Here is a 51,954-nt window from a genome sequence, read left to right on the forward strand (position 1 = left end):
GTCTCCTACATGCGGCAGCACGCCGGGGACCGCAGCGCGCCCGGCGCGCACGTCCTGCGCGACCACGCTCACGAGCAGCTGCGCCTGCACCGCGGACAGCGGCGTGAGGGACGGCTGCAGGTTTTCCTGTGGGCGCTGGGCGGCAGCGCCGCACCCCCGGCCGATGGACTGCGCGGCTGGCTGCTCGGCTCCGTCTGGCACGGCATCACCCGGACCTTTCCGCGCTGGTGCTGGGAACGGCGCAAGATCCGCCTGCTGGTACGCTCTGGCCGCTTCTCGCGCCGCGGACGCCGTGGCTGGCTGGGCAGCGTTCTGGGCACCACCGGCGGCTCCGAAACCGTGTTCGCGGTGATGGACGAGGTGGCCGACCGGCAGATGCCCCGCCTTCTTCTGCCCTCTGAGCACGACCGGCACCAGGAGTCGCTGCTCGCTCTCGACCAGCTCCTGACCCGCGCCCTGCTTGAGGACCTGGCGAAACCCCGGCTCGGCGGTCGGTTGCCACAGCGCCGCCGCAGGACCGCCCGGCCGGTCCTCCTGGTCCCTCTCCCCCGCCAGGGAATCCCGGGAGCACAGGCCGCGGAGCGGTTCCTGCACGCCTGCCACCAGGAGCGCGCCACCACCGCGGGGGAGCCCGGCCCGCTCGTCATCGCGGTCGGACGGCCGTCGCAGCAGCTGGTGCGGGACCTGGACGAGCCGCAGGAGAGCACCCTCCGGCAGGCGGGAGAGCTGCTCCACCAGTCGGCGCGGGGCCTGGTCCTGGTGAGGCTGGGCGAAGAACCCTTCGGCCGGGAGGGGATCCTCATCCGGCAGAGCTCTCCCAGGAAGTTCAGGTTCAGCTGGCGCGCCGTCGCCACGGGCGTGACAAGCGGCGTCTTTGTGCTCGCCGTACTGCTCGGCATGGCTGCCTTCGAACTCTCACCCTCGCCTGCCTCTGACGACTGCGTCGGCGGCGACACACCGGTCGCCGGCGCCCCGTATGCCCAGCCCGTCACCCTCCGCCCCAAGCAGTGGTACGAGGAGACACTCGCGAAGATCCGGGAACAGAACAAGCGCTCTGAAGAATTCGCCAGTAAGGGCCGCACGGTCCGCACCATCGTCGCCTTCATCTCCAGCGCGCCAACCTCCGATACGGAGACCCTGTTCGACGGGACGATCTCGGATCTGCGCGGCATCGCGATGTGGCAGGAGAAGCTGAACGGATACGCGAAATTCGACGACCAGCGCGTACCGCTGCGGGTCGAGGTGCGGCCCACCGGTGAGGGCTTCGTGAATGCGAAGAGGGAGGCCCGCAAGCTGGTCGACGAGGTTCAGAACAGGCATCCGGCCAGGGACTACGAGAGAGTCATCGGCGTTCTCGGCTTCGCCCAGAGCAGGGACTCGACCCGGGACGCCCTGGACATCCTCGAAGCGGCGGGGTTACCGGTGATCGGCACCACCACCACCGCCGACGAGATGCTGGTGAACGGAATGTACTGGCCTATCGCCCCCCTCAATAGCACCCAGGCACGGATTGGGGCGGACTTCGCGGAGGGCTCGCCCGTGGTGGCGCGCGCCTCCGGCGGCTGTGAACCGGCCGGGAACGCGGTGGTGATCGAGAATTCGGCGGACCTGAACAGCCGGAGCCTCGCGCAGAAGTTCCGCCAGAATTTCCGCGGGACGCAGCAACTGATCGACTTCTCGCAGGCCGGCGACTTCGGCGCCACGCCCGCCGGCACTCCGCAGTTCAAGGACGCGCGCAGCCTCGCCGAAACGGTGTGCGAGGAACTCCGCACGAACGGACCGTCCATCGTGTACTGGTCGGCGCGGACCCGAGACTTCACAGCCTTCGTCAATGCCTTGGACGGCATAGGGACTTGTACGAACAAGGACCTGACCGTGCTCGGCCAGGACGAGCTGGCCAACGTAGCGCTCACCGGCGCCCTCAACGACAAGGACTGGCTGCGGCTGTACTACACCGGGTTCCGGATACCCGCCGACGATCACCTCGCCGACCCCAACACCAAGCAGTTCGCCACCGCATACAACCAGTTCGTGCCCGGTGGGCCCAAGAATGATCCGTGGCGCGACAATTCGGACGCCGCGGTGGCGTACGACGCGTTCCGCGTGCTGTCAAGGGCCGCCGACATGGCCCTGTCCGACCAGGGCGGCGTCAACCCGGACGCCATGATCACGGCGCTCAAGACCGGGATCACCTTCGCCGGGGCAACGGGATACGTATCGTACGACGAGGGCACCAATCAGCCACCGCGAGACAAGACGTTGGTGCTGCTGCGGCAGACAAAGCACGGACCAGTCGTCGCGGTCGCGTGCGGGGCGTACCGGATGGGCGAGTCGAGCCAGAAGCAGGGACCGCCGTGCAGTGACTGACAGATCACCAGTTCCTGCCAGCACGCCGGTTCGACGCTGCCCCGTGTACTCATTCCCCGTTACACGTGCCCACGCGCTGCAGCCTGCCATCCGGACACACATCGACTACACCGGCTGAACGGCCGTGACCCGTCGGCAACTCCTCAACTGCACGACACGGACCGTCGACCGGTCGAGCCCCAAACGCCGCTTTCTGTGTTCTGGCCAGAGCATAGAAAGCGGTCGCTACAGCCCTCTTCTTCTCTAGCTCCCACGATCCGGGCCTGGCTTCGCCCGCTGGCCCGATACGACCGCAGGGAGGACGGTCAGGGCCAGGAGATAGTTACCCGCGAATGCCGTTTGTTGACCACGCGGCCCGCGGGAAGCTGATCGTCGGGCGTGCCTGCGGGATGCACCGTGAAAACGGCCCGCCCGGAGCGGTGTTCGCGGTCCCAGACCTGGATCTGTTCCACCAGCCGGTTCGCGACCGCTTGGGCATCGGGGCCGTGTCCGAACGCCCCGAACTCGAATGTGGTGCGCTCAGGACTGGTCGGCCGCATCTTGCGGTAGGCGAAACTGTCCTTGTCGATCAGCGTCGAGAGGCCCATCGGTGAGGCGGCGGCAACGATTCCCCTCTCGCGCGCTGCCGCGGTCGCGGCGAGCCGGGCGAAATCCGGTACAGCGGCCGCCAGCCACAGATCGAGGCCGTCGAACGGCTCCATTCCACCGATGGTCACCCCCGACCAGACTTCCACGGGTGGCTGAGCGAGCGCCCTCCGCAGGCCCTCCGCGTCCACTCGGTCCCCGTCGTCCAGCTTGAGGCCGACTTCCTCGCCCGGCTCATCATGCAGCACCACCAGCTGCATCCGGCGCTCTCCGACGCCCTGCATCGGCACGAAGCCGCACAGTTCGTAGTCCCGGCTCACCAGGTGCCCGCCCTCCCGTTCGAAGGCCACTGACCGGGTCAGGCAGCGCACGCGCAGGGGGACGACGATCCGGCCGCCCTCGGCGAGCTGGTCCACCCACGCCGGCGGGATGTCCCACGCCCCGACGGTGACGATGATTCGGTCGAAGGGGGCATGCAGCGGCTCCCCCTGCTCGCCGTCAGTGAGGAGGACGTTGACGCGCCCGTATCCGGCCTCGGCCAGGAAGCGGCGCGCTCGGCCGACGGCGTCCGGGTCGATGTCGATGGAGGTGACCTCGCCGCTTTCGCCGACCAACTCCGCGATGAGCGCCGCGTTGTAGCCACCGGAGCCGATTTCCAGTACTCGCATGCCGGGGCGGATCGCGGCCTGCTCCAGCATGAGTGCTTGGATTCGGGCAGCGGAGACCGAACTGACGTCGACCCCGTCCTCGTCCTTCTTGGTGATCACGGCCCGCTCGGGCGCGTACGCCTCGGCGAGCGAAACCTCGGGGACGAAGAGATGCCGGGGCACGGTGCGCACAGCCACCTCGACTGCCTCGGTTCTGATCGCTCCCAGCTCGCGCAACTGGCCGATGAGGGCTTCACGCAACTGGTCGGCGGAGGGCGGTGTTTCAGCTTCCTCGGGCTTCATTATTCGGAGTGTAGCCACGCGGTCACTCCTTCGCGGGGGGTGTGGGCGGGGGTGTTGTCCGGCTGCTGGTTGAGGATGTCCGCGAGGGTGCCGGGGTCCAGGGTGAGGCGGACGAGGTGGTGGTCCGACAGGTCGTGCGGTACCTCGATGACATCCACGCCGCGTACCGCGGGCAGCAGGCCGCCGGAGGTGTAGATGCGGTCGATGCGTGCGTCTGGGCCGTGGGTGTCGCAGCCGTCGGCGGTGCGGGCCAGTGCGGAGGCGTCGCCTTCGCGGGTGGTGGCCCAGTGGCGGGCGGCGTCTTCCAGGCCGGCTGTGCGAAGTGCTTCGTCGGGGTGGGTGTGCATGAGCCGGGTGCCGTACTGCGCCACGTACGAGCGGTGGACGCGGTGCGCGGCACCACCTACACCGTCCGCTGGTCGGTCAACGGCAGGCGGCACGGCGAGTCGTACAAGACGAGCGCCCTCGCCCAGTCCTTCCGTGCCACCCTCCTGGTCGCCGCGAACAACGGGGAACCCTTCGACGTGGACACCGGGCGTCCGCTCTCGCACGCCGCGCCCGCGGCCGAGCTCACCTGGTACGACTTCGCCCTCCAGTACGTCGACATGAAGTGGCCCCGCATCTCGGCCAACAATCGCAAGAACACCGCCAAGGCCCTCACCAGGGTCACCTTGGCCCTGCTGCGGGCCGAACCGAGCCAGTTCGACCCGGTCGAGGTCCGCAAAGCCCTGCGCGAGTACGCCTTCAACAAGACCCGGCGCGACGAGGCCCCGCCCGAGGTCCGCACGATCCTGTCCTGGATCCGGCGCAACTCCCTGCCCATGACCGTCTGGGAGGACACCAAGCGCGTCGACGCCGTCATGCTCGCCCTGGGCACCCTCCTTGACGGCAGGTCGGCCGCAGCCAGCTCCGTCAACCGCGAACGCCGGATCTTGAACGTGGTCATGCGCTACGCCATCCGGCAGAAGGTCCTCACGGCGAATCCGCTTCCCAAGGGCAAGGAGGAGAACGCCGCACCCAAGGCGGCCGCCGCCATCGACAAACGGTCCCTGCTCAACCCCGGCCAGGTCGCCCGTCTCCTGGACTGGATCGGCGACCGTCCCCGCACCGGCTACCGCCTCCACGCCTTCTTCGCCACGCTCTACTACGCGGGCCTGCGCCCCGAAGAGGCCGTCGCCCTGCGCGTGGAGAGCGTCACGCTGCCGGAGACCGGATGGGGTGAGTTCCTCATCCACACCGCCGAGCCCGAAGTCGGTAGCCAGTGGACCGACGACGGCCAGGTCCACGAGACCCGCGACCTCAAGGGCCGCGCAGCCGGGGACACGCGACCGGTGCCAGCCCACCCGGCCCTGGTCGCCATCCTCCGCGACCTGGTAGAGGAGGACGGGCTCAAGCCCGGCGACCTCCTCTTCCCCGGCGAGCAGGGCGGCCTCCTCGCCGGATCCGTCTTCCGTCGGGTCTGGAACAAGGCCCGCGAGGCCGTCCTCGACGAGCACGAGTACGACTCGCCCGTCGGCAAACGCGTGTATGACCTGCGCCATACCTGTTTGACCACCTGGCTCAACAACGGTGTCCCATCCGCCCAGGTCGCCGAGTGGGCCGGCAACAGCGTCCCGGTCCTTCTCGCCATCTACGCCCGATGCGTCACCGGCCAGCTGGCCGAGCTCCAGCAGCGGATCGAAGGCCCCCAACAGCTCCCCGCCACGGGCCCGGCCTCCACTCCGGTTTCGGCTCCGCCTTCGGAGAGACCGTCCCGAAACTTCGGGAAGTTTTCGGGAAGAACACCCGCCAGAAACCACCCAGGGCCGTCTCCAACCGGACCGTCCACGCCCCCGCCGGCACCCCCGTCAACCCTTACGCCCCCACTACGCCGCCCTCGCTAATCTGCCCTTGACCAGCGAAAAGGCCCTCCCGAGGGGAGGGCCTGAGACGGGTTGGGCGGAAGCGCCCCCGGCAGGACTCGAACCTGCGGCCAAGCGCTTAGAAGGCGCCTGCTCTATCCACTGAGCTACGGGGGCCGGTGTGACGGTCTCGGACAGCTGAAGCCCCGGGCTCGGTGGTGCCGTGACCTTGCCGGGGACAAGGATAGGGCTTCGTGCACCTCGTCCCGGTTGCTTCACCTCCGTGACACGTTGTGGAGGTTCGGTGAAGCGGTCCCGATAATCGCAGGCAGGTACGAATTCTGCATCGTTTTTCACGCCTCAGGCGGCGGGTGTTGTGCACTCGTTATGCCTGAGCCCCACTCGCCACGCCTCGCGCACCGATAGCCATACGCTTCAAAAACCCAACGAAATTGGGCATTCTGCACATGTGGCGACCTTGGACGTACGGCCCCGACTGCTCGACGCACTGTCCGCACTGCGTGACCGTGTAGACGCCGCACGCTTCCCGCTCCCCCTTCCAGGCGCCGACCGCGCGCGCCTCAGCCGAGTCGAGCTCCTGGCGCAGCTCGACGACTACCTGGTGCCCCGGCTGCGTGCCCCCGAAGCGCCGCTGCTCGCCGTCGTCGGAGGCTCCACGGGGGCCGGGAAGTCCACTCTCGTCAACTCGCTCGTCGGGCGGCGGGTCACGGCGGCCGGGGTGTTGCGGCCGACCACGCGTACGCCCGTACTGGTGTGCCACCCCGACGACCACCCCTGGTTCGCGGGGCTGCGGGTCCTGCCGCAGCTGAGCCGGGTCTGGATGCCTACGCAGGACGCGGCGTCCTCCTACGAACGGGGAGGGCGGCGAAGGGAGCCGGAACCGGAAGAGGGCGGCGACGGCACGTGCGAGGAGGACGGCGCGCCGCCCGCCCTGCGCGTCGAGACCGACGGCGCCCTGCCCCGCGGCCTCGCCCTCCTCGACGCCCCCGACATCGACTCCCTCGTCAGCCGCAACCGCGAACTCGCCGCCGAGCTGATCTGCGCCGCCGACATCTGGGTGCTCGTCACCACCGCCACCCGCTACGCCGATGCCGTGCCGTGGCACCTGCTGCGCACCGCCAAGGAGTACGACGTCACCCTCGTCACCGTCCTGGACCGGGTGCCGCACCAGGTCGCCGCCGACGTGTCGCGGCAGTACGCGGCCCTGCTGTCCGCCGCCGGGCTCGGCTCCGTACCCCGCTTCACCATCCCCGAGCTCCCCGAGTCCGCGGGCGGCGGCAGCGGACTCCTGCCCGCCACCGCCGTGGCCGCGCTCCGCGCCTGGCTCGCCCACCGCGCCCAGGACCCCGAGGCCCGTACGGCCGCCGCGGCGCGTACCGCGGCCGGGGTCGTCGCCTCGCTGCGGTCCCGGATGCCCGCCCTCGCCGGGGCCTCGGCCGCCCAGCACGCGGCCGCCGTACGGCTGATGCAACGCGTCGAGAGGGCGTACGAGGCGGCCGGCGAACGGGTACGGCGGGAGATCGCGGCCGGCGAGACGCTCGCGGGCGACGCGCTGACCCACTGGCGCGGCCACCCCCGCGACAGCGCCCCCGGAGAGCTCCTCGCCGCCCTCACCGAGTCCTTGGCCGCGCTCCTGTGCTGCGCCACCGCCGCCGCCGATGAGCAAGCGGAGGAGGCCGGGGCGTCCCCCAAGGGGCCCGCCGTCGCCTTCTCCGCGCTCGCGCCCCGCGACCCCCGCGGTGCGGCGGACCGCGTCGGCGTCGCCGTCCGGCGCTGGCGGCGGTGCGTGGAGGAGGCCGCGGAGGAAGAGGTACGGGCCGCCGAGCGGCCCACCGCCGCCGACCCCGAACAGATCGCCGCCCTGCTCGCCGCCGCGCTCCTGGGCGGCCGCCGCGCCCGTACGGCCGGCGAGACGCTGGCCGAGACGCTGGGCGCACAGGGCGCTCTGCGGCTGCGCGACCGCGGCGGCGAACTGCTCGCCGACTGCCTCGCGCGCGTTCTCGACACGGAACGGGACCTGCGACTCGCGCCCCTCGACTCGCTCCACGTCGCGTCAGGGCACCAGTCGGAACTGATCGCCGCCCTGTCCGTACTGCAGAAGGAGAGGTGACCACGGTGCCCCCGACCCCGCCCCGGCCCGCCGCCGACAACGCCGCCGCCGACAACGCCGCTGACGACAACGCCGCCGACGACAACGGCGACGGTGCCTTCGGCCTCGCCCCCGGTTTTGACACGGCACCGGCAGCCCCCTCGGCCCCCGTAGTGCCGCCGCTCGTGATGCGCCGGGCCGTCTGGGACGACGGGCTGATCGCGCGCCGCGCGCAGGTACCCGGCGCGCCGGGCGACGGCGCGCGGCGGCGAGCGGCGCGCGGCGGAGGGGTGGATTCCGCACTGCCGGGCGTCGAGGGCTGGGAGCCCGCGGAGTACGTGACGGGGTACGCGGACGCGCGCGGCATCGCGCCGCGCGGTCCCGGTGCGCCCCGGCCGCCCGCCCCCGCGTTTCCCGTCACCGGGCCTGACTTCGGCGCCCTGCGGCCGCGCCTGGACGCACTGCGCGAACTCGTCGGGCTGTCCCGGACGCGGCTGGACCGGCGGACTCTGGCGGAGGCCGGCCGGGTGCTGGAGGAGGCCGCCGCGCGGCAGCGGCACTCCCTGGACCACACGGTGGTGGCCCTGGCCGGGGCCACCGGCAGTGGGAAGTCGACGCTCTTCAACTGCCTCGCCGGAGCCCCGCTCTCCGAGGCGGGGGTGCGCAGGCCCACCACCTGCGCGCCCCTGGCGTGCGCCTGGACCGACCACGCGGACGGCCTCCTGGACCGGCTCCGGATCCCGGCCGAGGCGCGGCTGCGGCCGCCGCGGCCGTACGACCCGGAGATGCGCGGGCTCGTACTCATCGACCTGCCCGACCACGACTCGGCCGCCCCCGACCACCGCGAACAGGTGGACCGGCTGCTGGGGCTGGTGGACGCGGTGATCTGGGTGGTGGACCCGGAGAAGTACGCGGACGCGGTGCTGCACGAGCGCTATCTGCGACCGCTGGCCGGCTACGCCGAGGTGACGTTCGTCGTCCTCAACCAGGTGGACCGGCTGCCCGGGGACGCCGCCGACCAAGTGCTGGACGATCTGCGGCGCCTGCTGGACGAGGACGGGCTCGCGCTCGGCGAGTACGGCGACCCGGGGGCGGCCGTACTGGCGCTGTCCGCGCTCACGGGGGAGGGTGTCGGCGAATTGCGCGAGACGCTGGGGCAGTTCGTCGCGGTGCGCGGCGCCGCCGAGCGTCGGCTGGCCGCGGATGTGGACGGCGCGGCGGAACGCCTCCGGTCCGCGTATGTCGCGCAGGGGCGCGCGGGGCTCACGGAGGCGGCGCGCGAGGAGTTCGAGGAGCGGCTGGCCGAGGCGGTGGGCGCGGCGGCGGCCGGGCAGGCCGCGGAACGGGCGTGGCTGCGCGCCGCTGGGCGGGCCTGCGGGACACCGTGGGCGCGGGCCCGCCGCTGGTACGGGCGCAGGCACGCGGCAGCCCAGGAGGCGGGCTCCGGGGGCTGTACGGGAGGTGGCGTCGGTGGTGTCGGCGGCGTAGGGGATGCCAGTGGTTCCAGCGGTGCCTACCGGGCTGCTGGGTCCGGTGGGCGTCAGAGGAACCGAGTGAGCGGTGAGACGCGGGGCGGCCGGATCGCGGCGGGGGGCGCTCCGCGGCCCGTAGCGGGTTCGAGGGCGCATGTGCCGCGTCCCGCCGGGCCGCCGTCGCGTACGGCGTCGCGGCCCATGGTCGAGCAGGCCGTACGGACCTTGGTTCACGGGGCGGCCACGGGGCTGCCCGCCCCCTGGGCGCTGGCCGTGCGCGAGGCGGCCGGGCGCGGCGCTGAAGGGCTGGCGGAGGCGCTGGACGAGGTGGGGGCGGCCGGGTATGTCAAAGGCGCCGGGAACGCCGAGGGAGCCGGTGCCGAGAGAGGCAGGGGTGTCGAGGCAGGCGGGGGCGCCAAGGGCGGTGCGGCGGTGCGTACGGGCCGGGGCGCGGCCGGCGGCGGAGCGGAGCGGTCCGTCCGACCGAGGTGGTGGGCGGCGGCCGCCGCGGGGCAAGGGGCGCTGTTCGGCCTTCATGTGGCCGGTGTGCTCTGGCTGCTCGGGGCGGTCGTGGGCTGGATCGGCGGCGAATGGTGGGTCCCCGCACTGGTGCTGACGGGCGGTGGGCTCGGCGGGCCCGTACTGGCGGCGGGCTGCCGGGTGGCGGCCCGGGGCCCCGCACGGGGGTACGGGCTGGACGCCGAACGGCGCTTGCGCGACGCGGCCGCCGGGTGTGGGCGGGCGCGGGTGCTGGAGCCGGTCGCCGCCGAACTGCTGCGCTACCGGGAGGTGCGGGAGCAGTACGTCATCGCGGCGGGGCCCGGGACGGCTGTGGGCGGGGTGTGAGGGCCGTTCCCTCTCGCGGCCGGTGCGGGGGCACGATCACGCCGCCTTCGCGGCCCTCACTGCCTTCGCGGTCTCCGCTGCCTTCGCGGTCCTCATGGTCCTCGGGGTCCTCGCGGTCCTCGGGGTCCTTGCGGTCTGGCCCGTACTTCCTGTGGCCTTTGCGGCCTGTGTGCTCCTTGTTGCCTGTGTAGCCCTTGTGGGCGAGCGAGTTGTCCACACTCGGCATCTCCGTCCACAGGGGTCGGCGGGATTTCGGGAGTACGGGCAGCATGAATGCACGGAACGCCGGATGCGGGACGCCGGATACCGGATGCGAGATGTGGGACGCGGGTTGCGGTGAGTGAACGGGGGCGGTCGGGATGAACGAAGCATTGGTGACGGTCGTGGGAAATGTGGCCACGGCGCCGGACTTCAAGCAGGCGGCGACGGGAGCGGCGGTGTCGCGGTTCCGGCTCGCCTCCACGGTGCGGCGCTTCGACCGGGGGCGCGGCGAGTGGGTCGACGGTCCCACGAGTTTCTACACGGTGTGGGCGTGGCGGGCGCTCGCGTCGAATGTGGTGGCTTCGGTCTCGGTAGGGGAACCACTGGTCGTACAGGGGAAGTTGCGCATCCAGCAGGGGGAGCGCGATGGCAAGCGGTGGCTTTCGGCGGACATCGACGCGGTGGCCATCGGGCACGATCTCGCCCGCGGCACCTCGGCGTTCCGCCGAGTAGCACCCGCGAAACCATTGCGAGTTGAACGGAATGGGCCGCGGAGCCCGATGGAATCGACAGTTCCGGATGCCGCCGGGGGCGCTGCTGGGAGTGCTGCCGGGAGTGCTGCCCGGGGCGCTGCCGACGGTGCTGTTGACAGCACCGCCGCGTGCGCGGTCGCTGACGTCCGGTCAGGGGTATTGCCGGGGGCATCGCCGGGGGCGATTCCAGGTGAGATGCCGGATATGGCCGTGCATGCGAATGAGGCCAATTGGTCAGCGGGGCCTCTCGTGATGGACGCGGAGGCCAGATCAACATCCGTCTGAAATGGGGGATTTGCCCCGTGGATTTGTCGATAATCCCAGGTCGCGGGGGTCTTCGCTGATAACGATTCCGATTCGGATCGGTTATACGAAGGTATGAGTGGGGACCGAGGTGAGCTCTATCCCTAGGATTCCGTTTCGTACCAACGGGGGCTACTGAGTTTTGAGTTCGCTGGCGATGCGCAACCAATTGACCTGCGCTCGCCCGGAGGGGAAATCCATGATTTCTGTAAAAAGGCGGGTTCCCGCTCGTCTTGCTGCCGCGACCCTGGCGTCCGGCCTGGTCGCGGCGGGTGCGATAGCCGCGGCCGGCCCGGCCGCCGCGGACGAGGTGCCCCAGAACCAGGGCGGCGGTGCCACCGCCACACTCGGTGGCCTGACGACCTCCGACAAGGCGGTCGTGCACGACAAGGGCAAGAGCTGGGGCATCGATGCCGGCCTCTTCCGGATGAAGGTCACCGGCGGCGGTGACATCCAGTCGTACTGCATCGACATCCACAACCCGACACAGAGCCAGGCGCAGTACAAGGAGACCGACTGGGAGCAGTCCTCGCTCCACAGCAACCCGGACGCGGGCAAGATCCTCTGGATTCTGGAGCACTCCTACCCGCACGTGAACGACCTCACCACGCTCGCCAAGAGCGCCGGTGTGGCCTCGCTCACCGAGGGCCAGGCCGCTGCCGGCACCCAGGTGGCCATCTGGCGCTACTCGGACCACGTGAAGGTCGACGCCAAGAACAAGAGCGCCGAGAAGCTGGCGGACTACCTCACCAAGAACGCCGAGAAGGTCGAGGAGCCCAAGCCCTCCCTGACCCTCACGCCGAACGCGGTCTCCGGCAAGTCGGGCCAGCGGCTCGGCCCGATCACCGTGCACACCAACGCGAAGAACGTGACCGTGGCCCCGGCGGGCGACGCCGCCACCAAGGGCGTCAAGCTCGTCGACAAGACCGGCAAGTCCATCACCGGCGCGGTCAACGGCAGCCAGCTGTTCTTCGACGTGCCGGCCGGCACCGCCGACGGCTCCACCTCGCTGACCGCCACGGCCACCACCGAGGTGCCGATCGGCCGCGCCTTCACCGGCATCGGCAAGTACGCCAAGAGCCAGACCCAGATCCTGGCCGGTTCCAGCGCGAGCAGCGTCTCCGCCCCGGCCACCGCTAACTGGGCGAAGAAGGGCGCCATCCCGGCGGTCACCGCCAAGAAGGACTGCGTCAAGGGCGGCGTGAACGTCACGGCGACCAACAAGGGCGACGAGGCCTTCACCTTCACCCTGGACAACAAGAAGTACACCGTCCAGCCCGGCAAGTCCGAGACCGCCTTCGTGAAGGTGGCCGAGGACCAGGCGTACAAGTTCACGATCAACGGCCCGAACGGCTTCTCCAAGACGTTCTCCGGTGTCCTGGACTGCCAGACCGCGGGCACCGGGTCGACCGGTGGCGGCCACACCCCCGCCCCGTCCTCGCACCCGAGCCCGGCGTCGGCCGGTGGTTCCACCGGTTCCGGTTCCTCCACCGGCTCCAGCACCAGCGGTTCCAGCAGCACTGGCGGCGGTGACCTCGCCGAGACCGGTAGCAGCAGCGCCACCCCGGTGATCGCCAGCGTCGCGGCCGGCCTGGTCGTGGTCGGCGGCGGAGCGGTCTTCCTCCTCCGCAAGAAGAAGGCGGGGGCGGCCGGTCAGTAAGCGGACCGTCACCCTCTGAGCACGGCTGAACATCGCGGCCCCGAAGCGCCCAGGCGCTTCGGGGCCGCGGTGCCGTTACTGGTTTCCGCCCGGGGGTGGCCGTACGGCAAGATGGTGTGTATCTCTGCCCGCTCATCGATTGCCGGACGGTTTCTCTTGGCTGAGTACATCTACACGATGCGCAAGACGCGCAAGGCGCACGGCGACAAGGTCATCCTCGATGACGTGACGCTGAGCTTCCTGCCCGGTGCGAAGATCGGTGTGGTCGGCCCCAACGGCGCCGGTAAGTCCACCGTCCTCAAGATCATGGCGGGGTTGGAGCAGCCCTCCAACGGCGACGCGTTCATCTCGCCCGGCTACACCGTCGGCATGCTCCTCCAGGAGCCGCCGCTGGACGAGTCCAAGACCGTGCTGGAGAACGTCCAGGACGGCGCGGCCGACACCATGGCCAAGCTCAGGCGGTTCAACGAGGTCGCCGAGCTGATGGCCACCGACTACTCCGACGCGCTGCTCGACGAGATGGGCAAGCTCCAGGAGCAGCTCGACCACGCCAACGCCTGGGACCTCGACACCCAGCTCGAACAGGCCATGGACGCCCTCGGCTGCCCGCCCGGCGACTGGGCCGTCACCAACCTCTCCGGCGGCGAGAAGCGCCGCGTCGCGCTCTGCAAGCTGCTCCTTGAGGCGCCCGACCTGCTGCTCCTCGACGAGCCCACCAACCACCTGGACGCGGAGTCCGTGCAGTGGCTGGAGCAGCACCTCGCCAAGTACCCCGGCACCGTCGTCGCCGTCACCCACGACCGGTACTTCCTCGACCACGTCGCCGGCTGGATCCTTGAGCTCGACCGCGGCCGCGCGATCGGCTACGAGGGCAACTACTCCACGTACCTGGAGACCAAGCAGACCCGTCTGAAGGTCGAGGGCCAGAAGGACGCCAAGCGCGCCAAGCGGCTCAAGGAAGAGCTGGAGTGGGTCCGCTCCAACGCCAAGGGCCGGCAGGCCAAGTCCAAGGCGCGACTGGCCCGTTACGAGGAGATGGCGGCCGAGGCCGACAAGATGCGGAAGCTGGACTTCGAGGAGATCCAGATCCCGCCGGGCCCGCGCCTGGGTTCCGTCGTCGTCGAGGTCAGCAACCTCTCGAAGGCGTTCGGCGACAAGGTCCTCATCGACGACCTGTCCTTCACGCTGCCGCGCAACGGCATCGTGGGCGTCATCGGCCCCAACGGCGCCGGCAAGACCACGCTGTTCAAGATGCTCCAGGGCCTGGAGGCCCCGGACTCCGGTTCGATCAAGATCGGCGAGACCGTCAAGGTCAGCTACGTCGACCAGAGCCGCGCCAACATCGACCCCAAGAAGACGCTGTGGGCCGTCGTCTCCGACGAGCTCGACTACATCAACGTCGGCCAGGTCGAGATGCCCTCCCGCGCGTACGTCAGCGCCTTCGGCTTCAAGGGCCCGGACCAGCAGAAGCCCGCGGGCGTCCTCTCCGGCGGCGAGCGCAACCGCCTCAACCTGGCGCTCACCCTCAAGGAGGGCGGCAACCTGCTGCTCCTCGACGAACCGACCAACGACCTCGACGTCGAGACCCTCTCCTCGCTGGAGAACGCGCTGCTGGAGTTCCCCGGCGCCGCGGTGGTCATCTCCCACGACCGCTGGTTCCTCGACCGGGTCGCCACCCACATCCTCGCCTACGAGGGCGAGTCCCGGTGGTACTGGTTCGAGGGCAACTTCGAGTCGTACGAGAAGAACAAGATCGACCGGCTCGGCGTGGACGCCGCGCGTCCGCACCGGGCCACCTACAAGAAGCTGACCCGGGGCTGACCATGGCGCGCCATCTCTACTCCTGCCCCCTGCGCTGGTCCGACATGGACGCGTTCGGCCATGTGAACAACGCCGTCTTCGTCCGCTACCTGGAAGAAGCGCGGATCGACTTCATGTGGCGGCTGGCGCCGGGGGAGGGGAGCGCCTCGTTCACGGGTGGCTCCGTCGTGGCCCGGCATGAGATCAACTACCTGCGTCCGCTGGTGCACCGGCATGCGCCGGTGACCGTCGAGACCTGGGTGACGAAGATAACCGCGGCCTCCATGACCGTCGCGTACGAGGTCAAGGACGACGACGAGGTGTACGTACGGGCCTCGACCGTCGTCGTGCCGTACGACCTGGAAGCGGGTCGGCCGCGGCGGATCACCGCCGAGGAGAAGGCGTTCCTGGAGGCGTACCAGGACCAGCCGGGCGACGCGCCCGGGGAGGCCGTCGCGGCATGACGGCACCCCAGCAGCGGCTGCGGTTCGCCGACGCCGGAGAGGCGGCCGACGTGGCCGCCTTCCTGGCCCGGCTGATCCACTACGACCGGGCGGCCGCTGTCCGCCTCCAGGCCGGCGGCGGGCCGGAAGGCGGCGCCCTCGCGGTCTTCGGCCGCCCGCCGTCCTTCGAGGTGCTCGCCATCCGCACGGCCCGGCTCGCCGCCGCCCCCATCCCGCCGAGGTCGGCGGACGGGCCGCTGGACCTCACCGTCTCGGCGGGGCAGCTCGCGGACGCGCTGGACGCCGCCACGGCGGCGACCGTCGACGTACCCGAGGCGGTGACCGGCCCGCCGTGGGCCGGAGTGCTGCCGCCGCGCGGCGGCTGGCGGCGCGTCGAGGGGCTGCCGGGGACGGACGAGGTGCGGGCGGCCGTCGCCGCCGCCGTCGCCGAGTTCCGCGCGCGCGACGAGGCGCTCCCGCAGGAGCAGCGCACCCGCGCCGAGCGCGACCGCATCGGCCGCGAGATCTGGTCGCGGACCCTCGGCGAGACGGGGCTGCCGCTGCGCGCCGTGCACGCCGCGCAGTCGCTGGGCTTCCTGCGGCCCGCAGAGCCCGCACGGCCCGTACGAGCGGGGCTCCCGGAGGCCCGTACATCCACCGGCCCCACCGCACCCGTGGACCCCGCCGGCCAAGCCCGTGCCGGGGCGACCGCCGTCGTGGACGAGCCCCTGACACTGTTCGCCGCGAGCGGCTGGCTGCGGTTGCGGGCCCCTTACGGCTCGGTCGCGCTGCGCCCGGGCGGCTCGGCGGGCGGGCTCGCGGGCCTGACCGTCACCCCCGCCTGACCCCGGCCCGTACGGCGGGCCGGGGCCCGGGCGGCGCGGCGGCCCGCGTCAGCCCTCAGAGTTGATCATGGATGCGGCGGCGTACGTGAGGTAGTCCCACAGTTGCGTCTCGTGCTCCTCGGCGAGGCCGATCCGGTCGACGGCCGCGCGCATGTGCCCCAGCCACGCGTCGTGCGCGGCACGGTCCACGGTGAACGGCGCGTGCCGCATGCGCAGCCGCGGATGGCCGCGGTTGTCGCTGTAGGTGCGCGGGCCGCCCCAGTACTGCATGAGGAAGAGCGCGAAGCGCTCCTCCGCCGGTCCGAGATCCTCCTCCGGGTACATCGGCCGGAGCAGCGGGTCCTCGGCGACCCCCTGGTAGAAGTAGTGCACCAGGCGCCGGAAGGTCTCCTCGCCGCCGACCTGCTCGTAGAAGGTCTGCTCCTGAAGCGTGCCGCGCGGAATCTTGTTCACCCCTTCATGGTCTCAGACGCCCCGGCCGAGGACCGGCGGTCTAGGACCTCCGTGCCGAGCACCCGGGAGAAGGGGCCCGAAGCGGGCGAAGAGGAGGCGTGAGCGCGCGCGGCCGGACCTTGTCCGTGCCCAGTGGTCGCGCGAGCGCGAGCCGCGTCGCACAGTGGACCCATGGGCGGTACGGACCGGAGTACGGACCTGCGCGCCGGCCTCGTGCGCGAGCTGCTGGCGGGCGGGGCCCTCGCCGATCCCCGGTGGCGGGCCGCGTTCGAGGAGGTGCCCCGCCACCTGTTCGTGCCGTACTTCTACCTGGGCGTCGTCGGCGGGTACGAACGGCTGTGGGGCGAGGACCCCGATCCGCTGCGCCGGGAGCGCTGGCTCACCGAGGTCTATACGGACGCGCCGCTCGCCACCCGGCTCCGCGACGGCGAACTGGTCTCCTCCAGCAGCCAGCCCTCGCTGATGGCCCGGATGCTGGAGTACCTGGACGTACGCGACGGGCACACCGTTCTGGAGATCGGGGCGGGCACCGGCTACAACGCGGCCCTGCTCGCCCACCGGCTCGGTGACGAGAACGTCACGACCGTCGACCTCGACCCGGAGATCACCGAGACCGCCCGGAACCACCTCGCGGCCTCCGGCCGCCACCCGGCCGTCGTCACCGGGGACGGCGCGCGCGGCTGCCCCGCCCGCGCCCCCTTCGACCGGATCATGGCGACCTGCGCCCTGACGTACGTACCGCCCGCGTGGCTCGCCCAGTGCCGCCCCGACGCCCTGGTGCTCGCCCCGCTCGCCACCGGACTGATCGCGTTGCGCGTCCTCGACGCCGAGCACGCGGCGGGGTCCTTCCTGGCCACCCCGGCCTACTTCGTGCCGCTGCGCGGCGGCGTGGTGCCCCCGGCCCGCGGTGGCGGGCTGCCGCGCCGACTGCCGCGGGACGACGACTTCCGGTTCCTGCTCGCCCTCACCGCGGGCCGGCTCGACCCCGTCGAGGCCCTCGCCGTATGGCGGGCCACCGGCGAACCGGGGCGTGAGCGCTTCGGCGTGACGGTACGCGGCGCGCGGCAGTGGGCCTGGCTGGACGGCCCGGACGGTCCGTACAACTGGCCGCTGGGCCCCGCCGGTTGAGGCGGAGGCCCGGCGGGCGGCCGGGTCAGCCCCGGTGCACCGTGATCGTCGTCCAGGCCCCCACGTGCACCCGGTCGCCCTCCCGCAGCGGCACCGGGACATACGGCTTGATCGGGTCCTCGGCGCCGTTGATGGTGGTGCCGTTCGTCGAGTCCTGGTCGACCACCGCCCAACTGCCGTCGGACTGCTGCACGAGCATGGCGTGCTGGTGGGAGACGCCCGGGTCCTCGGGCGGCCGGGCCAGGTCGATGTCGGGGGACTCGCCGGTGCTGTGGCGGCGGCGGCCGATGGTGACCTGGTGGCCGCTGAGCGGGAGTTGCTGCTCGGGGGAGTACGCGGGCAGGTTGAGCCCGGTGGCCTCGGGGCCGCTGCGGTTCATCATCGCCATGAAGTACTCGCGGTCCGGCGCGATGACCGCGATCCAGGTCTCGGCGCCGGCCGACGGGCCCTGCTGCTCGTGCCCGCTCTGCCCGTACGGGTCCGCGCCCGGCGGATACGGCTCGGGCTGCGCGGAACCGTAGGGATCGGAACCGTACGGATCGGGGCCGGGCTGAGAGGGCACCTGCTGAGAGGGCGCGGGCTGAGACGGACTGGGCTGGCCGGGCCCGTACGGGGCGGATCCGGGCGGCGGCTGCGGCGGGGCGAGCGGGGCCGCGCCGCTCCGATAGCCGTCGCTCTCCGACGCGAAGTCCGGATCGAACGGCCGGCCGGACGGCTGACCGGACGGCTGACCGGGGAACGGCTGCGGCTCGTACGGCGACGGCTCGTACGGCGACGGCGGAGCCTCGTACGGCGGCCGGGGCGGGCTCGTCGCGGCGGGGGCCTGCGCGTTCGCGTTCGGGAAGTCGTCGCCGAAGGAGGGCTGAGGGGCCACCGGCGCCGATGCGATCGGTGGGGGCAGCACCCAGTCGTCGTCACCGCCGCCGCCGAACGCGGGGGCGGGCGGCGGACTCTGCCGCTCCGGCTCGGGCTCCTGGGACAGCGGTTCGGCCGAGCGGTTGATCTGGGAGGGGCGCGAGCCGTGGTACTCGTAACTCTGCGGCGGCTGCGTCGAATACGGCGTCGGCGGCACCGGCGGCGGAGCCGACTGGAAACCCGGCGTGGGTGGCGGCGCGTACGAGGCGGGTGTGTGCGAGTGCGCCGTGTGTGTCAGGAAGTTGTAGCGGCACTCCTCGCAGAACGGCGACTGGAACTCGCGGGGCGTACCGCACCGCGGGCACAGCTCGCCTTGGCCCGCGGCGTCCGGGCCGGTCGCGGGCGGCTGCCCGGGGTAGCCGTACCCACCGCCGGGAGTGCCGGGAGGGCCCGGCGTGCCGGGAGGCGGCGGCGGGGAACCGGGCGGGGGCGGCGCGGCCGGAGAGCCGGGAGGCGGCGGCGGGGCGGCGCCCTCGGACATCGGCGTCCCCGACATCCGGTGGCCGCACACCTCGCACCAGTCCTCGGCCGCCGACTGGTGACCGTTCGGGCAGGTCGGCATGTCGGTTGATTCCCCCTCTTGTGCCGTTTGTTGCCGTTCTTCGCTACTGGGACCGCAAGAAGTCGCCAAGCCGCCGGAGCTCGCCGACGACCGCTGGGCGCTACTTCTTGACGCGAACCGTCTTGGTGGAGCGGGTCTCCAGCGTCATCTCCGCCTCCTCCGTGACCTTCGCCTTCAATCGCACAGTACCCGTCGCCGCATCGACGACGTCCACCACCTTCGCGAGCAATTTCGCCGTTCCCTCGTTCCCGGAAGCGCCCGCCAACTGTACGGCCCGGCCCAGTTTCGCCGTCGCCCCGTCGATGTCCCCCGACTTGCGCAGGTGCAGCCCCTGCTGGATGACGCGGGCCAGCTCGGCCTGGCCCGTGTAGTGCGCGACCTGCGGATTGATCGAGGTCGACGCCGCCAGGTCGTCCGTCCACACGGCACGTACCAGCCCCTGCGAGAGCGGCCGCGGGCCGCTGCCGTCGGCGGCGTCGGGCAGCACCAGCGAGACGCGCGCCGCCAGCATCTCCTGGCCGACGCCGGCGTCCGGCACCCGTACGCAGACGTGGTAGTCGCGGGACTCGTCGCCCCACGAACCCGTCGGATAGTCGCCCGAGCGCGGCCCCGACTCCGTACGCCGGTCCGTCAGCTCCTCGACGGTCGGCGCGACCTGCTTGACGAAGACGACCTCGGAGCCCTGCGGGGTCCACAGCCGCAGACTGACGTCCCCGACCTCCTTGCCCATCGCCGACTCCATCATCCGCGTGAAGTCCGCGGTCAGTTCGGCGGGATCGGCGACGATGTCGGCGGAGCCGAGCAGCGCCGAGGCTATCGCCGTGACCTCCTTGACCTCCCAGTCCGTGCCGACGCCGCGCGCGTCACAGGTGAACCGCCCCGCGCACGCGTCCAGCGAGTTGCGCAGATCCTCCGGCGACTCGTGCTCGTTGCGGCCGTCGGTGAGCAGGATGCCGTGCCGGATGGCGAAGTCGGCGGAGCCCAGCAGCCGGTCCGCCAGCCGCAGCCAGGTGCCGATCGCGGTGCCGCCGCCCGCGCTGAGCTTGCGCAGCGCGTCCTTGGCCTGCGCCCGGGTCGCCGTGCTCGCCACCGCGAGCCGGCCGCCGCCCGGATAGACCTCCTTCGCCTGGTGCGTACCGGCGACGACGGCGAAGGCGACGCCGTCGCGCACCGTGCTCACCGCGGCGGCCGTCGCCTCGCGCGCGTTGCGCATCTTGGTCGGCGGGTAGTCCATCGAACCGGAGCAGTCGACCATGATCACGACGGCCGCGTCCGGGGCCCGGTCCGCCGCCCCCGTCACCGTCCGCCTCTCTGGCCCCGACGGAGGCGCCATCCCGCCGGTGGTGCCGCCGCCCGTGGCGGTGACCGTGACGATCGCGCTCACCTCGCGGCCGCCCTCGGGCAGGTACTCGTTCTGGTAGACCTCGACCGAGAACTGCGGCACGTTCGATTTGGAGAAGGTGGCCATCTGATCCGCTCCTCGGCTCTCCACCTGCGTAGACACGGAAAGTAGGCGAGCGGACGGACGCGCGGCGTCCCCCCGGACGCCCGCGCGTGCTCCCCCCGTCAGCCCCTTGCAGAAGGGCTCAGGCCGATCCTGCCCCCTACGACGGTCCGGGGAACGGCAGGACCGCCACTGTTACGTTGTCGTGGCCCCCGCCGTCCAAGGCGTGGCCCACCAGGAACTGCGCGCTGTGCAGCGGCCGCGTACGGGCGTCCAGCGGCACCGCGGCGGCCATCTGCTCGGCGGACTCGGCGTAGTTCCACAGCCCGTCGGTGCAGACCACCACGACACCCGGCCGGTCCGGCGTGAAGGAAGCGGTGTGCGGCTCCAGTTCGTACGCGTCCGCGCCCAGCCACCCCGTGATGGCGTGCGCCCGGTCGTCCGCGTACGCCTCGGCCTGCGACATCAGTCCGTTCGCCACCATCTGCTCGGCCCAGGAGTCGTCCTCGGTGAGCCGGGCCGCGCGGGTGGCGCGGTCGTCGGGCACCCAGTACGCGCGGCTGTCGCCGATCCAGCCCACGGTCAGCACCCCGGCCCCGATCACCGCGCTCACGATGGTGCAGGCCGGGGCGTTCTGGTGGCGGTGCTCGTCGTGCTCGCGCGCCTGGTTCACGGGCTCGGCGAGGGCCCCCACCGACTCGGCGGCGGCGAGCAGCGCGTCGTGCATGGCCTGCTGCGGATGCGTGCCCAGCGGCAGCGCCTCGACCAGCGAGGCGCGCGCCGCGACGGACGCCGCCGCCGACGCCTCGTCGGGCCGGGTCGCCGAGGACACGCCGTCGCAGACGACCGCCACCACGGCCGGGGCGCCGTCCGCGAGCGCCGCCGCGGACAGCGCGAACGAGTCCTCGTTGCGGTGGTGCCGCAGCCCCCGGTCGCTGACCGCCGCCACGTCCGCCAGTTCCTGTTCCATATGGTCCCGTTCGCGCGGCTGAGAGTGTCCGCAGTGCTCGCAGTAGCCGTCCTTGTCGATCACTCCGGCGCGGCACGCGCCGCACTGGCGCCCGCGCGGACCGCCGCCGACCATGACGCCTTCCCTCGGGTCGCTCACGCCGCCGCCGGGCGTCCCGGCCGCCTGCCCGTCCGGTCGGCCGGTGCCGGTGTCGCCGTTCGTCGCTGCGGGGCCCCGGCCCGCGCCGCCCTCCGGAGCCGCGCCCGCGTCGGCCGCGGGCGCCGCCAGCGGATAGTCCTCCGGAGCCTGCGAGCCCGGGGCCTGCGCGTACGGAGCGTGCGAGTCCTGGGCCTGCGCGTACGGAGCCTGCGAGTCCGGGGCCTGCGCGTACGGAGCCTGCGAGTCCGGAGCCTGTGCATACGGAGCGTGCGAGTCCTGGGCCTGCGCGTACGGGCCCCGCCCGTACGGGGCCGAGCCCTGCTGGGCGCGGGCGGCGCCGTTCGACGAGGCGGCCGAGCGCTCCCCGGCCGCCGGGGCGCCGGCCGACAGGTCGGCCCCGCACCCGCCGCAGAAATTGTCACCCGCCTCCAGCGGTTCCGCGCACTCTGGGCACACCGCCAGTTGCGGGAGTTGCGGCATCTGCGACATCGATCACACCCATGTCCTTGGGCGGAAGCGGTTGGCCCGTTCCACCAGTTCGATCCTTTCCTCGCCGCGCTGGGCGAGGCGCGCGAGCACTCGGTACGAGCGTTCCAGCCCGAACCGTAGCCCGCGCTCGTCCACACCGCAGCCGAGCAGCGTCGGCGCGCCGTGCGCGGCGGGCGGCGCGCCCGGCCGGCCGGACAGCACCCAGTCGAGCGCGCTGCCCAGCACCTCGGTGGAGAGCTGCTCGCGGCGCACCGCGTCCAGCCCGAACTCCCGCAGCCGCTCGACCTGCTCCGCCGCGGCCGTCAGATCGTCCAGCAGCGGGTCCCGCGCCGCGCGCTGCCGCAGCCGGGCCCGTACGGCCGCGACGCGCGCTGCCGTGTAGTGGATCGACGACTCCGGTACGGACTCCAGCGCGCGCACCGCGCCCGTCCGGTCCCCGGCGGCGAGCCGGACCCGGGCCAGGCCGAAGGCGGCGCTGACATAGCTCGGGTCGGTCGCCCACACCAGGTGGTAGTACTCGGCCGCGTTGTCGAGCTGGCCGAGCACCTCCGCGCAGATCCCGAGCGCGAGCTTCGGCGCGGGCTCGCCCGGGAACGCGTCATAGACGGCGTCGAAGGAGAGCGCCGCCGTCTCGTTGTCGCCGACGGACAGCGCGTGCAGCCCGCGGTACCAGATGATCCGCCAGTCGTCCGGGTGGCCCGCCTCCAGCTCGGCGAGCGCCTCGGACGCCTCCCGCACCTCGCCGAGCTCCAGCTGGGCCCGTACGCGCCGCAGCCGCAGCTCCGGGGAGTCGCCGGGGGCGCCCTGGAGCGCCGCGCGCAGCTCGGCGGGCTGGGAGGCGAGCAGCCCGGCGAGGAACCCCGCGTTCGGGTCGCCCGGCGCCGCGTGCGGCACCGGCAGGGCGAGCGCCGTGGCGCGCGCGTCGATCCGCGCGACGGACGGCGCCCCCGAGGCCGCGGGTTCAGGCGGCGCCGCGGCCTCCGGGATCGTCACCGACGTCGCGTGGGAGGCGGCCGGGGCGCCCGGATGCGCGCCGGCGGGCGGCAGCTGGGCCGGCAGCAGCGGCGGCGCGGCCACCGCCACCGCCTTGCGCCCCGCGCGGGTGCCGGGGCGGGAGCCCAGCGAGGAGGCGTCGCCGCCCCGCTCGGCGAACAACCGCGTGTCCACTACCCGCAGTTCCGGCCCGAACAGCGTGGACAGCGCGGGCCGCGGCTGCCCCGTCTGGAGCGCCACGACCTCGCGCAGCACCCCCGTCAGCTGGTCCGCCATCTCCTCGGCCGAACCGAACCGCCGCCCCGGATCGGGGTCGGTGGCCCGTACGAGCAACCGGTAGAAGGACTCGTACCGGGAGAAGACCTCGATGTGCTCGGGGTCGGGCAGCACGTCCAGGAAGACGCTGGTGTAGCCCTGGAAGTCGAAGGTGAGGACGGCCAGCGTGCGCGCGACCGTGTACAGGTCGGAGGCGACGGACGGGCCGGCCTCCGCGACCTCCGGGGCCTGGTAGCCGACCGTGCCGTAGATCGCGCTGTCGCCGTCGTCCATCCGCCGGACCGCGCCCATGTCGATGAGCTTGAGCTGGTCCTCCTGCTGAATGGCGTTGTCGACCTTGAAGTCGCAGTACAGGAGGTTGCGGCTGTGCAGATGCCCCAGCGCCTCCAGCGCCTCGATGCCGTACGCGCACGCCTGCCCGACCGGCAGCGGGTCGCGCCGGCCGTCCACCGCGCGCCGCTCGTTGGCGATCTCCTTGAGCGACTTGCCGCCCACGTACTCCATCACGATGTAGCCGTCGAGCGAGCCGGTGCGCTGGTCGAGGTGTTCCACGAAGTTGTAGATGCGGACGATGTTGGAGTGCTCGATCTCCGCGAGGAAGCGCCGCTCGGAGAGGGCGACGGCCAGCGCGTCCTCGTCCCCGGTGTCGAGCAGGCCCTTGAGCACCACCCAGCGGTCGGAGACCGCGCGGTCGATCGCCAGATAGATCCAGCCGAGGCCGCCGTGCGCCAGGCACCCCGCCACCTCGTACTGACCGTGCACGATGTCGCCCGACCGCAGCTTCGGTACAAAAGAGTACGGATGGCCGCACTTGGTGCAGAACCCCTCCGTACGGCCCGGCCGGTCGCCCCGCGAACGCCCCACCTGCGTCCCGCAGTCGCTCTTGCTGCAGAACCGCTTGCGCTCCGGCACCTCCGGCCGCTCCAGCACCGCGGACCGCGGATCGGGGCGCGGCACCGCCGGAATGGTCACCAGGCCCGCGCCCAGCTTGTTGCGGCCGGACGCGGAGGCGACCGACTGCGAGCTGCGCACCGACACCGAACGGGCGGTCGCGGCCCCCGACAGGGAGCGTGAGAGCCGCCCGGAGACCGAGCGGCGCGAGGTCGAGGACCGGGACGTCCCGGAGGACGGTGAACCGGAGGACCGCGAAGAGGAAGCGGACCCGGAGCCGGAGTCGGGGCCGGAGCGCGGTCCGCTCCGGGACGACGAGCCGCTGCCGGAGCCGCGGGACCTGCCGCCCGCCGCGACGCCGGTGGGCGGCGAAGTCACCATGCCGTCGGGCGAGACGACGGGCGCGAGCCCGCAGACGCCGCAGTACAGCTCGCCGCCGCCGACATCCTCGTACGAGCCCTCGCAGCCCGGCCGCTGACAGGTGTTCATATCCGCCCTCCGACCCACTCGCCCGCCGCCGCGCTGTCCCGCGCGCCGCGTCCCTTCACGACGGTTCCCCCTTGTGGTCGGCGTGGCCCGGCTGACGCGGCACCAGCACTTCTGCCGTGGCCCGCTGATAGCGCAGTACGGCCTGTTCCGCCGCCAGCAGATCACACGGCGCGCTCCAGAGCATCCGGCGGGCCGCGTCATAGCGCTCCACGAGCAGCGGGTCCTCCGCCATCCCGTGCCGCGCGGCCTTCGCCTTGTACGCGTCGAGCCGGCCGCGCAGCTCGGCCCGTACGGCCAGCGGCGCGGTGACCGCCGTCAGCGACTCGCGGGCCCGCAGCAACTCGTCCTCGGCGCGCTGTTCCAGCGAGTCCAGCAGCGGGGAGAGCCGGTGCCACTGGGAGCGCCGGCGGTAGTCGGCCGCTGTCGCGAGCTGCTCGTGCAGCGTCGTGGGCGGCCCGGAGACCGCGGGCACCACGGACGCGGCGATCTTCGCGAGGACCTCGCCGCGCGCCTGCCGCGCCTCGGTCAGAGTGCGGTCCGCGCGGGAGAGTACGTCACGCAGCTGCATCATCCGCTGCTCGGAGTCCTGCCGCACCGCCAGCACGGCCTCGATCTCGCGCCGGACGTCCTCCAGGGCGCGGGCCGCCCGGTCGTAGCGCTCGGTGTCGGGGCGGCCGCCGCCGGGCGCGGAGCTCGGGGAGGCGCCGGACCAGAAGGAGAGCGGATCGGAGATCACCTCGGCGCGGAGCGCGGTCAGTTCCTGGGTGATCTGCTCCAGGTCGTCGCCGGCGGGGTGCTCGCCGGGCCGCACGCCCACCGAGTGGGCCAGCGAGCGGGTGCGCCCCAGCTCGGCGGAGAGCAGGTCTATCCGGGCGGGCAGGGCGGACCACACGGCGTCGGCGGTGACGACGACGTCGAGGGACCGGGCGTACCACCCGTTCATCCGGGCGACCAGCTCCTGGAGGCTCAGCCGCTCGCTGAGCAGCGCCGTACCGGTCGGGGCGCCAGTGTCCGGCAGCGTGACGCAGGCGCCCCGCAGCAGTTCGGTGAGGTCGGCCAGCTCGCTCTGGGTGGGCCAGCGGCGCCGGCCGCGCAGCTCCCGGGCCTCGGTCAGGGCCGCGGTGTACGCGTCGAAATACGTCCACAGCAGGGTGATGAGCGGCTCGGTGGCCTCCCACCGGCTCTTGGTCGCGCCGGTCAGCTCCGCGCCTTCGAGCAGTCTGCGGCCGGCGTGGTCCTGGAGCGCGAGAAGCGAGGTTTCGACGGCCTCGTGTTCGGCGCCGAGCCTGGCCAGCGCACGGTCCGCCTCCTCACGGCTCAGGGCCGGCCCGGTAGGTCCCGAGACCGCCATCGATCACCTCTCCTGTCCGCGGCGGATGCCGCGCGTCGCCGGTTCATTCCCGTCGGGCCGCCGCGTCGGTGCTGCGTCCGTGTCCGTTCCTGCTGTGCCCGGTCCTTGCCGTGTCCAGTCCTCGTAACCGTGGAGTCCCTGTGCGGTCCGTCCTCGTACCCGCCGCCGCGGTCCGGCTGCCGCGGCTAGTCCTTGTAGAGGGGCTTGGGCGGCGCCGGGTTCTTGATCCCGGTGAGGCCCTTCGCGAGCCACTTCCGGTACGCCAGCATCCACGGGCTGTCCTCGCCCCCGCGCCGGTAGTCCTCCAGCACCTTGTTGACCCGGCGGACCAGATCCTCGTCTCCGAGGTTCATCGCCACTCCGTACGGCTCCGTGGTGAAGGGCTTGCCGACCAGCTTCACCGACGGGTCCTGAGCCGCCTGGCCCGCCGCCAGCGCGTTGTCGGTGACCACCGCGTCCACCTGGCCCAACTGGAGCCGCACCAGGCAGTCGAGCTGGTTGGGGACGGTGCGGACCTCGGCGCCGTGCGCCTCCTTCTTGAGCTCCGATTCGCCGGTGGACCCCTTGGCCGTACACACCTTCTTCCCCTTCAGCGTGTCGTCGAAGGCGGTGATCGTCGATCCGTTGGGCACCAGCACCTGCTGGCCGGCCTCGAAGTAGGCGGTGGAGAAGGCGACCTGCTTGATGCGCTCGCAGTTGATCGTCATGGTGCGGGCGACGAGGTCCACCTTCTTGTCGCGCAGCACGTCGATCCGCTTGTTGGTGGGGATGGAGAGCCAGATGACCTTGCCGGGGTCGCCGAGGATGTCCTTGGCGATGGCCCGTACGAGCTCGATGTCGAAGCCGCTGAGACGGCCGGACGCCGGGTCGCGGTACCCCCAGCGGTAGCTGTTCTGGTCCACACCGGCGATCAGCCGGCCACGGTCCTTGATCCGCTGTACGGCCGGGCCGACCATGTTCGACGGACTGAGGCTCGCCTCGGGGTGCTCGCACGTCGGCGGCGCCTCCGCCGCGGCCCCGGCCGGATGCGCCCCGGCCGTACGCGCCTGGGTCCCCCGCCCGCTCACGGCGTCGCCCGAGGTGCCGCTCAAGACGGCCGCCACGATCGCGGCGGCCACCGCCGCCGCACCCGCGGTAAGCACGGCCCCGCGGCGGGCACGGCGCGGCCGGGAGCCGCCGGAGCCCGTTCCGCCTGTCCGGGAGCCGCCCGTCCCCGTCTCGCCCGCTCGCATCCCCACGCCCCCTGTCACCGGTACTCCGAGAGCCTGCGGCCGATGCCGAGCACCGTGCCGGCCGCGCCGAGCACGGCCAGTACGACGGCGGCGGCCGCCATCCACTCCAGCGCCCCGCGCCCGTCGCCGGCCGCGCGGTCGAACTCGCCCTGCTCGTGCCGCACGGCGGCCGCCAGCTCGTCGTCCACCCGGTCGAAGGACTCGCCCGTGCTGTTCTTCGCGCCGATCACCTTGGGCAGCGCGTGTTCGTAGTCCCCGCTGTCGTCCTTCGCGCGGGCGTCCGCGTGCCGCCGCTGCCACTCCCGTACGTCGTCGAGGGCCCGGGCCACCGGGGCGCGTCCCTTCGGGTCGTCCGCCAGGTCCCCCGCGCGGTCGAGGAGGCTGTCCGGGGCGGCCGCGCCGTCGGCGCCGGAGCCGACGAGCCTGCGCATGCCCGCCTTGTAGCTGACCTCGTACGCGTCGTCGCCGTCCGGGGTGAGCACGGCGCCCCGGGCCACCAGGGTCAGGTTCTCGTCGCCACGGGCCTGGAGCGTGCCGATCCGCGCCTCGTTCAGCACGTGGAGCGACTGGGCGCCGTGCGCCGAGGACTCGTCGAGCCCCGACCGGGCCAGGGAGTGGCCGACCACCAGCCACAGCAGCACCACCGTGGAGGCGGCGGTCGCGGCCAGCAGCCCCTGGTTGAACACCCGGTTCGTACGGCGGTAGTTGCGGTGCTGGGCCCAGCCGAGCGCGCCCAGGGCCAGCAGGCCGACGCCGGTCGCCGCCCACGGCCAGGACTTGGCGTCCCCGTAGTCGGAGTCCAGCCGGGCCGTCTCCGTCTCGTACAGCTTGGAGGCGGCGGGCAGGAGTTCGCCGCGCATCGTCTCGCTCGCGTACCGCAGATAGGCGCCGCCGAGCGGCAGGCCCTGCCGGTTGTTGGCCCGGGCCGACTCGACATATCCCGTGTAGAAGGGGAGTTGGTGGTTCAGCTTGGTGATCTGATCGCGCGCGGCCCGCGAGCCGCCGGCGTTCGCCCCGGCCTTCACCAGCAGTTCGGAGGCGAGGCCGATGTCGCGCTCGTACCGGAGGCGGACCTCGCGCGGCTCCTGGCCGCCCGCGAGGAAGCCGCCGGCCGCCGTGGCGTCGGCGTCCGCCAGCGAGCGGTAGATGTCCGCGGCGTTCGCGCTGAGCGGCTGGCTGCGGTCCTTCACGGAGTCCGCGGCGGTGGCCCGCTCGGTGACCTGCCAGGCCGTCACCGCCCCGAACGCCAGGACGAGCACGGCCAGTACGGCCCCGATGATGCGCAGCCGGCCCGGCTCGGTGGTCGCCGCCGTCCGCACCCGGTCGAGCCCCTCGTGCCATGCCTTGCCGCGGGGCGCCAATCCCGCCGCGAGGGGGGCGGCCGGGGCGAGTTCGCCCGTGGGCCGGCCGGGCGGCCCGGCAGGCCCCGGGTGCCCGGACGGCTGCGCGGGCGGCGACTGCGGCGCGGCGCTCCCGGTCGGCGGGTTTGACACAAGACCTCCCCCTCGGTCACTGACGGCCGGTGCCGCCCCGCCCGGCGGGGCGGGCGACGAAGTACCCGGCCAGTCAGTATGGCCGCAGCCACTGACAACCACACGGGTATTGGCTGGATCTTGTTCCGATCGCGATCCCCGGAAACGGCGCGGTGGCCGCTCCCTCCCCCTGTCTCCACGCCTGACGGGCCTGTTCGGTTCCCGTGCGATCGGTGGGGCGGCAGCGGCCGTTCGGGGGACGGCGGGTGGCGCCGGGCCCCGCCTCCCCCACGGAGACGGGGCCCGGACGGCCTGTGCGGCGGCCGCGGCGCCCGTTACGCGTAGTGCGCGCGGAGCCGGGCGTAGACGTCGGCCGGGGCCCCGGCGTGGTCCAGGCCGAGCAGGGCCGCGCCCAGCACCGGCGGAGCGGTGACGACCGTCGGCGCGGCCTTCGGCGCCCTCTCGGCCAGCAGCTCCACCACCCGGTCGTGCAGCAGCGGATGGCGGGCCGCGAGCACCCCGCCGCCGAGGATGACGGGCGCGTTCACTTCGAGCAGGTCCAGGCGGGTCAGCGCGACCGCGGCCAGCGCGACCACCTCCTCCGCCTGGCGGGCGACGATCGCGCGCGCGATCGGGTCGCCCGCGGTGGCCACCGCGAACAGCACGGGGTTGATCTCGTGCCGGCGGGCGGGCGTGACCGGCCCGATGTGGATCGCCTCGATCAGCTCCAGCATCGTCGTCAGGCCGTAGTGCGCGGGCAGGGCCCGCGCCAGCTCGGTGTCCTCGCCGCGCCCGTCCTCCGCGCGCGCCGCCCACCACAGGGCCTCGTCCGCGAGGTGCCCGCCGCCGCCCCAGTCACCGGATATCCGGCCGATCGCGGGGAACCGCGCGCTGCGGCCGCCGGGCGCCAGCCCCGCGCAGTTGATGCCCGCGCCGCAGACGACCGCGACGCCGGTCGGCTCGCCCTCGTCCGGCAGGCCGGATCGCAGCAGGGCGAAGGTGTCGTTGGCGACGGTGACCGTACGGGCCCAGCCGTACGCGACGATCTCCGCCTCCAACTGCGCCTCCTCCACCGGCAGATCCGCGTTGGCCAGGCAGGCGGACACATGCTCCACGAGGAGCGGTCCGCCCTTTCCGGCCCGCGCCTGCCCCGCGGCGTGCGCGACGAGCGGCGCCAGGCCCGCGACGGCGCGCTCGGGGCCCACCGTCGGTGGCTGGAAGCCGCCGCCGCGGGCCGTGCCGAGCACGCTGCCGTCGGCCGCGATGAGCGCGACGTCGGTCTTGCTGTTGCCCGCGTCGATGGCGAGCGTTGCCCCGGGCCGGAGCGCCCGGGGTGACTGGGCGTCGGTCAGGCCCACGTGAGGTGCTCCCGGTTGTGCGCGATGAGGTCGTCCGTCAGCTTCTGCGCGTACTCGATCTGGCCGACGAGCGGGTGCGCGAGCAGCGCGTCGAACACCCGGCCCTCGCCGCCCTTGAGGGCGGCCTCCAGCGCCAGGTGCTCGTACGCCGTGACGTTGGCGATCAGCCCCGAGTACAGCGGCTCCAGCGCCCGCACCGGCAGCGGGTGCGTGCCGCGGGCGTCGACCGTCGCCGGGACCTCGATGACCGCGTCGTCGGGGAGGAACGGCAGGGTGCCGTTGTTCAGGGTGTTCACCACCTGCACGTCGCCGGTGTCGCGCAGCAGCGAGGAGGTCAGCGCGACGGCCGCCTCCGAGTAGAACGCGCCGCCGCGCTTGCCGAGCAGCGCCGGCTTCTCGTCCAGCGCCGGGTCGCCGTACATCTCCAGCAGCTGCTTCTCCATCTCGGCCACCTGGGCGGCGCGCGACGGCTGGGTCTTCAGCTCCCGTACGACCTCGTCGTGCTGGTAGAAGTAGCGCAGGTAGTACGAGGGGACGACGCCGAGCCGGTCCACGAGGGAGCGCGGCATGTGCAGGTCCGCCGCGATGGCGTCGCCGTGCTCCGCGATCAGCTTCGCCAGCACGTCCTCGCCGCCGACGCGCACGCCCCGCTCCCACGTCAGGTGGTTGAGGCCCACATGGTCGAGGGTGACCTCCTCCGGCGTGACGCCGAGCAGGCCCGCGAACTTCCGCTGGAAGCCGATGGCCACGTTGCACAGGCCGACGGCCTTGTGCCCGGCCGTCAGCAGCGCCCGGGTGACGATCCCGACCGGGTTGGTGAAGTCGATGATCCACGCGTCGGGGTTGCGGCGGCGCACCCGCTCCGCGATGTCCAGGACCACCGGCACCGTGCGCAGCGCCTTGGCGAGCCCGCCCGCGCCGGTCGTCTCCTGTCCGACGCAGCCGCACTCCAGCGGCCAGGTCTCGTCCTTGCCGCGGGCCGCCTGGCCGCCCACGCGCAGCTGGAGCAGGACCGCGTCCGCGCCGTCCACGCCGGCGTCGACGTCATCGGTCCAGGAGATACGGCCGGGGTGGCCCTGCTTGGCGAAGATGCGCCGCGCCAGTCCGCCCACCAGCTCCAGCCGGTCGGCGGCCGGGTCGATGAGGACGAGCTCTTCCAACGGCAGCACATCGCGCAGCCGCGCGAATCCGTCGATGAGTTCGGGGGTGTAGGTCGAACCTCCGCCGACCACTGCGAGCTTCACGAAAAATCAGCCCTTTACTCCGGTGAGAGTGACGCCTTCGACGAAGGCCTTTTGTGCGAAGAAGAAAACAATGATGACAGGGGCCATGACGAGCACTGTCGCGGCCATCGTCATGTTCCAGTTCACGCTGTGCGCGCTCTTGAACGATTCGAGTCCGTAACTCAGCGTCCATGCCCCGGGGTTCTGCGCCGCGTAGATCTGCGGGCCGAAGTAGTCGTTCCAGCAGTAGAAGAACTGGAAGAGCGCGACGGCCGCGATGCCGGGCTTGGCCATCGGGACCACGATCTTCAGCAGCGTGCGCATGTCGCCGCAGCCGTCGACCTTCGCCGACTCGATGTATTCCTTGGGAATCGTCAGCAGGAACTGGCGCAGCAGGAATATGGAGTACGCGTCGCCGAACGCCATCGGGATGATCAGCGGCCACAGCGAACCGGACAGATGCAGCTGCTGTGCCCACACCAGGTACATCGGGATCACGATGACCTGCGGCGGCAGCATCATCGTGGAGATCACCATCATCATCGCGAACCGGCGGCCCCGGAAGCGGAACTTGGCGAGCGCGTACGCGACGGGTATCGACGAGCACACGGTGAAGAGCGTGCCCAGCCCCGCGTACATCAGCGAGTTCTTCCACCAGTCCAGAAAGCCGGGGGTGTTGATCACGTCGGCGTAGTTGGACCAGTTCCATTCGTGCGGCCACAGTTCGCCGCTCATCGCCTGGTTGTCGCTCATCACGGAGGTCAGGAAGACGAAGACGAAAGGCAGGACGAAGAAGAGCGCGGCGGCGATGGCGACCGCGTGCACGGCGATCCAGTGCAGGGCCCGCTTGCGGCGGACGGCGGCCGGTCTGCGTGCCGGGGCGCCCGGGGACGGGACCGGCGCGGGCTGCGGGGCGGTCAGGGTGGTCGAGGTCATGATCAGTCCTCCGCCGTCAGCAGGCCGGCGCGCTTGCGCATCAGCAGCGAGGTCACGGCCATGGCGATGACGAAGAGTACGAGCGAGAGCACGCACGCCGCGCCGGTGTTGAAGTTCTGGAAACCGAGCTGGTAGACGAGCTGCGGCACGGTGAGGGTCGAGTGGTCGGGGTAGCCGGGCTGGATGACGGTGCCGGGGCCGATGGTGACGCCGGAGGCGAGCTTCCCGGCCACCAGCGCCTGCGTGTAGTACTGCATGGTCTGCACGACGCCCGTGACCACCGCGAACATCACGATCGGGGTGATCGAGGGCCAGGTCACGTAGCGGAACTTGGAGAACGCGCCCGCGCCGTCCAGCTCCGCGGCCTCGTACTGCTCCTTGGGCACGTCCAGCAGCGCGGCCATGAAGATGACCATGAGGTCGCCGATGCCCCACAGGGAGAGCATCACCAGCGAGGGCTTGGCCCAGGCCGCGTCGTTGAACCAGTTCGGGGCGTTGATGCCGATCGCCGAGAGCGCCTCGTTGACCGGGCCCGTGCCGGGGTTCAGCAGGAAGACGAAGGCGACGGTCGCGGCGACCGGCGGCGCGAGGTACGGAATGTAGAAGGCGGTACGGAAGAAGCCGACACCGGACTTGATCTTCGTGATGAGCAGCCCGATGCCGAGGCCGAAGACGACGCGCAGGGCGACCATCACGACGACCAGCCAGAGTGTGTTCCACAGCGCCGGGCCGAACAGCGGCATCTGGTTCAGCACGTATTTCCAGTTCCGCAGACCCACGAAGTCCGGGGCCTGGATCTGGTTGTAGTGCATGAAGGAGAAATAGACGGTGGCGAGGAGCGGGTAGCCGAAGAAGACGGTGAAACCGACCAGCCAGGGGGAGAGGAACCCGATGGTGCGCAGTCGCTCGCGGGTGTGCTTGCGGCGCAGCTCGGGCGCCTTGTTCAGCCGGGCCGGCTTGGTGAGCGCGGGCGACTCGGTGACAGCTGGGGATATGGCCATGGCGGTACTCCGTCAGTTCTCAGACTGGACGTTGTCGGCGTCGATCTGCTTGTCGAGGTCGCGCAGGCCCTTGTCCAGGTCCGGGACCTTTCCGGCCTCCACGTTGTAGGAGAAGTCCTGGAGGGTGGTGACGTACTGCCCGCCGTTGTTGGAGGGCGGCACCGTCTGGCTGTCCGGGTTCTGTGCGATGTCCAGGAACGTGCGGAAGCTGGGATCCGCGTCCAGTTTCGGTGACTTCAGGGCCGCGAAGGTGGACGGCACATTGTGAATGTCGTTCGCGAAGGCGACGACCTGGTCGGTGTCGGCCGTCAGGAACTTCACCAGCTCCCAGGCCGCGTTCTGGTGCTTGCTGCTGTGCGAGATGCCGGCCACGGTGCCGGTCAGGTATCCGCGCCCGTACTTGTCCGCCTGATCGTCCGGTACGGGCATGGGGGCGGTGCCCCAGGCGAACTTGGCCTTGTCCTCCTTGAGCTTCAGCCCGCGCCATTCGCCGTCCATGACCATGGCCAACTTGCCCTTGTTGAAGGCGTTCTGCGAGGACATCTCATCGCCGAAGGTGGTACGGAACTTCTCCAGCGCGTCGTATCCGCCAAGAGCCTTGATCATGTCCAGCTGGGTGGTGAAGAACTGCTTCGAGACGGGGCTTTTCGACAGGGCGGCCTTTCCGTCCTTGCCGAAGTATTCGGGGGCCCACTGAGCGAAGGGGCGGTCCGGGCTGTTCTGGTAGAGCCGGAAGTCGGGCATGTAGCCGAGCTGTTCGTACGAGCCGCCCTTGGCCCGTTCCGTCAGCTTCACCGAGTCCTCTTTGAGCTCGGACATGGTGCGCGGCGGCCGGGTGATACCGGCCTTCTCGAAGGCGTCCTTGTTGTAATAGAGCCCGTACGAGTCGGCGAGCAGCGGCAGCGCGCACTGCTTTCCCTCGTACCGCGTGTAGTCCAGCAAGGTACTGGGAAAGACCTTGGACTTCTCCATGCCGGACTTCTTCAGGAACGGGTCCAGATCCACCCACATGCCCGAGGAGCAGTACTGCCCCACGTTGTTCGTGGTGAATGACGACACGACGTCCGGGGAGTCGTCGCCCCCTGCCCGCAGCGCCTGGTTGATGGTCTCGTCGGTGACGTTGCCCGTCGATTTCACATGGATGTTGGGGTGCTGCTTCTCGAAGCGCTTGATCGACGCGTCGATGGCGCTGACCTCGTTCTTGTCCGACCAGCCGTGCCAGAACCTCAGCGTGACGGGCTTGGTCGGGTCGTCCGTGTCACTTCCGGTGCTCGGGTTGGCGCAGCCCGCGAGGAGCAGGCCGGCGGCGGCGAGGACCGAGCCGAGGACGGCCGGCGCGCGGCGACTTCGCGTACGCGGCATGGCGGAACTTCCTTTGCGGCGGGGGAGGGGAGCGGTGTGGCGGACTGCTCGTGCGGCGGCGGGCCGTCGCGGCCACGGGGGTCCGGCGGGGGTCAGGCCGTGTCGAAAACCGTGTTGCGGGCCTCGGCGAGCGCGGTCTGCAACGCGCCGATGAGAATGGGGGAGCCGTCCACGGCGCTCATCCGCAACCGCGGTTCGGGCAGGGCGATTCCGGTCAGTTCGGCCGCCACCAGCTCGCGCAGCCGTTCGCCGCAGGTCTGCGGCAGCGTCCCGGCCAGGACCACCAGCTCCGGGTCCACGACGGCCACCACGGCGGCGATGCCCACCGCGATGCGCCGCGCCAGCTCCGCGAGGATCTCGTCGCCCGCGCCGGGGGTGGTGAGCGCCGCCTCCAGGGCTTCGGCGGCGGTGCCGGCCTCGATGCCGTGCTCCCGGGCGAGGGCGAGCACGGCGGGCGAGCCGACGAGGCTCTGGAACCCGCCGCCGGCGTCCGGCCGGGCGGCCGTGACCGGACCGCCGCGCGCCAGCGGCGCGCCGGGCAGCGGCATATAGCCGATCTCGCCGGCCCCGCCGGTCGAGCCGCGCAGCAGCGTCCCGCCGAGCACGATGGCGGCGCCGACGCCCTCGTCGGCCCAGATGAGCACGTAGTCGTCGAAGTCCTGGGCCGCGCCGTCGTGCTGCTCGGCGATGGCCGCGAGGTTGACGTCGTTCTCGATGACGATGGGCGTGCCGATCACCTTGGCCAGATCGTCGCGGAGGGTCCGCGAGTGCCAGCCCGGCAGGTGCGGCGCGTACCGCAGGGTGCCGGTCTGCGGGTCGAGCGCGCCGGGCGTCCCGATGACGGTCCGGTGCAGCGCGTCGAGCCCGAGCCCGGCCTCGGCCAGCGCGTGCCCCACGACCTCGGCCACCAGCTCGGCGGTCTGCGCCCGCTCGGGCTCCGGGGCGTCCCGGGCCTCGGCGCGGTGCTCGCCGACGACCTGTCCGGTGATGTCGGCGACGACGGCCGTGATCCCCTCGGGGTCGACGGCGAGCGCGGCGACGTACGCCACGGTCGGATTGACCTCGTACAGCTGCGCGTTCGGCCCCGGCCGCCCCGTGACGTTCCCGGTGGAGCGGACCAGCCGAGCGGCTTCGAGCCGGCTGAGCAGCTGCGACGCCGTGGGCTTGGACAGCCCGGTCAGCTCGCCGAGCCGGGTGCGGGTCAGCGGTCCGTGGGCGATGAGCAGATCGAGCGCGGCGCGGTCATTCATGGCGCGCAGTACGCGCGGGGTCCCGGGGGTCCCGGCCATGGTGGTGCACCCGCCCTTCGACGTCGCCTTCGACTGTCTGTTAGGAAACTTTCCTATCGGTGAACAGGACGTTAAAGCCGACGTCAGTGGGGCGTCAATGGTCCGAACGCGCCCCTTGTCAAAGCGTTATGAACGCAGGACCGGCCCCCGGGCGACCGCCCGGGGGCCGGTGGGGGATGCGGTACGCGCCTATACCCCCGTGGCCCCGTCGACGCGCTCCCGGATCAGGTCCGCGTGCCCGTTGTGGCGCGCGTACTCCTCGATCATGTGCACCAGAACCCACCGCAGTGAGATCGTCGGCTCCCCGACGATCGCGGCGAACTGCTTGGAGAGCGTCCCGGAGTCGTCCAACGAGCCCCCGGCGGCCACCTCGCGGGACCGCTGGACCTCCGCCCGCCAGTCGGCCATCGCCTCGTCGATGCCGCGCTCCGGGACGAGCGTGAAACCGTCGCCCGTCGCCTCGCCGTACGGCACGTCCCGCCCGGCCAGCACCTCCTGGAACCACTTCCGCTCGACCACGGTCATGTGCTGCACCAGCCCGAGCAACGTCATGGCCGACGGCTCCACAGCCGCCCGCCGCACCTGACGGTCGTCCAGCCCCTCGCACTTGAGCGCCAGCGTCTCGCGCTGGAATTCCAGCCAGCTTTCCAGCATGGCGCGTTCACCGGCGTGCGCGGGCGGTATGGACCGCCCCATGTATGTAGTCGACATGCGCGCCACCTTCGCACGCCCGTACGGCCGTTCGGCAGCCCCGTGGAGGGGTCAGGGGGACTTGAGCGGGGTCTTGGACGAGAAGAATTCGGACTCATGGCGGGGGGTGAGGTCGACCCTTCCCGTCGGTCCGCCGGGCTTGCCGGGGGTTCCCTTGGGGAAGGCCAGGTCCGAGTCCTCGGCGCAGGGCGAGGCGATGGTGAAGTAGACGTCGCCGATATCTCCCACTCCGAGCGAGACGGTGAAGCCGTCCTTGGCCCAGGCGTCGACGCGGCTGGTGACGGCCCCGGCGGTCTTCCAGCCGACGAGCCCGTCCGAGGCCGCGTCGCACGGCTTGTAGAGCTTCTTGACGTCGTCGGGCAGGGCCTTGGCGATGTCGTGCGCCGTTTTTCCGGCCTTGCGAACTTCGCTGCTCTCGATCCAGAACCCACCTGTGGGCCCGATGGGCATGGTCATGGCGAAGCTCCCCCGTTGGACACGCATGTTCGCCGAAACCCTCACAAGGGCCGCAGAACGCCCTGCCGGGTGCCGAGGTCCCCGCCGTCACTTCCCCAGCGCAGGCGGCACCGGCGGCGGTATCGGTGTCGTCGCCATGGACTGCGGCGACGTCGGGTTGCCCAGGGCCGACGGGGCCGCCACCGTCGCCGACGGGTCGGCGGCGGGCTCCTCGTCGGCGGCTGTCACGGGGGCGCCGGTGCGGATGCCCTCGGTGTCCAGGGCCTGCTTGATCCGCCAGCGCAGCTCGCGCTCGACGCCCGCCGCCTTGCCCGGCATCGTCTTGGCCTGGACGCGGACGACGACCGAGTCGAGGGTGACCGAGTCCAGCCCCATCACCTCGACCGCCTCCCACAGCGACTCGTCCCACGGCGCTTCCTTCGCCATGTCCTCGCCCGCCGCCGCGATGACGGCACGGGCCCGGTCGAGGTCCTCGTCGTAGCGGAGGGTGACATCGACCTCCGCGGTGGACCAGCCCTGGCTGAGGTTGCCGATGCGCTTGACCTCGCCGTTGCGCACGTACCAGATGGCGCCGTTCGGGCCGCGCAGCTTGGTGACGCGCAGGCCCACCTCGATGACCGTGCCGGTGGCGACGCCCGCGTCGATCTCGTCGCCGACGCCGTACTGGTCCTCAAGGATCATGAACACGCCGGAGAGGAAGTCCGTGACCAGATTGCGGGCGCCGAAGCCGATGGCCACGCCCGCCACGCCCGCGCTGGCCAGCAGCGGGGCCAGATTGATCTGGAGCACGGAGAGCACCGTCAGGGCCGCCGTCCCCATGATCACGAAGGACGCGACGCTGCGCAGCACCGAACCTATGGCCTCGGAGCGCTGCCGCCGCCGCTCGGCGTTGACGAGGAAGCCGCCGAGCGCCGTGCCGTCCACGGCCTGGGCCGTGCGGTTCATGCGCGCTATCAGCTTGGTGATGCCACGCCGGATCAGCGACCGCAGCACCACCGCGATCACGATGATCAGGATGATGCGCAGGCCGTTGCCGAGCCAGGTGGACCAGTTCTCCTCCAGCCAGCCCGCGGCGTTGTTCGCCGTCTCCGTCGCCTCGTCGAGGGAGGTGACGCGGTGCGGGGTGGTGTCGGCGGCCAGGACAGCGGACCAGGACACAGCGGGAACCCTTCGTGTCGGACGTGCCCGCCGGAAGCGCGGCGCGGACAGCCAACCAGAGTAACGGGAGGGCAACGGTGCGCCGTTGCTGTGTTCGATTGATCACGGGTCTTGACCGGGGCGTGAGCGGGGGATGAAAGAGGTGTGCTGCAAAACACCTGTGGCCCGTTACCTGGTGATGGTGGCGCTCCGACCAGGGGGCGGGGGACACTTGGTGGAGATCGTCCCGGCGCGAGCCACGCGCCGCCGGCGTACAAGGAGGCACCCGTGCCGCATGTCCTGGTCCTCAACGCGTCGTACGAGCCGCTCGGCGTCGTACCGCTCCGACGCGCGCTCGTGCTCGTCCTCAATGAGAAGGCCGTCTGCCTTGAGGACTCCGGCGCCTTTATGCACAGTGCGACCCACGTCATACCGGCCCCGAGCGTCGTGCGGCTGAAGCGCTTCGTGCGGGTGCCCTTTCGCGGCCCCGTACCGCTCACCCGCCGCGCCCTGTTCGCCCGCGACGGCGGGCGGTGCGCCTACTGCGGTGGCGTCGCAACCAGCGTCGACCACGTCATCCCGCGCAGCCGCGGCGGACCGCACGCCTGGGAGAACGTGGTCGCCGCCTGCCGCCGCTGCAACCACGTCAAGGCCGACCGGCACGTCGCCGAGCTCGGCTGGCGGCTGCGCCACCAGCCCGCCCCGCCGTCCGGGCTGGCCTGGCGCATCATCGGGACCGGGCATAGGGACCCGCGCTGGCTGCCTTATCTGCAGGCATACGGCGCGGAGGACGCGATGGCCCGGATCGACGGCATCTCCGCCTGAGACCGGGCCTTCGTCGTACCGCGGACTGCCGGAGCGCCGGACTGCCGGGCTGCCGGACCGCGCCGGAGCGCCGGGCGTACGGCCGTACGGACGTCTCCCCGTCCGTACGGCCGTACGGGTGACGGCTTCTTGCACGGCGCCGTCCGCCCCGGGCGCGGATGAATCAGTGGATGAACCAGGTGTCCGCCGCTGAACCGGGTCTCCGTCGCGTCCGCTTCGGCCACCCCCTCCGGGATGCCGCCCGAAGCCGCGCCGGAGCGCGCAACCGTCACACGCGCCACCGCAAAACAGCCGCCGAGATGTCCACTTGGTCCGCATTCTCTTCTCCCATCGAGGCGTACGGCCGTGAAATCGCCCGTCGGAACGTAATGTGACCTGGAGCACGTTCCCCAATTCGAGACGTCTGCCCGAGCCGCGAGTGGGTAGGGCAAATGTGTCCCACTGCCATCACCTCCAGGAGGCCCGTGTGGCCGCGTCCGCTCAACTCCTGCTCTCCGCAATCTCCGGCACCTCCGGCGTTCCGGGGCTCTCCAAACCCGACCTGCCCCCGCAGGAACCCGACCTGTTCGACGGCGTCTCGGGCCCCGACTCCGGCCTGGACGGCTCCGGCGCGTTCGTCGAGCCGCCGCTGACCTGCGAGCCGCCGCTCGCCGACGCCACCCCGCTCACCAGCGAGTCCCCGAACACCGCTGAGCCCCCGCTCACCAGTGAACCGACCACCACCGGCCTCGGCGCGGAGTACGTGGAGGTCTGAGTGGACAGAGCGCGGCTCGCCGAGCTGCACGGCGTCGCCACGTCCTACGAACCATCGCCGGGCCGCAGCGTCCGGGTGCCCGAGGCCACCGTCGTCGAGGTGCTCGCCGCGCTCGGAGTCGACGCCTCCACTCCCCGCTCCGTACGGGCCGCCCTGGACGACCACGCGCTCGCGGAGCGCAGCCGGCTGCTGCCCGCCACGGTGGTGCTGCGCGCCACCGCCGACGCCCGGGGCACCGCCGCCGCCGGCCGGCGGAGTGCGCCGCCGCTGCCGGTCCTGCCCGACGGCACCGCGCTGAGCGTCGAGACGGAGGGCGGCGAGCGCCTCCCCTGGGACGGCGCCGCGTTCTTCCACGGCGCCCAGGAGGCCGGGGAGGGCACCCCCGCCGCGGGCGGGCTGCCGCTCGGCAGCCATGTGCTGCGGGCGCACGCCCCCGACGGCCGGTCCGCCCGCGCCACGCTCATCGTCGCCCCCGACCGGATGCCCGAGCCGGCCGGCCGCAGCCACGGCTTCCTCGTGCAGCTGTACTCCCTGCTCTCCGCGCGCTCCTGGGGCATGGGCGACCTCGGTGACCTCGCCGACCTGGCGTCCTGGTCCGGACGGTCCTTCGGCTGCGGTTTCGTGCAGGTCAACCCGTTGCACGCGGCCGTGCCCGGTACGCCAACCGACCCCTCGCCGTACCGCCCCTCCTCGCGCCGCTTCCCGGACCCGGTCTATTTGCGCGTCGAAGAGGTGCCGGAGTACGCCCACCTCGCCGGGCAGGCCCGCGAGGACACCGCGGCGCTGCTCGCGCGCGCCGCGGTGCTGCGCTCCGCCGTGCTCGACGGCAGCGGGCTGATCGACCGGGACGCGGTATGGGCGCTCAAGCGGGAGGCCCTGGAGCTCATACGGACCGTGCCGCTCGCACCCGGCCGCCGCGCCGCGTACTGCGACTTCCTGGCCGAGCAGGGCCGGGCCCTGGACGACCACGCCACGTGGTGCGCGCTGGCCGAGGTGTACGGCTCCGACTGGCACGCCTGGCCGGAGGGGCTCAAGGACCCGCGCTCGACCCGTACCGCCCGCGCCCGCGGCGAACTGCTCGACCGCGTCGACTTCTACTGCCGGCTGGCCTGGCTGACCGATCAGCAGCTCGCCGCCGCCCAGCGCGCCGCGCGCGACGCCGGCATGCGGGTCGGGCTCGTCCACGACCTGGCGGTCGGCGTCCACCCGGGCGGCGCGGACGCCTGGGCGCAGCAGGACGCGTTCGCCTCCGGCATGTCGATCGGCGCGCCCCCCGACGCCTTCAACTCCCGGGGCCAGGACTGGGGCCTGCCGCCGTGGCGCCCGGACGCCCTGGCCGCCGCCGGTTACGCCCCCTACCGGGGGCTGCTGCGCGGCATGCTGCGGCACGCGGGCGCGCTGCGCATCGACCATGTGATGGGCCTCTTCCGGCTGTGGTGGGTCCCCGCGGGCCGCGAGCCGGCCGAAGGCGCGTACGTGCGCTATGACGCGGAGGCGATGCTGGGCGCCCTCGCCCTGGAGGCGCACCGCGCGGGCGCGGTCGTCATAGGCGAGGACCTGGGCACGGTGGAGCCGGGTGTGCGCCGGGCCTTGGCCGAGCGGGGCGCGCTGGGCACGTCGGTGCTGTGGTTCGAGCGTGACTACGCGTCTGAGTCCGAGGCTGAGGCCGCGTCCGAGTCTGGGGCCGCGTCCGCGTCCGGGGGTGTGCCTGGGGCGGAGGCGTCGGTACCGGCGGGGGACGGGGCCGAGCCGGTCCCCGTGGCCTCCGGAGCCACCGGCACCCGCGCCCGGCCCCGGCCGTTGCTCCCCGAGGCGTGGCGCGCCGGCTGCCTGGCCACGGCCACCACGCACGACCTGCCGAGCACCGCGGCCCGCCTCACCGGCGAGCATGTGGAACTGCGCCACCGGCTCGGGCTGCTGACGCGACCGCTGGCGCAGGAGCGGGGCCAGGACGCCATAGAGATCGCGGAGTGGATGGCGCTGCTCGGGCAGTTGGGGCTGCTGCCGGAGGGCCCGGGGAACGAGGAGGCGGCGATCAAGGCCGTCCACCGCTTCCTGCTGCGCACCCCGGCGCGGATGGTCGGGGTGTGGCTGCCGGACGCCGTGGGCGACCGGCGCCCGCAGAACCTGCCGGGGACCTGGCGGCAGTACCCCAACTGGCAGCTGCCCATCGCCGATGCGCACGGCCGGCCCGTCTCCTTCGAGGAGCTGGCCGCGTCGCCGCGGCTGCACGCGCTCATGAGCGAACTACGGGCGCCCTCCCGGAACGCACGCCGGTAGCGAGCGCCCCGGCGCCCCGACCGGCCGCGCACCGCCGTGACCACCGCCGTGACCACCGCCGTGACCACCGCCGTGGCCATCGCCAACTCCGTCGCCGACGCCATCGTGCGGGAAGGACGCGGGCGGTCGTACGCGGTCGTGCTGCCCGGCGACTCCACCGGCGGCTCCACCGGCCCCGGCAACGGCTCGCGCGCCGAGCTGACCGCGCCGGGCGCGGAATACCTCCAGCGGTACCCGGCCGAGGCCGACGTGGCGCAGCGCCCCGGCCCGTTCCATCACGCCTCGGAGCGGCCAGGCCACCCGCGCGGCTGCTGTCGCCGTACGAGCGGAGCGCCGACCGCGGGCGCCTCACCGCTGCTCGACGCGGCCCCGGCGCGCGTCGGCCGGATCGCCGCAGCGGGCGGCGCCTCGCCGATCGCCCGCGGCCGGTGCGTACGGGCCGCGTACGGCGGGGATCCGCGGGCGGGCGGACGGCGGCCCGCTGCCATTCCCGGCCATAGGCCATGTCGGCCGTCCATAAGCCACCCCGGACGCGCGGGGCGTTCCCACGTCCGATACGTTGACTCTGTGAGCAACAAGGTCAACAAGAACGCCCTGCGCGCCGGCACGATCACCGCCGGCGTGACACTGGTGCTGCTGATGTCGTCCCCCGCGTTCGCGCTCACCCGCGACGATGGCGACGACCCGGGTCCGGGCCTCAGCGTCATTCAGACGCTCGGCCTCTACGTCGCCGCGCCGATCGTCCTCTTCCTGGTCATCACCGGCCTGGTCATGGTGGGATCCAAGAAGTCGGACATGCATTACAGCAAGAAGTGACGCCGACGGCCGCATGGCCGTCCCGCGCCTTCGACGTGGCTTTCTGTATGCCGCGCACCCCTCCTCCGGGGTGCGCGGTTTTCTTTTTCCGCTCGGTGTGCCGATCGAACTCGTCGGTGCCGGCCCACAGTTGAGCGGCCCCTCGACCCTGCTCCGGAATGGCTCCCTCCGCTGTCGCGGAAGGAGCCCTTGCTGTTTATGGGCGCCTTAACCTACGGTGTCGTAACCTACGGATCCGTAGGTAGCGATCATCCGATCGTCACCAGTCGTCCCCTGGAGCCCGCTGTGACCATCGCCCCCTCCCGCCACCACGGCCAGGCCGCGTGGAGTGACAGCCAGCTGCTGTACGCGCTGGAAGAGGTCGTCGAGACCGAACTCAACCGCCACCTCGGCGTCGCCAAGGAGTGGATGCCGCACGAGTACGTGCCGTGGAGCGACGCCCGTGACTTCGACGGCGTCATGGGCGGCGAGGCGTGGGCCTCCGAGCAGTCCAAGGTCACCGACATCGGCCGCACCGCCCTCGTCGTCAACCTGCTCACCGAGGACAACCTCCCCAGCTACCACCACGAGATCGCCACCCTCTTCGGGCGCGACGGCGCCTGGGGTACCTGGGTGCACCGCTGGACGGCCGAGGAGGGCCGGCACGGCATCGTCATGCGGGACTACCTGCTCGCCTCCCGCGCCGTCGACCCGGTCGCGCTGGAGCGCTTCCGCATGCAGCACATGTCCGAGGGCTTCGAGTCCGACAACCGCCACAGCATGCTGCACTCGGTCGCCTACGTCGCCTTCCAGGAACTGGCCACCCGCATCTCGCACCGCAACACCGGACACCACTCCGGCGACCCGGTGTGCGACCGGATGCTGGCCCGTATCGCCACCGACGAGAACCTGCACATGGTCTTCTACCGCAATCTGCTCGGAAGGGCCTTCGAGCTGGCCCCCGACCAGACCATGAGCGCCGTACGGGACGTGGTCGTCGACTTCCGCATGCCCGGCCACGGCATCCCCGGCTTCGAGCGGGCCGCCGCCCAGATGGCGATCGGCGGCATCTACAACCTCCGCATCCACCACGACGACGTAATCCAGCCCGTCCTGCGCTACCTCAAGGTCCTGGACATCAGCGGCCTCGGCCCGGAGGGGCTCAAGGCGCAGGAGGAGCTGGGGCTGTACATGGCCGGCCTGGACGAGCAGGCGGTCAAGTTCGACGAACGCCGCGCGGCCCTGCTGGCCCGCCGCCAGGCGCGCGCCGAGCGCGCCTGAAGAACCCGGGCGGAAGGCTTCCTGCCCGGAAGCCGCGGCCGCCCCCGTGCGCTGGTCGAGCCCCGGCGCGTACTCGATGCCCCCTACGGCGCCGGCACCGCTTTCAAGGACGGCGCCCAGGAGCGTACGGCCCCGCCCCGGCCCCCGCGGCCGAGCCCCGGTCACCGCAGCCCTGCCCCGGTCACCGCCGGGGTACGAGGCTCATCACGATCGGGGTGAGCTTGGCGCCGCGTTCGCTGGTCCAGTTCCCGGCGGAGCCCCGATGCACACCGCCCGGCCCCGCACCGCCCGGCCCCGCACCGCCCGCTGCACGCCGAAGGCCCCGCCGCGCGTTCCCGCGCGGCGGGGCCCTCAAGAGTCGTACGACGGCTCGGCGTCAGCGCCCGGCGTCCGCCGCCTGGGCCTTCAGCGCGCGCTCGATGCCCGCACGCGACTCCGTCACCAGGCGGCGCAGCCCCGCGCTCGGGGCGGCCGAGGCGAGCCAGGCGTCCGTGGCGTCCAAGGTGGCCTGGGAGACCTGGAGGCCCGGGTAGAGGCCGACCGCGATCTGCTGTGCCATCTCGTGGCTGCGGCTGTCCCACGCGTCCTTCACCGCGGCGAAGTACTTCTCCGTGTACGGGACCAGCAGCTCGCGCTGGTCGGTCTGGAGGAAGCCGCCGATGACGGCCTCCTGCACGGAGTTGGGGAGCTTGTCGGACTCGACGACCGACGCCCACGCCTCGGCCTTCGCCTCGGCGGTGGGCCGGGCGGCGCGCGCCGTGGCGGCGTGCAGTTCGCCCGCCGAGGTGCGGTCGCGCTCCAGCTCGGCCGCGATGGCCTGCTCGTCGGCGCGGCCGGTGGCGGCGAGCCGCCACAGCAGCGCCCAGCGCATCTCCGCGTCGACGGTCAGCCCCTCGACGGTCTCGGTGCCCGCCAGCACCCCGGCGACCAGGTCGAGCTGCGCGTCCGTACGGGCCGTCGCGATGAACGCCCGCGCCCACGCCAGCTGGTGGTCGCTGCCGGGGGCCGCGGCCCGCAGCTGCTCCAGCGCGGCGTCGGTCCACTTGGCGAGGCCCTCCGCGCGCCAGTCGGGGGCGGCGAACAGGTCGAGCGCCAGCTTCACCTGGCGGTGCAGCGACTGCACCACGCCGATGTCCGTCTCCTTGGCGATGTTGGACAGCACCAGGTCGAGGTAGTCGCGGGTGGCCAGCTCGCCGTCGCGCGTCATGTCCCAGGCCGAGGCCCAGGACAGGGCGCGCGGCAGGGACTCGGTGAAGTCGCCCAGGTGCCGGGTGACGGCCGCGAGCGACTCGGTGTCCAGGCGCACCTTCGCGTAACTGAGGTCGTCGTCGTTGAGCAGCACGACGGCCGGGCGCTTCTTGCCGACGAGGGCTTCCACGGCGGTCAGCTCGCCGTCCACGTCCAGCTCGACCCGGTCGGTGCGGACCAGCTTGCCGTCCTGGAGGTCGTAGCAGCCGATGGCGATCCGGTGCGGGCGGAGCGTCGAGACGCCCTTGGCGCCGGCCGGCAGCGCCGGGGCCTCCTGCTTGACCGCGAAGGAGGTGATGGTGCCGGCGATGTCGACGTCGATCACCGGGCGCAGGATGTTGATGCCCGCGGTCTCCAGCCACGCCTTCGACCAGGTCTTCAGGTCCCGCCCGGAGGTCTCCTCCAGCGCGCCCAGCAGATCGGCGAGGCGGGTGTTGCCGAACGCGTGCCGCTTGAAGTACGCCTGCACGCCGCGGAAGAACTCGTCCATGCCGACGTAGGCGACGAGCTGCTTGAGCACGGACGCGCCCTTGGCGTACGTGATGCCGTCGAAGTTGACCAGTACGTCGTCCAGGTCGCGGATCTCCGCCATGATCGGGTGCGTGGAGGGCAGCTGGTCCTGCCGGTACGCCCAGGTCTTCTCGGAGTTGGCGAAGGTCGTCCACGAGTGCGGCCAGCGGCTGCCCGGCGCGTACGCCTGGCAGGCGACGGAGGTGTAGGTGGCGAACGACTCGTTCAGCCACAGGTCGTTCCACCACTCCATGGTCACCAGGTCGCCGAACCACATGTGGGCCAGCTCGTGGAGGATGGTCTCGGCCCGCCGCTCGTACGCCGCGTCGGTGGTCCGCGAGCGGAAGACGTACTGGTCGCGGATGGTCACCGCGCCCGCGTTCTCCATCGCGCCCGCGTTGAACTCCGGCACGAAGAGCTGGTCGTACTTGGCGAAGGGGTAGGCGTAGTCGAACTTCTCCTGGAACCAGTCGAAGCCCTGCCGCGTCACCTCGAAGATCGCGTCCGCGTCGAGGAACTCGGCGAGCGAGGGGCGGCAGTAGATGCCGAGTGGCACGCTGCGGCCGTTCCCCTCCCAGCTGCTGTGCACCGAGTGGTACGGGCCGACGATCAGCGCCGTGATGTACGAGGAGATGCGCGGCGTCGGCTCGAAGCTCCAGACGTTGCCGGCGGGCTCGGGCGTGGGCGAGTTCGAGATCACGGTCCAGCCCTCGGGGGCCGTCACGGTGAACCGGAACGTCGCCTTCAGGTCGGGCTGCTCGAACGAGGCGAACACCCTTCGCGCGTCCGGCACCTCGAACTGCGTGTAGAGGTAAGCCTGCTGGTCCACGGGGTCCACGAAGCGGTGCAGGCCCTCGCCGGTGTTCGTGTACGCGCAGTCCGCGACGACCTTCAGCTCGTTGCGCCCCGCCAGCAGGCCCGGCAGCGCGATCCGGGAGTCCTCGAAGACCTCGGCGGCGTCCAGCGCGGTCCCGTTGAGCACGACCTCGCGCACGGACGGCGCCACCAGGTCGATGAACGACTCCGCGCCCGCCTCGGCGGCGTCGAAGCGCACGACGGTCTGCGACCGGTAGGTGCCGCCCGCCTGCGCGCCGGAGAGATCGAGGTCGATCTCGTACGAGTCGACAGTGAGCAGGCGCGCCCGCCGCTGCGCCTCTTCGCGGGTCAGGTTCGTACCAGGCACCGGGGCATCTCCTTGTGTCGCGACTATTCCGGCCATCCTTCCACGTCGGGCAAGCCGATTAAGGACGGGGCGGAGGCTCGTTACGAGCCGTCCGCCCCGCCTGTGCGCCCGCGCGCCGGTGGCCTCAGCCGCGCAGCTCCGCGGCGACCAGCTCCGCGATCTGGACGGCGTTCAGGGCCGCGCCCTTGCGGAGGTTGTCGTTGGAGAGGAACAGCGCCAGGCTGTTCGGGGCGGTCTCGTCGACGCGGATGCGGCCCACGTAGCTGGCGTCGCGGCCCGCGGCCTCCAGCGGCGTCGGGATCTCGGACAGCTCGACGCCCGGGGCGTCGCCCAGCAGCTCGTACGCGCGCGCGACGGTGAGCGGGCGCTCGAAGCGGGCGTGGACCTGGATCGAGTGGCCGGTGAAGACGGGCACCCGCACGCAGGTGCCGGAGACCTTGAGGCCGGGGATCTCCAGGATCTTGCGGGACTCGTTGCGGAGCTTCTGCTCCTCGTCGGTCTCGAAGCTGCCGTCGTCGACGATGGCGCCGGCCAGCGGCAGCACGTTGAAGGCGATGGGGCGCTTGTAGACGCCCGGCTCGGGGAATTCGGCGGCCGAACCGTCGTGGGTCAGCGCGGTGGCGTCGTCGGCGACCTTGCGGACCTGCCCGTCCAGCTCCTCCACCCCGGCGAGCCCGGACCCGGAAACGGCCTGGTAGGTGGTGGCGACCAGCGCGGTCAGCCCCGCCTCGGCGTGCAGCGGGCGCAGCACGGGCATGGCGGCCATCGTGGTGCAGTTCGGGTTGGCGATGATGCCCTTGGGTCGGTCCGCCACGGCGTGCGGGTTGACCTCGGAGACGACGAGCGGCACCTCGGGGTCGAGCCGCCACGCGGACGAGTTGTCGATCACGACGGGGCCCTGGGCCGCGACCTTCTCGGCGAGCGCGCGGGAGGAGGCGCCGCCGGCCGAGAACAGGACGATGTCCAGGCCGGAGAAGTCCGCGGTGGCGGCGTCCTCGACGGCGATCTCGGTCCCGCCCCACGGCAGCATGCGGCCGGCGGACCGCGCGGAGGCGAAGAGCCGCAGTTCCTCGACGGGGAAGTCGCGCTCAGCGAGCACCTTGCGCATGACCCCGCCGACCTGACCGGTGGCTCCGACGATTCCGATCCTCACGCTGACTCCTTCGCACGATCTGATTCGGTCTGGCTCTGACCTGGACGACGCTGGCCTGGACAAGCCGCTCCATCATGCGTCGGGGTGCGGTCGCTTTGTCCAATCTGTTGCAGAGGGAGGGGGCCGGGGTGACGTGGATCACGCATGGCGGTCGGCCGGCCAGTGCTGAACGCGGACCACGAAGATCATGGCGAGGCGGCGGTGCTCCTGGTACCAGAGGATGAGGCGGCCCTCTGCGTGGTCCAGCAGGCGCGATCCGGTCGCCCGGAGACCTCGCTCGCGGCCTCGCTCAGAAGTGCGGTCAGCTCCGAGGAGCTCGCTCGGGCTTCCTCACGGCCGGTCGCCCGGCCGACGGCCCGTTCCAGCTCGTCGAGCCTGGCCGCGCGGGACGGATACCGGCGCAGTGCCACGAACATCCCCCAGCGGTACAGGAAGGTGTGCAGGGGGACGGTGCAGTCGGTCTGCACGGCCTCCTGCCAGGCCGCGTGCAATTCCTGCTCGAAGCGGACGGCCGCGGTGAGGTCCACTGTGGTGACGGCCACCCGCAGTGCCGCCTCGGTGAGCGGTGGCATGGGAAACAGTGGCTCGTCGGGTCGCCGAGGGTGTGCGGGCGGCGCGCTCACAAAACTGTGTCCCGTCAGTAGTCCTGGTGCGCACCAGCCTGCCTCAGGGACAGCGACACCATCCGTAAAAACCGGGGTGGGCGCCCCGAACGAGCGCCCGCCCCGGCCCGTATCAGGTGTCAGTGCGTCACCCCACCACCTTCTCGACCTTCACCGCGCCGCTCCCGGCGGGCGTGCCCGCGGCGTTCAGGAGCTGGACCTCGCCGAAGAGGGCGCGGCCGGCGGGCGGCGCGCCCGCCGCGATGACCTCGGCGCTCACCGCGGCCGAGGCGCCGGTGGCCAGGTGGACCGGCTTGGACTCGTCGGTGCGCACCTCGCCCAGCGACGGGGCGAAGTAGACGTCGCGGTAGTCGTACGCGGTGGAGCCGCCCGGCACCGAGTAGCCGGTGACCTCGATGGTGTACTCGCCCGCGGACGGCTTCGGCAGGGAGACGGACTCCTCCGAGTCCCCCTTCGTCGAGGACGCCACGACCTTGCCGTCCTTGTAGACGCTGAGGTCGAGGTCGGCCTTGGCGTCGGAGACCTTGCCGATCGACGCGTCGAGGCGGCTGACCCCCGCGCCCAGGGTGACCGTGGTGGTCCGCTTCTCCCCCTGCTTGATCGTCGGCCGGTCGGTCACCGACGAGCCGAGCTGTCCGCCGCGCAGCTTGCCCTCGATGGCGGCGAAGCCGTTGACCGCGGTCCAGGAGACGGCGGCCGGAGTGCCGATCTTGGCCTCGGGGATCGTGCGCTCGGCCGGGTCGAAGGTGACGCCCAGGGCGGTGGCCGTCAGCGTGAAGGGGTTGTCGAGGTGCGGCGAGGTGCGCCGGGCCTCGACCTCGAACTCCCAGACGCCGGGCAGCGGGTCCGGGTACGAACGCAGCTCCGGGCGGCAGGTGTTGGCCGGGTTCGGGTAGTTGGGGTAGCAGTTCGGCGTGGAGGTGGGATCGGCCGGGACGCCGTACGGGCTGATGGCGATCCACCGGGTCTGGCTGCCGGACCGCAGGCCGCCCATCGCGACCTCCAGCGACTTGGCGCCCTTCGGCACGTCCACGAAGTACGACGTGGTGGCGTTCCGCTGGACGCTGCCCGACTCCTTGAGCGCGTACGACGGCTTCGCCAGCGGCTTCGCGGCGACGACGGTCGCGAGGATCTGCTTGTCCACGGGCCACGTGCGGTCGTCATCGACGGTCAGGATCGCGCTGTGCACACCGGCGGTACGGGCCTTGGCGCGCACCTTGACGGTGACCGGCCGGTTCAGCGGCAGCCTGACCTCGTCGTCGCCGACGATGCGGAACGTGCCGTCGTTGTTCTTCCAGCCCAGCTCGTGCCAGAGGGGGCGGTCGGGGCCGGTGGTGCGGGTGATGCTGATGTCGTACGTACGGTTCTCACCGGTCTTCAGCCCGCCCTCGCGGTCGTAGAGGCCGGTGCCGAACCCGGGCGTCTTGAGCGAACCGGCCAGCGCGGTGCTCACCGGCGCCTTGACCGTGAACTCCTGGACGCTCACGCCGTCGCGGATCGCCTCCCACGCCTCGTTCACGTCGATGAGGCCCGCGCCCTGCGCGTACGCCTGGACTCCCTTGATCTTCTTGGCGGTCGAGGTCAGCGCGGTGCGCAGCTCGGCCGGCGGGAGGACGTGGTGGCGCTGCTTGGCGGCGGAGATCAGCAGCGCCGCCGCGCCGGTCGCCTGCGGGGAGGCCATCGAGGTGCCCTGGAGCATGGCGTAGCCGGGCGGGAGCTGGTAGCCGGCCTCGGCGACCGGGGCCCCCGGCTCCCAGGTGGGCACGGTGTTGACGGACGCGCCCGGGGCGGTGAGGGTCGGCGTGAAGCCGCCGTCCTCACGCGGGCCGCGGGAGGAGAACGGCATCATCGCGTTCTTGGCCTCGACCACGGAGCCGTAGTCGGCGGCCCAGGTGTCCTTGGAGACGGACGCGCCGACGCTGATCACCTTGTCCGCGACGGCCGGGTCGCCGATGGTGTTGGCGCCGGGCCCGTCGTTGCCCGCGGAGAGGACGAGCTGGACTCCGTAGGTGTCGATGAGCCGGGTGTACAGCTCGGCGCGGGCGTTGTTGCCGTCGTTGAGCGGCGGCAGTCCGCCGATCGACATGTTGACGATGTCGACGCCCCGGTTCACGACGAGGTCGATCATGCCCTCGGTGAGCGCGACGGTGGTGCAGCCGCCGCTCCAGGTGCAGGCGCGCGAGGAGACGAGCTTCGCGCCGGGAGCCGCGCCGTTCATCCGCCCGCCGAAGAGCCCGTTGGCCGCGGTGATGCCCGCGACGTGCGTGCCGTGCTCGGACTCGACGACGCCGATGTTGACGAAGTCGGCCTTCTTCCCCGTCCACTCCCCGCCGTACGGGTCCATCGGGACGTCCTTGCGGATCTCCACGACGAAGGGGATGCGCTCGGCGATCGGGGTCGCCGGGTCGTCCTTGCCGAAGTAGCCGACCTGGTGGTCCGCCTTGTACGGCCGCATCTCCTCGTCATCGCCGAAGTCGCCGTCGTCGTCGAGGTCGACGCGGACGGTGCCCTTGGCGGGGTCGTAGAGCACGGCCCAGGAGTCGGTGGTGTCGCCGTCCCGGTTGAGGTCGCCCTTCATGTCGCCGCCGGCCGTCGCGCTCTCCCGGAAGAGGCTGACCCGGTACGAGCCCTCGGGCGCCCGGTAGGTGCGGCCGTTGAAGGAGAAGGCGGGGCCGGTGACGGAGGTCGTCATGGGCCGCCAGGTGCCGTCCTGGTCCACTATCGGGTCGGTGGCCGTCACCCAGTCGGTGATCTTGCGCTCGCCGGTGGTGGTCTTCGCGAGCGCCGGGTGGCCGAGGTCGACGCCCGAGTCCAGGATGCCGATGGTCACGCCGCGCCCGTCGGCCTTGGGGTGGTCCTTCACGAAGTCCACGGCGCCGGTCTCGAAGGCCGGCTGGTACGGGTTCTTGGCCGGGGTGTTCCTGCCGGGCGCGGGGTACGCGGCCTTGCCGGTCCGCGCCGCCTTCACGCCCTTGGCGGCGGGGGGGGGGGGGGGGGGGGGGGGGGGGGGGGGGGGGTGGTTGGGGGGGGGGGGGGGGGCGAGAGGGGGGAGGGGTCCACTTCGCTGGCA

The 51,954-nt window shown here is 72.1% G+C and carries 39 protein-coding genes and 1 tRNA gene (1 of these 40 cut by a window edge); 16 read left to right on the forward strand and 24 right to left on the reverse strand.

All coding sequences use genetic code 11. The features are described from left to right. Nucleotides 1-2,367: the 3' portion of a type 1 periplasmic-binding domain-containing protein gene (locus tag AC07AB_RS18625; RefSeq protein WP_478567715.1), read on the forward strand. It extends 366 nt beyond the left edge of the window; the window shows 2,367 of its 2,733 coding nt (coding positions 367-2,733); its start codon lies off the left edge, out of view; the stop codon is at nucleotides 2,365-2,367. A gap of 305 nt (nucleotides 2,368-2,672) precedes the next feature. On the opposite strand, the gene fxlM is transcribed toward AC07AB_RS18625, so the two are convergent. After that, complete coding sequence (gene fxlM / locus AC07AB_RS18630; RefSeq protein WP_478567718.1) at nucleotides 2,673-3,902, reverse strand: methyltransferase, FxLD system; 1,230 nt, start codon at nucleotides 3,900-3,902, stop codon at nucleotides 2,673-2,675. After that, entirely contained in the window at nucleotides 3,902-4,249 is a 348-nt protein-coding gene (locus AC07AB_RS18635; protein ID WP_478567721.1) for a hypothetical protein, read from the reverse strand. The genes fxlM and AC07AB_RS18635 overlap by 1 nt, the downstream gene beginning before the upstream one ends. Between AC07AB_RS18635 and AC07AB_RS18640 the strand changes: the two genes are divergently transcribed. Further along, nucleotides 4,244-5,785, forward strand: coding sequence for a tyrosine-type recombinase/integrase (locus tag AC07AB_RS18640; RefSeq protein ID WP_478567724.1), 1,542 nt, complete (start codon nucleotides 4,244-4,246; stop codon nucleotides 5,783-5,785). The two genes, AC07AB_RS18635 and AC07AB_RS18640, sit on opposite strands and share 6 nt — an antisense overlap. Before the next feature lie 62 nt (nucleotides 5,786-5,847). Here AC07AB_RS18640 and AC07AB_RS18645 read toward each other — a convergent pair. Beyond that, nucleotides 5,848-5,920: transfer RNA gene (locus AC07AB_RS18645), tRNA-Arg, on the reverse strand. Between the two features lie 301 nt (nucleotides 5,921-6,221). Between AC07AB_RS18645 and AC07AB_RS18650 the strand changes: the two genes are divergently transcribed. The 7 genes from AC07AB_RS18650 (at nucleotide 6,222) to AC07AB_RS18680 (ending at nucleotide 15,956) form a co-directional block, all read left to right on the forward strand. Then, nucleotides 6,222-7,874 (forward strand): dynamin family protein, encoded by a 1,653-nt coding sequence (locus AC07AB_RS18650; RefSeq protein WP_478567888.1) that lies wholly within the window; start codon nucleotides 6,222-6,224, stop codon nucleotides 7,872-7,874. 167 nt (nucleotides 7,875-8,041) lie between these two features. Next, nucleotides 8,042-10,171, forward strand: a complete 2,130-nt coding sequence (locus AC07AB_RS18655) for a GTPase (protein ID WP_478567891.1) — start codon at nucleotides 8,042-8,044, stop codon at nucleotides 10,169-10,171. A gap of 359 nt (nucleotides 10,172-10,530) precedes the next feature. Next, a complete protein-coding gene (locus AC07AB_RS18660) occupies nucleotides 10,531-11,190 on the forward strand; it encodes a single-stranded DNA-binding protein (RefSeq protein ID WP_478567727.1) in 660 nt (219 codons plus the stop codon). Between the two features lie 217 nt (nucleotides 11,191-11,407). Further along, nucleotides 11,408-12,868 carry a Cys-Gln thioester bond-forming surface protein gene (locus AC07AB_RS18665; RefSeq protein WP_478567730.1) on the forward strand — a complete coding sequence of 487 codons (1,461 nt, stop codon included), beginning with the start codon at nucleotides 11,408-11,410 and terminating at the stop codon, nucleotides 12,866-12,868. 156 nt (nucleotides 12,869-13,024) lie between these two features. Further along, nucleotides 13,025-14,689 (forward strand): energy-dependent translational throttle protein EttA, encoded by a 1,665-nt coding sequence (gene ettA / locus AC07AB_RS18670; protein WP_478567733.1) that lies wholly within the window; start codon nucleotides 13,025-13,027, stop codon nucleotides 14,687-14,689. Between the two features lie 2 nt (nucleotides 14,690-14,691). Then, a complete protein-coding gene (locus AC07AB_RS18675; RefSeq protein WP_478567735.1) occupies nucleotides 14,692-15,132 on the forward strand; it encodes an acyl-CoA thioesterase in 441 nt (146 codons plus the stop codon). Continuing rightward, complete coding sequence (locus AC07AB_RS18680; RefSeq protein WP_478567738.1) at nucleotides 15,129-15,956, forward strand: DUF8010 domain-containing protein; 828 nt, start codon at nucleotides 15,129-15,131, stop codon at nucleotides 15,954-15,956. The genes AC07AB_RS18675 and AC07AB_RS18680 overlap by 4 nt, the downstream gene beginning before the upstream one ends. Before the next feature lie 48 nt (nucleotides 15,957-16,004). On the opposite strand, the gene AC07AB_RS18685 is transcribed toward AC07AB_RS18680, so the two are convergent. Beyond that, complete coding sequence (locus AC07AB_RS18685; RefSeq protein ID WP_478567741.1) at nucleotides 16,005-16,409, reverse strand: globin; 405 nt, start codon at nucleotides 16,407-16,409, stop codon at nucleotides 16,005-16,007. Nucleotides 16,410-16,580: 171 nt separating this feature from the next. Here AC07AB_RS18685 and AC07AB_RS18690 point away from each other — a divergent pair, with 171 nt between their 5' ends. Continuing rightward, a complete protein-coding gene (locus AC07AB_RS18690) occupies nucleotides 16,581-17,537 on the forward strand; it encodes a methyltransferase domain-containing protein (RefSeq protein WP_478567744.1) in 957 nt (318 codons plus the stop codon). Between the two features lie 25 nt (nucleotides 17,538-17,562). On the opposite strand, the gene AC07AB_RS18695 is transcribed toward AC07AB_RS18690, so the two are convergent. The 4 genes from AC07AB_RS18695 to AC07AB_RS18710 all read right to left on the reverse strand — a co-directional run bounded on the left by AC07AB_RS18695 (nucleotide 17,563) and on the right by AC07AB_RS18710 (nucleotide 24,296). Then, the gene (locus AC07AB_RS18695; RefSeq protein ID WP_478567747.1) at nucleotides 17,563-19,014 is read right to left on the reverse strand and encodes an FHA domain-containing protein; all 1,452 of its coding nucleotides are present in this window, start codon (nucleotides 19,012-19,014) and stop codon (nucleotides 17,563-17,565) included. Nucleotides 19,015-19,114: 100 nt separating this feature from the next. Continuing rightward, the gene (locus AC07AB_RS18700) at nucleotides 19,115-20,482 is read right to left on the reverse strand and encodes a vWA domain-containing protein (protein WP_478567750.1); all 1,368 of its coding nucleotides are present in this window, start codon (nucleotides 20,480-20,482) and stop codon (nucleotides 19,115-19,117) included. Between the two features lie 136 nt (nucleotides 20,483-20,618). Continuing rightward, complete coding sequence (locus AC07AB_RS18705) at nucleotides 20,619-22,055, reverse strand: PP2C family protein-serine/threonine phosphatase (protein WP_478567753.1); 1,437 nt, start codon at nucleotides 22,053-22,055, stop codon at nucleotides 20,619-20,621. 3 nt (nucleotides 22,056-22,058) lie between these two features. Then, nucleotides 22,059-24,296 carry a serine/threonine-protein kinase gene (locus tag AC07AB_RS18710; protein ID WP_478567756.1) on the reverse strand — a complete coding sequence of 746 codons (2,238 nt, stop codon included), beginning with the start codon at nucleotides 24,294-24,296 and terminating at the stop codon, nucleotides 22,059-22,061. On the opposite strand from AC07AB_RS18710, the gene AC07AB_RS18715 reads away from it, so the two are divergent. Then, nucleotides 24,289-24,693, forward strand: coding sequence for a hypothetical protein (locus AC07AB_RS18715; protein ID WP_478567759.1), 405 nt, complete (start codon nucleotides 24,289-24,291; stop codon nucleotides 24,691-24,693). The genes AC07AB_RS18710 and AC07AB_RS18715 overlap by 8 nt on opposite strands. 66 nt (nucleotides 24,694-24,759) lie before the next feature. On the opposite strand, the gene AC07AB_RS18720 is transcribed toward AC07AB_RS18715, so the two are convergent. From AC07AB_RS18720 to AC07AB_RS18775, 12 genes are all read right to left on the reverse strand, one after another. Then, nucleotides 24,760-26,055 carry a hypothetical protein gene (locus AC07AB_RS18720; protein ID WP_478567762.1) on the reverse strand — a complete coding sequence of 432 codons (1,296 nt, stop codon included), beginning with the start codon at nucleotides 26,053-26,055 and terminating at the stop codon, nucleotides 24,760-24,762. 185 nt (nucleotides 26,056-26,240) lie between these two features. Then, complete coding sequence (locus AC07AB_RS18725; protein ID WP_478567765.1) at nucleotides 26,241-27,287, reverse strand: glutamate ABC transporter substrate-binding protein; 1,047 nt, start codon at nucleotides 27,285-27,287, stop codon at nucleotides 26,241-26,243. Between the two features lie 14 nt (nucleotides 27,288-27,301). Then, the gene (locus tag AC07AB_RS18730) at nucleotides 27,302-28,780 is read right to left on the reverse strand and encodes a hypothetical protein (protein WP_478567768.1); all 1,479 of its coding nucleotides are present in this window, start codon (nucleotides 28,778-28,780) and stop codon (nucleotides 27,302-27,304) included. Nucleotides 28,781-29,094: 314 nt separating this feature from the next. After that, nucleotides 29,095-30,117: an N-acetylglucosamine kinase gene (locus AC07AB_RS18735; RefSeq protein ID WP_478567772.1), complete on the reverse strand. Its 1,023-nt coding sequence runs from the start codon at nucleotides 30,115-30,117 to the stop codon at nucleotides 29,095-29,097. Continuing rightward, a complete protein-coding gene (locus AC07AB_RS18740) occupies nucleotides 30,108-31,361 on the reverse strand; it encodes a 6-phospho-beta-glucosidase (RefSeq protein ID WP_478567775.1) in 1,254 nt (417 codons plus the stop codon). Before AC07AB_RS18740 ends, AC07AB_RS18735 begins: the two co-directional genes overlap by 10 nt. A 6-nt stretch (nucleotides 31,362-31,367) precedes the next feature. Then, nucleotides 31,368-32,276, reverse strand: a complete 909-nt coding sequence (locus AC07AB_RS18745) for a carbohydrate ABC transporter permease (RefSeq protein ID WP_478567778.1) — start codon at nucleotides 32,274-32,276, stop codon at nucleotides 31,368-31,370. A gap of 2 nt (nucleotides 32,277-32,278) precedes the next feature. Beyond that, nucleotides 32,279-33,277, reverse strand: coding sequence for a carbohydrate ABC transporter permease (locus AC07AB_RS18750; RefSeq protein WP_478567781.1), 999 nt, complete (start codon nucleotides 33,275-33,277; stop codon nucleotides 32,279-32,281). Nucleotides 33,278-33,289: 12 nt separating this feature from the next. Then, nucleotides 33,290-34,639, reverse strand: coding sequence for an ABC transporter substrate-binding protein (locus tag AC07AB_RS18755; protein WP_478567784.1), 1,350 nt, complete (start codon nucleotides 34,637-34,639; stop codon nucleotides 33,290-33,292). A gap of 92 nt (nucleotides 34,640-34,731) precedes the next feature. Continuing rightward, nucleotides 34,732-35,928 carry an ROK family transcriptional regulator gene (locus tag AC07AB_RS18760; RefSeq protein WP_478567787.1) on the reverse strand — a complete coding sequence of 399 codons (1,197 nt, stop codon included), beginning with the start codon at nucleotides 35,926-35,928 and terminating at the stop codon, nucleotides 34,732-34,734. Between the two features lie 189 nt (nucleotides 35,929-36,117). Beyond that, the gene (locus AC07AB_RS18765) at nucleotides 36,118-36,639 is read right to left on the reverse strand and encodes a DinB family protein (protein ID WP_478567790.1); all 522 of its coding nucleotides are present in this window, start codon (nucleotides 36,637-36,639) and stop codon (nucleotides 36,118-36,120) included. Between the two features lie 51 nt (nucleotides 36,640-36,690). Further along, nucleotides 36,691-37,095, reverse strand: coding sequence for a hypothetical protein (locus tag AC07AB_RS18770; protein ID WP_478567793.1), 405 nt, complete (start codon nucleotides 37,093-37,095; stop codon nucleotides 36,691-36,693). Between the two features lie 87 nt (nucleotides 37,096-37,182). Continuing rightward, nucleotides 37,183-38,253 carry a mechanosensitive ion channel family protein gene (locus AC07AB_RS18775; RefSeq protein ID WP_478567796.1) on the reverse strand — a complete coding sequence of 357 codons (1,071 nt, stop codon included), beginning with the start codon at nucleotides 38,251-38,253 and terminating at the stop codon, nucleotides 37,183-37,185. A gap of 267 nt (nucleotides 38,254-38,520) precedes the next feature. On the opposite strand from AC07AB_RS18775, the gene AC07AB_RS18780 reads away from it, so the two are divergent. The 5 genes from AC07AB_RS18780 to AC07AB_RS18800 all read left to right on the forward strand — a co-directional run bounded on the left by AC07AB_RS18780 (nucleotide 38,521) and on the right by AC07AB_RS18800 (nucleotide 44,167). Next, on the forward strand, nucleotides 38,521-39,057 hold the full coding sequence (locus AC07AB_RS18780; protein WP_478567799.1) for an HNH endonuclease: 537 nt from the start codon (nucleotides 38,521-38,523) through the stop codon (nucleotides 39,055-39,057). Between the two features lie 466 nt (nucleotides 39,058-39,523). Continuing rightward, the gene (locus tag AC07AB_RS18785) at nucleotides 39,524-39,811 is read left to right on the forward strand and encodes a hypothetical protein (RefSeq protein WP_478567802.1); all 288 of its coding nucleotides are present in this window, start codon (nucleotides 39,524-39,526) and stop codon (nucleotides 39,809-39,811) included. Beyond that, nucleotides 39,812-42,091, forward strand: a complete 2,280-nt coding sequence (gene malQ, locus AC07AB_RS18790; protein WP_478567805.1) for a 4-alpha-glucanotransferase — start codon at nucleotides 39,812-39,814, stop codon at nucleotides 42,089-42,091. A gap of 567 nt (nucleotides 42,092-42,658) precedes the next feature. After that, nucleotides 42,659-42,907, forward strand: a complete 249-nt coding sequence (locus tag AC07AB_RS18795; RefSeq protein ID WP_478567894.1) for a hypothetical protein — start codon at nucleotides 42,659-42,661, stop codon at nucleotides 42,905-42,907. A 285-nt stretch (nucleotides 42,908-43,192) separates the two neighbouring features. Further along, on the forward strand, nucleotides 43,193-44,167 hold the full coding sequence (locus AC07AB_RS18800) for an acyl-ACP desaturase (protein ID WP_478567808.1): 975 nt from the start codon (nucleotides 43,193-43,195) through the stop codon (nucleotides 44,165-44,167). Between the two features lie 376 nt (nucleotides 44,168-44,543). On the opposite strand, the gene pepN is transcribed toward AC07AB_RS18800, so the two are convergent. From pepN to AC07AB_RS18820, 4 genes are all read right to left on the reverse strand, one after another. Then, nucleotides 44,544-47,108, reverse strand: coding sequence for an aminopeptidase N (gene pepN, locus AC07AB_RS18805; RefSeq protein WP_478567811.1), 2,565 nt, complete (start codon nucleotides 47,106-47,108; stop codon nucleotides 44,544-44,546). Between the two features lie 124 nt (nucleotides 47,109-47,232). After that, nucleotides 47,233-48,261 carry an aspartate-semialdehyde dehydrogenase gene (locus tag AC07AB_RS18810; RefSeq protein ID WP_478567814.1) on the reverse strand — a complete coding sequence of 343 codons (1,029 nt, stop codon included), beginning with the start codon at nucleotides 48,259-48,261 and terminating at the stop codon, nucleotides 47,233-47,235. A 185-nt stretch (nucleotides 48,262-48,446) separates the two neighbouring features. Beyond that, complete coding sequence (locus AC07AB_RS18815; protein ID WP_478567817.1) at nucleotides 48,447-48,833, reverse strand: hypothetical protein; 387 nt, start codon at nucleotides 48,831-48,833, stop codon at nucleotides 48,447-48,449. A gap of 178 nt (nucleotides 48,834-49,011) precedes the next feature. Beyond that, nucleotides 49,012-51,852: a S8 family serine peptidase gene (locus AC07AB_RS18820; protein WP_478567820.1), complete on the reverse strand. Its 2,841-nt coding sequence runs from the start codon at nucleotides 51,850-51,852 to the stop codon at nucleotides 49,012-49,014. Nucleotides 51,853-51,954: the final 102 nt, after the last annotated feature.

Source organism: Streptomyces sp. NPDC044033, assembly GCF_056434425.1.

Coding starts and splice junctions, on each gene's coding strand:
- fxlM (WP_478567718.1), bottom strand. CDS start 3,902: ATGAAGCCCGAGGAAGCTGAAACACCGCCCTCCGCCGACCAGTTGCGT.
- AC07AB_RS18635 (WP_478567721.1), bottom strand. CDS start 4,249: ATGCACACCCACCCCGACGAAGCACTTCGCACAGCCGGCCTGGAAGAC.
- AC07AB_RS18655 (WP_478567891.1), top strand. CDS start 8,042: ATGCGCCGGGCCGTCTGGGACGACGGGCTGATCGCGCGCCGCGCGCAG.
- AC07AB_RS18660 (WP_478567727.1), top strand. CDS start 10,531: ATGAACGAAGCATTGGTGACGGTCGTGGGAAATGTGGCCACGGCGCCG.
- AC07AB_RS18665 (WP_478567730.1), top strand. CDS start 11,408: ATGATTTCTGTAAAAAGGCGGGTTCCCGCTCGTCTTGCTGCCGCGACC.
- AC07AB_RS18675 (WP_478567735.1), top strand. CDS start 14,692: ATGGCGCGCCATCTCTACTCCTGCCCCCTGCGCTGGTCCGACATGGAC.
- AC07AB_RS18680 (WP_478567738.1), top strand. CDS start 15,129: ATGACGGCACCCCAGCAGCGGCTGCGGTTCGCCGACGCCGGAGAGGCG.
- AC07AB_RS18690 (WP_478567744.1), top strand. CDS start 16,581: ATGGGCGGTACGGACCGGAGTACGGACCTGCGCGCCGGCCTCGTGCGC.
- AC07AB_RS18695 (WP_478567747.1), bottom strand. CDS start 19,014: ATGCCGACCTGCCCGAACGGTCACCAGTCGGCGGCCGAGGACTGGTGC.
- AC07AB_RS18700 (WP_478567750.1), bottom strand. CDS start 20,482: ATGGCCACCTTCTCCAAATCGAACGTGCCGCAGTTCTCGGTCGAGGTC.
- AC07AB_RS18705 (WP_478567753.1), bottom strand. CDS start 22,055: ATGTCGCAGATGCCGCAACTCCCGCAACTGGCGGTGTGCCCAGAGTGC.
- AC07AB_RS18715 (WP_478567759.1), top strand. CDS start 24,289: ATGGTCACCAGGCCCGCGCCCAGCTTGTTGCGGCCGGACGCGGAGGCG.
- AC07AB_RS18720 (WP_478567762.1), bottom strand. CDS start 26,055: ATGGCGGTCTCGGGACCTACCGGGCCGGCCCTGAGCCGTGAGGAGGCG.
- AC07AB_RS18725 (WP_478567765.1), bottom strand. CDS start 27,287: ATGCGAGCGGGCGAGACGGGGACGGGCGGCTCCCGGACAGGCGGAACG.
- AC07AB_RS18745 (WP_478567778.1), bottom strand. CDS start 32,276: ATGACCTCGACCACCCTGACCGCCCCGCAGCCCGCGCCGGTCCCGTCC.
- AC07AB_RS18750 (WP_478567781.1), bottom strand. CDS start 33,277: ATGGCCATATCCCCAGCTGTCACCGAGTCGCCCGCGCTCACCAAGCCG.
- AC07AB_RS18755 (WP_478567784.1), bottom strand. CDS start 34,639: ATGCCGCGTACGCGAAGTCGCCGCGCGCCGGCCGTCCTCGGCTCGGTC.
- AC07AB_RS18760 (WP_478567787.1), bottom strand. CDS start 35,928: ATGGCCGGGACCCCCGGGACCCCGCGCGTACTGCGCGCCATGAATGAC.
- AC07AB_RS18765 (WP_478567790.1), bottom strand. CDS start 36,639: ATGTCGACTACATACATGGGGCGGTCCATACCGCCCGCGCACGCCGGT.
- AC07AB_RS18770 (WP_478567793.1), bottom strand. CDS start 37,095: ATGACCATGCCCATCGGGCCCACAGGTGGGTTCTGGATCGAGAGCAGC.
- AC07AB_RS18815 (WP_478567817.1), bottom strand. CDS start 48,833: ATGCCACCGCTCACCGAGGCGGCACTGCGGGTGGCCGTCACCACAGTG.